The 56,788-nt window shown below is 59.5% G+C and carries 53 protein-coding genes (1 of these 53 only partly in view); 38 read left to right on the plus strand and 15 right to left on the minus strand.

All coding sequences use genetic code 11. From position 1 onward, the window contains the following. Positions 1-188: 188 nt before the first annotated feature. Entirely contained in the window at positions 189-1,391 is a 1,203-nt protein-coding gene (locus tag ACIPL0_RS04185; protein WP_400593292.1) for a delta-60 repeat domain-containing protein, read from the minus strand. 388 nt (positions 1,392-1,779) lie between these two features. Continuing rightward, positions 1,780-3,231 carry a pyruvate kinase gene (gene pyk / locus ACIPL0_RS04190; RefSeq protein WP_400593290.1) on the minus strand — a complete coding sequence of 484 codons (1,452 nt, stop codon included), beginning with the start codon at positions 3,229-3,231 and terminating at the stop codon, positions 1,780-1,782. Positions 3,232-3,421: 190 nt separating this feature from the next. On the opposite strand from pyk, the gene ACIPL0_RS04195 reads away from it, so the two are divergent. Both ACIPL0_RS04195 and ACIPL0_RS04200 read left to right on the plus strand, forming a co-directional pair. Then, positions 3,422-3,796: a tol-pal system YbgF family protein gene (locus tag ACIPL0_RS04195; protein ID WP_400593288.1), complete on the plus strand. Its 375-nt coding sequence runs from the start codon at positions 3,422-3,424 to the stop codon at positions 3,794-3,796. 314 nt (positions 3,797-4,110) lie between these two features. Further along, positions 4,111-4,470 carry a PilZ domain-containing protein gene (locus ACIPL0_RS04200; protein WP_400593285.1) on the plus strand — a complete coding sequence of 120 codons (360 nt, stop codon included), beginning with the start codon at positions 4,111-4,113 and terminating at the stop codon, positions 4,468-4,470. Between the two features lie 2 nt (positions 4,471-4,472). On the opposite strand, the gene ACIPL0_RS04205 is transcribed toward ACIPL0_RS04200, so the two are convergent. From ACIPL0_RS04205 to ACIPL0_RS04230, 6 genes are read right to left on the minus strand one after another with little or no spacing between them, the layout of a single operon-like run. Then, positions 4,473-5,828 carry a DUF58 domain-containing protein gene (locus tag ACIPL0_RS04205; RefSeq protein WP_400593282.1) on the minus strand — a complete coding sequence of 452 codons (1,356 nt, stop codon included), beginning with the start codon at positions 5,826-5,828 and terminating at the stop codon, positions 4,473-4,475. Beyond that, positions 5,825-6,883, minus strand: coding sequence for an AAA family ATPase (locus ACIPL0_RS04210; protein ID WP_400593279.1), 1,059 nt, complete (start codon positions 6,881-6,883; stop codon positions 5,825-5,827). The genes ACIPL0_RS04205 and ACIPL0_RS04210 overlap by 4 nt, the downstream gene beginning before the upstream one ends. Further along, positions 6,880-8,097 carry a DUF4350 domain-containing protein gene (locus tag ACIPL0_RS04215; protein ID WP_400593276.1) on the minus strand — a complete coding sequence of 406 codons (1,218 nt, stop codon included), beginning with the start codon at positions 8,095-8,097 and terminating at the stop codon, positions 6,880-6,882. The genes ACIPL0_RS04210 and ACIPL0_RS04215 overlap by 4 nt, the downstream gene beginning before the upstream one ends. Then, the gene (locus ACIPL0_RS04220; protein WP_400593273.1) at positions 8,094-9,689 is read right to left on the minus strand and encodes a DUF4129 domain-containing protein; all 1,596 of its coding nucleotides are present in this window, start codon (positions 9,687-9,689) and stop codon (positions 8,094-8,096) included. The genes ACIPL0_RS04215 and ACIPL0_RS04220 overlap by 4 nt, the downstream gene beginning before the upstream one ends. Further along, positions 9,676-10,656 (minus strand): stage II sporulation protein M, encoded by a 981-nt coding sequence (locus ACIPL0_RS04225; protein ID WP_400593270.1) that lies wholly within the window; start codon positions 10,654-10,656, stop codon positions 9,676-9,678. Before ACIPL0_RS04225 ends, ACIPL0_RS04220 begins: the two co-directional genes overlap by 14 nt. Position 10,657: 1 nt before the next feature. Further along, positions 10,658-11,383, minus strand: a complete 726-nt coding sequence (locus tag ACIPL0_RS04230) for an RDD family protein (RefSeq protein WP_400593267.1) — start codon at positions 11,381-11,383, stop codon at positions 10,658-10,660. Positions 11,384-12,264: 881 nt separating this feature from the next. Between ACIPL0_RS04230 and sbcB the strand changes: the two genes are divergently transcribed. After that, positions 12,265-13,695, plus strand: a complete 1,431-nt coding sequence (sbcB, locus tag ACIPL0_RS04235) for an exodeoxyribonuclease I (RefSeq protein ID WP_400593264.1) — start codon at positions 12,265-12,267, stop codon at positions 13,693-13,695. A 102-nt stretch (positions 13,696-13,797) separates the two neighbouring features. Here the strand turns inward: sbcB and mvaT are convergent, their stop codons facing one another. Then, a complete protein-coding gene (gene mvaT, locus ACIPL0_RS04240; RefSeq protein WP_400593261.1) occupies positions 13,798-14,178 on the minus strand; it encodes a histone-like nucleoid-structuring protein MvaT in 381 nt (126 codons plus the stop codon). 348 nt (positions 14,179-14,526) lie between these two features. On the opposite strand from mvaT, the gene purU reads away from it, so the two are divergent. Beyond that, positions 14,527-15,378 (plus strand): formyltetrahydrofolate deformylase, encoded by an 852-nt coding sequence (gene purU / locus ACIPL0_RS04245; protein WP_400593258.1) that lies wholly within the window; start codon positions 14,527-14,529, stop codon positions 15,376-15,378. Positions 15,379-15,502: 124 nt separating this feature from the next. Beyond that, complete coding sequence (locus ACIPL0_RS04250; protein ID WP_400593255.1) at positions 15,503-15,697, plus strand: hypothetical protein; 195 nt, start codon at positions 15,503-15,505, stop codon at positions 15,695-15,697. Here the strand turns inward: ACIPL0_RS04250 and ACIPL0_RS04255 are convergent. Beyond that, the gene (locus ACIPL0_RS04255; protein ID WP_400593252.1) at positions 15,674-16,669 is read right to left on the minus strand and encodes a YbhN family protein; all 996 of its coding nucleotides are present in this window, start codon (positions 16,667-16,669) and stop codon (positions 15,674-15,676) included. The two genes, ACIPL0_RS04250 and ACIPL0_RS04255, sit on opposite strands and share 24 nt — an antisense overlap. 491 nt (positions 16,670-17,160) lie before the next feature. Between ACIPL0_RS04255 and ACIPL0_RS04260 the strand changes: the two genes are divergently transcribed. Continuing rightward, entirely contained in the window at positions 17,161-18,642 is a 1,482-nt protein-coding gene (locus ACIPL0_RS04260) for a helicase HerA-like domain-containing protein (protein WP_400593249.1), read from the plus strand. 143 nt (positions 18,643-18,785) lie between these two features. Here ACIPL0_RS04260 and ACIPL0_RS04265 read toward each other — a convergent pair whose 3' ends face one another. Together ACIPL0_RS04265 and ACIPL0_RS04270 are read right to left on the minus strand one after the other, a co-directional pair. Next, positions 18,786-20,258: an inorganic phosphate transporter gene (locus ACIPL0_RS04265; protein ID WP_400593246.1), complete on the minus strand. Its 1,473-nt coding sequence runs from the start codon at positions 20,256-20,258 to the stop codon at positions 18,786-18,788. 228 nt (positions 20,259-20,486) lie between these two features. After that, positions 20,487-20,684: a hypothetical protein gene (locus tag ACIPL0_RS04270; protein ID WP_400593243.1), complete on the minus strand. Its 198-nt coding sequence runs from the start codon at positions 20,682-20,684 to the stop codon at positions 20,487-20,489. Positions 20,685-21,529: 845 nt separating this feature from the next. Here ACIPL0_RS04270 and pcaR point away from each other — a divergent pair. The 31 genes from pcaR (at position 21,530) to ACIPL0_RS04425 (ending at position 50,495) form a co-directional block, all read left to right on the plus strand. After that, positions 21,530-22,372, plus strand: a complete 843-nt coding sequence (pcaR, locus tag ACIPL0_RS04275) for a pca regulon transcriptional regulator PcaR (protein WP_400593240.1) — start codon at positions 21,530-21,532, stop codon at positions 22,370-22,372. A gap of 248 nt (positions 22,373-22,620) precedes the next feature. Next, complete coding sequence (pcaF, locus tag ACIPL0_RS04280; protein ID WP_400593237.1) at positions 22,621-23,823, plus strand: 3-oxoadipyl-CoA thiolase; 1,203 nt, start codon at positions 22,621-22,623, stop codon at positions 23,821-23,823. Positions 23,824-24,047: 224 nt separating this feature from the next. Next, positions 24,048-25,337: an MFS family transporter gene (locus tag ACIPL0_RS04285; protein ID WP_400593234.1), complete on the plus strand. Its 1,290-nt coding sequence runs from the start codon at positions 24,048-24,050 to the stop codon at positions 25,335-25,337. Between the two features lie 78 nt (positions 25,338-25,415). After that, entirely contained in the window at positions 25,416-26,204 is a 789-nt protein-coding gene (gene pcaD / locus ACIPL0_RS04290; protein ID WP_400593231.1) for a 3-oxoadipate enol-lactonase, read from the plus strand. 152 nt (positions 26,205-26,356) lie between these two features. Next, positions 26,357-27,103 carry a helix-turn-helix domain-containing protein gene (locus tag ACIPL0_RS04295; protein WP_400593228.1) on the plus strand — a complete coding sequence of 249 codons (747 nt, stop codon included), beginning with the start codon at positions 26,357-26,359 and terminating at the stop codon, positions 27,101-27,103. Between the two features lie 2 nt (positions 27,104-27,105). Further along, the gene (gene sctC / locus ACIPL0_RS04300) at positions 27,106-28,758 is read left to right on the plus strand and encodes a type III secretion system outer membrane ring subunit SctC (protein WP_400593225.1); all 1,653 of its coding nucleotides are present in this window, start codon (positions 27,106-27,108) and stop codon (positions 28,756-28,758) included. Position 28,759: 1 nt separating this feature from the next. Further along, positions 28,760-29,845 carry a type III secretion system gatekeeper subunit SctW gene (sctW, locus tag ACIPL0_RS04305; RefSeq protein WP_400593222.1) on the plus strand — a complete coding sequence of 362 codons (1,086 nt, stop codon included), beginning with the start codon at positions 28,760-28,762 and terminating at the stop codon, positions 29,843-29,845. Next, a complete protein-coding gene (locus ACIPL0_RS04310) occupies positions 29,835-31,889 on the plus strand; it encodes an EscV/YscV/HrcV family type III secretion system export apparatus protein (protein ID WP_400593219.1) in 2,055 nt (684 codons plus the stop codon). The genes sctW and ACIPL0_RS04310 overlap by 11 nt, the downstream gene beginning before the upstream one ends. An 11-nt stretch (positions 31,890-31,900) precedes the next feature. After that, complete coding sequence (locus tag ACIPL0_RS04315) at positions 31,901-32,308, plus strand: Invasion protein B family (protein ID WP_400593216.1); 408 nt, start codon at positions 31,901-31,903, stop codon at positions 32,306-32,308. Beyond that, entirely contained in the window at positions 32,305-33,594 is a 1,290-nt protein-coding gene (gene sctN, locus ACIPL0_RS04320; RefSeq protein WP_400593213.1) for a type III secretion system ATPase SctN, read from the plus strand. The genes ACIPL0_RS04315 and sctN overlap by 4 nt, the downstream gene beginning before the upstream one ends. After that, positions 33,578-34,054, plus strand: coding sequence for a hypothetical protein (locus ACIPL0_RS04325; protein ID WP_400593210.1), 477 nt, complete (start codon positions 33,578-33,580; stop codon positions 34,052-34,054). Before sctN ends, ACIPL0_RS04325 begins: the two co-directional genes overlap by 17 nt. Before the next feature lies 1 nt (position 34,055). Continuing rightward, on the plus strand, positions 34,056-34,889 hold the full coding sequence (locus ACIPL0_RS04330; protein ID WP_400731303.1) for a hypothetical protein: 834 nt from the start codon (positions 34,056-34,058) through the stop codon (positions 34,887-34,889). Then, positions 34,886-35,806 carry a FliM/FliN family flagellar motor switch protein gene (locus ACIPL0_RS04335; RefSeq protein WP_400731305.1) on the plus strand — a complete coding sequence of 307 codons (921 nt, stop codon included), beginning with the start codon at positions 34,886-34,888 and terminating at the stop codon, positions 35,804-35,806. The genes ACIPL0_RS04330 and ACIPL0_RS04335 overlap by 4 nt, the downstream gene beginning before the upstream one ends. Beyond that, entirely contained in the window at positions 35,803-36,471 is a 669-nt protein-coding gene (locus tag ACIPL0_RS04340; protein ID WP_400593201.1) for an EscR/YscR/HrcR family type III secretion system export apparatus protein, read from the plus strand. The genes ACIPL0_RS04335 and ACIPL0_RS04340 overlap by 4 nt, the downstream gene beginning before the upstream one ends. 10 nt (positions 36,472-36,481) lie before the next feature. After that, entirely contained in the window at positions 36,482-36,736 is a 255-nt protein-coding gene (locus tag ACIPL0_RS04345; RefSeq protein WP_400593198.1) for an EscS/YscS/HrcS family type III secretion system export apparatus protein, read from the plus strand. After that, a complete protein-coding gene (gene sctT, locus ACIPL0_RS04350) occupies positions 36,733-37,524 on the plus strand; it encodes a type III secretion system export apparatus subunit SctT (RefSeq protein ID WP_400593195.1) in 792 nt (263 codons plus the stop codon). The genes ACIPL0_RS04345 and sctT overlap by 4 nt, the downstream gene beginning before the upstream one ends. A gap of 1 nt (position 37,525) precedes the next feature. Then, positions 37,526-38,557: an EscU/YscU/HrcU family type III secretion system export apparatus switch protein gene (locus tag ACIPL0_RS04355; RefSeq protein ID WP_400593192.1), complete on the plus strand. Its 1,032-nt coding sequence runs from the start codon at positions 37,526-37,528 to the stop codon at positions 38,555-38,557. 97 nt (positions 38,558-38,654) lie between these two features. Further along, complete coding sequence (sicA, locus tag ACIPL0_RS04360) at positions 38,655-39,140, plus strand: type III secretion system translocator chaperone SicA (protein WP_400593189.1); 486 nt, start codon at positions 38,655-38,657, stop codon at positions 39,138-39,140. Positions 39,141-39,143: 3 nt separating this feature from the next. Continuing rightward, on the plus strand, positions 39,144-40,889 hold the full coding sequence (gene sctE / locus ACIPL0_RS04365) for a type III secretion system translocon subunit SctE (RefSeq protein WP_400593186.1): 1,746 nt from the start codon (positions 39,144-39,146) through the stop codon (positions 40,887-40,889). A gap of 20 nt (positions 40,890-40,909) precedes the next feature. After that, on the plus strand, positions 40,910-42,076 hold the full coding sequence (locus tag ACIPL0_RS04370; protein WP_400593183.1) for an IpaC/SipC family type III secretion system effector: 1,167 nt from the start codon (positions 40,910-40,912) through the stop codon (positions 42,074-42,076). An 18-nt stretch (positions 42,077-42,094) separates the two neighbouring features. Next, on the plus strand, positions 42,095-43,117 hold the full coding sequence (locus tag ACIPL0_RS04375; RefSeq protein WP_400593180.1) for an IpaD/SipD/SspD family type III secretion system needle tip protein: 1,023 nt from the start codon (positions 42,095-42,097) through the stop codon (positions 43,115-43,117). 15 nt (positions 43,118-43,132) lie between these two features. Further along, on the plus strand, positions 43,133-43,351 hold the full coding sequence (locus ACIPL0_RS04380; protein ID WP_400593177.1) for a phosphopantetheine-binding protein: 219 nt from the start codon (positions 43,133-43,135) through the stop codon (positions 43,349-43,351). A gap of 208 nt (positions 43,352-43,559) precedes the next feature. Beyond that, a complete protein-coding gene (locus tag ACIPL0_RS04385) occupies positions 43,560-45,056 on the plus strand; it encodes a winged helix-turn-helix domain-containing protein (RefSeq protein ID WP_400593174.1) in 1,497 nt (498 codons plus the stop codon). Further along, complete coding sequence (locus tag ACIPL0_RS04390; protein ID WP_400593171.1) at positions 45,023-46,195, plus strand: PrgH/EprH family type III secretion apparatus protein; 1,173 nt, start codon at positions 45,023-45,025, stop codon at positions 46,193-46,195. The genes ACIPL0_RS04385 and ACIPL0_RS04390 overlap by 34 nt, the downstream gene beginning before the upstream one ends. Then, positions 46,192-46,452: a type III secretion system needle filament subunit SctF gene (gene sctF / locus ACIPL0_RS04395; protein ID WP_400593168.1), complete on the plus strand. Its 261-nt coding sequence runs from the start codon at positions 46,192-46,194 to the stop codon at positions 46,450-46,452. Before ACIPL0_RS04390 ends, sctF begins: the two co-directional genes overlap by 4 nt. A gap of 55 nt (positions 46,453-46,507) precedes the next feature. Then, positions 46,508-46,816 (plus strand): type III secretion system inner rod subunit SctI, encoded by a 309-nt coding sequence (gene sctI / locus ACIPL0_RS04400; RefSeq protein WP_400593165.1) that lies wholly within the window; start codon positions 46,508-46,510, stop codon positions 46,814-46,816. Continuing rightward, positions 46,813-47,544 carry an EscJ/YscJ/HrcJ family type III secretion inner membrane ring protein gene (locus ACIPL0_RS04405; protein ID WP_400593162.1) on the plus strand — a complete coding sequence of 244 codons (732 nt, stop codon included), beginning with the start codon at positions 46,813-46,815 and terminating at the stop codon, positions 47,542-47,544. The genes sctI and ACIPL0_RS04405 overlap by 4 nt, the downstream gene beginning before the upstream one ends. Further along, a complete protein-coding gene (locus tag ACIPL0_RS04410) occupies positions 47,528-48,091 on the plus strand; it encodes a hypothetical protein (protein ID WP_400593159.1) in 564 nt (187 codons plus the stop codon). Before ACIPL0_RS04405 ends, ACIPL0_RS04410 begins: the two co-directional genes overlap by 17 nt. Next, positions 48,063-48,818 carry an oxygen-regulated invasion protein OrgB gene (locus tag ACIPL0_RS04415; protein WP_400593156.1) on the plus strand — a complete coding sequence of 252 codons (756 nt, stop codon included), beginning with the start codon at positions 48,063-48,065 and terminating at the stop codon, positions 48,816-48,818. Before ACIPL0_RS04410 ends, ACIPL0_RS04415 begins: the two co-directional genes overlap by 29 nt. Further along, positions 48,775-49,188 (plus strand): hypothetical protein, encoded by a 414-nt coding sequence (locus ACIPL0_RS04420; RefSeq protein ID WP_400593153.1) that lies wholly within the window; start codon positions 48,775-48,777, stop codon positions 49,186-49,188. Before ACIPL0_RS04415 ends, ACIPL0_RS04420 begins: the two co-directional genes overlap by 44 nt. Beyond that, positions 49,182-50,495 carry a hypothetical protein gene (locus tag ACIPL0_RS04425; protein ID WP_400593150.1) on the plus strand — a complete coding sequence of 438 codons (1,314 nt, stop codon included), beginning with the start codon at positions 49,182-49,184 and terminating at the stop codon, positions 50,493-50,495. The genes ACIPL0_RS04420 and ACIPL0_RS04425 overlap by 7 nt, the downstream gene beginning before the upstream one ends. 45 nt (positions 50,496-50,540) lie before the next feature. On the opposite strand, the gene ACIPL0_RS04430 is transcribed toward ACIPL0_RS04425, so the two are convergent. The 3 genes from ACIPL0_RS04430 to ACIPL0_RS04440 are packed head-to-tail and all read right to left on the minus strand — an operon-like array spanning position 50,541 to position 56,275. Further along, positions 50,541-52,007 (minus strand): AdeC/AdeK/OprM family multidrug efflux complex outer membrane factor, encoded by a 1,467-nt coding sequence (locus tag ACIPL0_RS04430; protein ID WP_400593146.1) that lies wholly within the window; start codon positions 52,005-52,007, stop codon positions 50,541-50,543. Next, the gene (locus tag ACIPL0_RS04435; RefSeq protein WP_400593143.1) at positions 52,004-55,132 is read right to left on the minus strand and encodes an efflux RND transporter permease subunit; all 3,129 of its coding nucleotides are present in this window, start codon (positions 55,130-55,132) and stop codon (positions 52,004-52,006) included. The genes ACIPL0_RS04430 and ACIPL0_RS04435 overlap by 4 nt, the downstream gene beginning before the upstream one ends. 3 nt (positions 55,133-55,135) lie before the next feature. Continuing rightward, a complete protein-coding gene (locus tag ACIPL0_RS04440; protein ID WP_400593140.1) occupies positions 55,136-56,275 on the minus strand; it encodes an efflux RND transporter periplasmic adaptor subunit in 1,140 nt (379 codons plus the stop codon). A 253-nt stretch (positions 56,276-56,528) separates the two neighbouring features. Between ACIPL0_RS04440 and ACIPL0_RS04445 the strand changes: the two genes are divergently transcribed. Further along, a protein-coding gene (locus ACIPL0_RS04445) for a TetR family transcriptional regulator (RefSeq protein ID WP_400593137.1) crosses the window boundary here: on the plus strand, positions 56,529-56,788 show its start. Its footprint extends 388 nt past the window's final position; the window shows 260 of its 648 coding nt (coding positions 1-260); the start codon lies at positions 56,529-56,531; the stop codon falls past the right edge of the window.

Genomic DNA, 56,788 nt, shown 5'->3' on the forward strand with positions numbered 1-56,788 from the left:
GAACACCACAAACTCTGAGCCGGCTTGCCGGCGAACCTCGTTGTCATGACCCATTGAGGCGTCTGATCTGCCGGAAATGGTAGGAGTGAGCTTGCTCGCGATGACGTTTCTTCAGGCTCTGCAGAGTTGACTGCTGTGGCGCTATCGCGAGCAAGCTCACTCCTACAGGTCGTTTATGACCGGGCCGGTTAGAGCATCAGGTCAGTCAATCTGGCGACAAACCCATGGGGGATGGTTTGTCGGTAAACGAAACCTCCGATCAGCAGGCCTTGTGCTGTCACCTGGATCGCGTTCGGCGCGTTTTGCTCCTCGGTTCCGGACAGGTCGTGGCGAAACCAGCCGCTGCCGTCGGCAAATTCTCGATCCAGCGAGCCGTCCGTGAGATAGCGGGCTACCACCACATCGTGGGGATTGGCCGTGTGGCCGACTGTTACCAGGCGATCACCGTCCATGGCTGCGCTTGTCCACTGGAAAACCTCTGCGACTTTCTCTTGAACGAACGAGGGATCAAGGCGGCCATCCGGGTGCAGCGCCACCATCCAGCACTGATTGCTGGCATCGCGGCCGAAGCCGATCAGACGACCATCCCGCTGTTCGACCCAGGCTAAGGCCTGGCACCCCGGATATTGATCGAGGGCAACGATGCCGCCTTGGCCGAAATCAGCGTCCAGCGTCCCATCGTCGGTGTAGCGAACCAGAAAAGGGCGGGTGGTACCGGACCCGTCATTGAAGCCACCGGCCACCAGAATGCGGCCCGACGCCAGTAGCAGGAGGGTGGAGGCCGAGCCGTTGCGAAGAGCCGGGTCGAGGACGACATGGCCGATGCCATTGAAGGACGTATCAAGCTGGCCCTGTTCATCAAGACGAAAGGTGACGGTGCGTGCGTGGGACGGATACCACCAAGTGGTCAGCAGTTTTCCCGACGGCGTCAGTGCGCTAAAGCCTGATGCCGGAGCTGAAGGGTTGGAGACGCCCCGGCCATCCGGGTAGTAGAGGTAACGGCTACCGTTTTCGGCATAACCCGCGTCCAGGCGCCCGTCGTTGTGATAGCACGCCACCAGCGGAATGACGCCATAGATGTCCGGGCTTCTGCCGCTGCACAACACCAGTGTCCTGTCATTTTCAAGCGCATGGGCGGCTTCGGCGACGATGATATGCCCTGATTCGACTACGCCACGAATGGCGCCGTCCTGACCGTATCGGGCGTCGGTCTGGCCGTTTTTCAGCAGGCGACTGACGAACAGACCGTCAGGGCAACTGCCGGCCAGCAGGGTCGTGCCGTCGGGTTGATGACTGAGGCCAAGCACGGCGACCAGATCGCTCGGCAGCACGGCTTGTCCGGCATCACCGAATTGTGGGTCGAGCATGGCGTGGGGGGATGTCCGTTTCATGGGGTGTTCCTTCCTGTTGTTGTGCACGAGGTGCTACGGGAAGGCGGACGCAATAGAAAGCCGGTGCGTGCGTCAATGGGCATCGGCGGTTGTATTGCGCCAGATCAATGAATGGGCAGAAAACTGGATATTGTGGGAGGGAGCCCTGCTCGCGAAAGCATTGGGTCTGTTGATACGGCAGTGTCTGACCTGACGTCTTCGCGAGCAGGGCTCCCTCCCACGGGGTTCGTGTTGTCTGGCGTGGCTTGGCAGGCCCGGGTGCTGGCAACGTTGCGGTGTCTGACCTGACGCCTTCGCGAGCAGGGCTCCCTCCCACACGGAATTGTGCAAGCCACAAAAAAGCCCCGGGCTCTTGCGAGGCCGGGGCTTCTGATACTGCGCTGTCGTCTTAGACCATCGGGTCGCCGACGTGCAGGATTTTCATGCCGTTGGTGCCACCGATGGTGTGGTAGCTGTCACCCTTGGTCAGGATGACCCAGTCGCCTTGCTCGACCAGACCGCGCTTGACCAGTTCGTCGGCGGCCGACTGGCTGACCTGACCCGCCGGCAGCGCGGCCGGGTCGAACGGAATGGTGTAGACGCCGCGGAACAGAGCCGCGCGGGCCTGGGTTTCGCGGTGCGGAGAGAAGGCATAGATCGGCACCGAGGAGCGGATGCGCGACATGATCAGTGGGGTGTAGCCACTTTCGGTCAGCGCGATGATCGCTTTGACGCCCGGGAAGTGGTTGGCGGTGTACATGGCCGCCAGCGCGATGCTTTCGTCGCAACGGGTGAACGAGTGACCGATGCGGTGGCTGGAGGTCTTGCCGGTCGGGTGACGCTCGGCGCCGACGCAGATACGCGCCATGGCTTCGACCGCTTCGACAGGGTAGGAACCGGCAGCACTTTCAGCCGACAGCATGACGGCGTCGGTGTAGTCGAGCACGGCGTTGGCCACGTCGGACACTTCGGCGCGGGTCGGCATGGGGCTGGAAATCATCGATTCCATCATCTGCGTGGCAACGATCACCGCCTTGTTGTGGCGGCGTGCGTGCAAAATGATTTTCTTCTGGATGCCCACCAGCTCGGCATCGCCGATTTCCACGCCCAGGTCGCCACGGGCAACCATCACCGCGTCACTGGCGCAGATCAGGGCATTGAGGGTTTCGTCGTCGGCCACGGCTTCAGCGCGCTCGATCTTCGCCACCAGCCAGGCGGTGCCGCCGGCTTCGTCGCGCAGTCGGCGGGCGTATTCCATGTCGGCAGCGTCACGCGGGAAGGACACGGCCAGGTAGTCCAGGTCCATCTCGGCGGCAAGCTTGATGTCCTGCTTGTCCTTCTCGGTCAGGGCCGGTGCGGTCAGGCCGCCACCGCGACGGTTGATGCCTTTGTGGTCGGACAGCGGGCCACCGATGGTCACGGTGCAGTGCAGCGCGTCAGCGGTCTGGGTGTCGACGCGCATCACCACGCGGCCGTCGTCGAGCAGCAATTCGTCGCCTACACCGCAATCCTTGACCAGATCGGGGTAGTCGATGCCGACAACTTCCTGGGTGCCTTCGGTCAGCGGGTGGCTGGTGGAGAAGGTGAACTTGTCACCGACCTTCAGCTCGATCCGCTTGTTGGCGAATTTGGCGATACGAATTTTCGGCCCTTGCAGGTCACCCAGCAGCGCGACGAAGCGGCCGTTTTTGGCGGCGATGTCACGGATCAGCTTCGCCCGAGCCTTGTGCTCGTCGGGCGTGCCGTGGGAAAAGTTCAGGCGGGCAACGTCCAGGCCGGCAAGAATCAGCTTCTCGATGACTTCTGGCGAATTACTTGCAGGGCCAAGTGTGGCTACGATTTTGGTGCGACGAACGGACATGCACAAACTCCTTGAATGAAGCGCAGCGAGAGGCTACTCCTGTCTTGGCCTGTAGTCATTGTTCCTTTGCACTACCTGGCTACCCGTTGAGTAGGCAATCGGACCAGTTTTGACAGGCCGTCGGGCACTGTAATCGTGCTTGAAGAAATCCCGCGATGCGCCGATACACTGCAGAGCACAGGAGACTCTCATGCGAATCGTGATGATATTAGTAGCGCTGGCCGCGCTGAGCGGTTGCACCCGCTGGGCAATGAACAGCCATCTGGACAATGCCAACCGCGCGTACGCCAAAGGCGACTGCGATGCGGTGATGTACAACTTGTCGAAAGTGGACCGCGAAAGCCGAGCGCGTCGCTATGTCCAGCCGGAAGTGTCGATGTTGCGCGGCCAGTGCCTGGAGCGCCAGAAGCTTTATGTAGATGCCGTGCAGACCTACCAGTACATCATCACCCAGTACCCGTACAGCGAATATGCCTTCCGCGCGCGGGCGCGACTGGATACGCTGCATCAACTGGGGCATGACAATCTCGCTCCACCGGCGATCACCCGACCTGCTTCACTATAGTTACACCCGATTGGATGGGCGGTGACGGTTTCGGGTGGATGTCGTGCGAGGTTGAGCTAGGCTGCACAGGGCAGGGACTTGAGACTTCATCACAGGAGTGACGAAGGTCGCTCTGGTTGACGCGGCGTTTTATCGCCAAATCGTCTAACCGGGACGGTGACTTCGGTTGTTGCTGTTGAGTCAGATGACGTCCCTGTTGCTGTTGATGGAACAGGTGGATTCGCGTGTCGACGTCGTCTTGCTGTTTCACGTACGACCGAATCTCAATGCACTAGCGCGACCATGCTCAATGGTCATCAAAGGGCGAGTGTCCAATGCTGAACGGAAGACGAATCGAGCGTCATCAGCTGCCGTACTATCTGCAGGTGTTCAATCGCTACACCGACAAGCCGCTGGGATGCCTGGGTAACGTTTCAGAACAGGGGCTGATGCTGATCAGCGATCTGCCGATTCTGGTCGGGGCCGACTTCCAGTTGCGCCTGAAAGTGCCTGACGACAAGAACGGCCTCTACCACGTCGATATCAACGCCAACTGTCTTTGGTGCCAGGAAGACGAGACGCCGGGCATCTACGACTCCGGGTTCAGACTGCAGGCGGCGCCAGCCGAGTACTACCATCTGATCGAGGCGCTGCAGCGCTATTTCAGTTTCTATCCGCTGGAAGCATCAGCCTAGGCCTAAAGAGTGCCGGCTTTCTTCCAGCTCAAGTAGCGGCTTACCAACTGTGGCCCCAAATCATGAGGGCGCACATCCAGTACCGGAATGCCATGGGCGCCGAGGCGTTCGTGCAGTCCGGCGCGCGCGTTGAGAAAATCCACCGTGCCGCAATAGTCCAGCGCCTGTTGCCAGGTCTGCACCGGCGCCTCACGCAGTTCATCCAGCACCTCTTCACGCAGGCTGGCGATCAGCACCCGATGATGGCGGCCGAGTTGCTTGACCGCGCCCAATAACTGTTCGTCGTCTTCATCGCGCAGGTTGGTGACCAACACCACCAGCGCCCGGCGTTTCTGTCGGGCCAGCACCTGACGAATCGCGCTGCTGTAATCGGCGGGCTGGCGGCTGCTGTCCAGGTCATACACGTGATTGAGCAGCAGGTTGAGCTGGCTGGCGCCCTTGACCGGCGCCAGATGCCGATCCTGCTCGGCGGCGAAGGTCGACAAACCCACCGCATCGCCCTGGCGCAGCGCGACATAGCCCAACAACAAGCAGGCATTCAGCGCGTGGTCGAAGTGCGTCAGCTCGCCATCGTGGCTGCGCATGCGCCGACCACAATCGAGCAGAAAGACGATCTGTTGATCCCGTTCGTCCTGATATTCCCGGGCAATCGGCGTGCGCTGACGGGCGGTGGCTTTCCAGTCGATCTGACGCAGGCTGTCGCCCTCGCGAAATTCGCGCAGCTGATTGAATTCCAGGCCCGGCCCCCGACGCTGGCGCTGACGCACGCCGAGCTGGCTGAGCCAGTTATCCACCGCCAGCAACTGGCCGTTGTGCAACCGCGTGAAGTCCGGATAGACCCGCGCCGTATCGGTGGCAGGCAGATAGCGTCGGGACAGCCACAACCGCAGTGGGCTGCGCAGCTCGGCCTCGATCCGCTCGAAGACAAAGTCGCCACGACTGGTCGGGCGCAGCCGCCAGGTCAACTGTGCCTTGCGACCGGCGCGCAGCATCAGCGGCTGCGAGGCATTTTGCGCTTCGAAACGGCTGTGCGGATCGGCGGGGCCGTGATCGATCAGGGTCATGGCGCAGGCGCGGTCGCCGTCGTTTTCCACCTCGATCTGCACGTCGCTCCAGCGTCCCAGCGCGAGGCTGGCGGGTAACTGTCGCTGGACGCGGGGCGAAGGCTGGCGCCACAGCCAGAAGGCATCCAGCGCCGCCAGTGCGCCGACCATGCCGAGCAGCAACCGGAACAGGCCGTCGAGCTTGCCAGTCGGCCCGCTTTCCAGCGCCTGCAGAATCCCCAGGACCACGGCGAAACCGGCCAGCGCCAGCAGCCAGATCAACAGCCGTTTTGAAGGCTTGAGCCGTTGCGTCATTGGCGTGGAGCCGCCACCTGATCGAGCAATTGCTTGAGCACCTGATCCACCGACAGGCCCTCGATGTCCAGCTCCGGCGACAACCTGACCCGGTGGCGCAGCACCGCCAGCGCACAGCCCTTGATGTCATCAGGGATCACGAACTCGCCACCGCGCAGCAACGCCCGGGCGCGGCCACCACGAACCAGAGCAATGGACGCCCGCGGCCCGGCACCCAGGGTCAGGCCCGGCCAGCTGCGCGTGGCGCGGGCCAGACGCACCGCGTAATCGAGCACCTGCTCATCCACCGGCAAATCGCTGGCAATGCGTTGCAGGGCCAGCACGTCCTTGGCCTGCATCAGCGTCCGTAACGGTTGCACGTCGAGCATGTCCGAGCGCGTGGAGCGGGTGACCTGGCGGACCATGTCCAGTTCCTGCTGCGCCTGCGGATAGTCCATGCGCACTTTCAGCATGAAACGGTCCAGCTCGGCCTCGGGCAGTGGATAAGTGCCTTCCTGTTCGATCGGGTTCTGCGTGGCCAGCACCATGAATGGCTGCGGCACCGGCAGGCCGCGACCCTCCAGCGTGACTTGACGCTCCTGCATGGCCTCCAGCAGCGCTGCCTGGGTCTTGGCCGGGGCGCGGTTGATTTCGTCGGCCAGCAACAGATGGGTGAACAACGGCCCCTTGCGCAACTTGAACTGCTCGGTCTGCAGGTCGTACACGGCATGGCCGGTGACATCGCTGGGCATCAGGTCCGGGGTGAACTGAATCCGTGCGAACTCACCGCCGAAGCAGCGTGCCAGCGCGCGCACCAGCAGGGTCTTGCCCAGGCCGGGAACGCCTTCGAGCAGGACATGACCGCCGCCGATCAGGGCCGTGAGCACGTCATCGATCACAGCGTCCTGGCCGATCACGGCCTTCTGCAATTCATGACGGATGGCCTGGGCCAGATGAATGGCGCGCTGGCGCTGCTGAGCCGGATGACTGGTCGAAGGATCGGCTTCCTTGTGTTCGGCGGCGGCTTCGTCGGTCGGTTGCGGATGAAGCGACGGTTGGGGCGAGTGCTCGCTCATAGGGCGTTCCTGAGGGTTTGCAGGTAAGCAACCTGACGGGTGAATTCGCTGGCGGCCAGGCGTTCGTCAGGGCGCGGGCGCAGTGCCTGACCGATGCTGCCGGTGGGTTGTCGGGTCAGCCGGGCAAGGACCTGCCATTGCTCGGCGACGACCAGGGTCTCGAAACCGGGATGGCGCTGCCGGGCGCGACGCAGGATGTCCTGTTGCAGGCTGCGCAGCAGGGCTTGCTGGCCTTTGCGCCGCAGCATGAAATCGGCACTGGCACGCAGATGCTCGCTCAGTTGACGTCGGGCGCGGGAAGGCAGTTCCACAAGCGCGCCCTGACGCATGCCGGCATGCCACAGCCCGGCGCCGAGCAGCAGGGCCAGCATCACCAGGGCCTGTGGGAAAAATTTCCAGAGCAGGGCGAACAGGTCGTCGTGTTCACTGCGCAGCAGCATGGTCACCGCGCTGTCCTGGCTCAGATACCAGAGCAGCCAGGCGTTGTCGTATTTGCCGATGGCGCGGGTTTTCCACAGGTCGGCGTCGGTGAGCACGGTCACCAGCCCCTTGCCGTAGACCATTTGCAGCAGATGTGTGGCGTCGGCGCTGTTGGCCCAGGATTGCGCATGGTCCTGCGGGTCGTCGAGATGAAACGCCGGATCGAAGCTCATGTACGCCGGGTCGCTTTCGTTCTGCACATAGAGGCGGGTCAGCTCCGGCCACGGGGTTTTCGGTTCCTGGACGGGCGGGGTCATCAACGGAATGCTCGGCTTGAACTGCTCGCGTTCGCGCTGGCGATCCTGTTCGCGCAAGTCACGGGTGAGGAACTGGCGAATCTCCAGTCTATCCAGCAGCAGATCGCCACTGCGGCCCTTGCGCTCGTCCCACAACTGCTCGGCGATCAACAGCAGACGGCCGCCGTTGCGAGTCCAGTTCAACACGCGTCTGACTTCGCCGGGCGTCATCTTTTCGCGGCTGTCCAGCAGCATCAGGGTCTGGGTTTGCTCGCGAGTGTCAGGCAGGCTGCTGAGGGTTTCGGCGACCTTCACTGAAATACCCTGATGACGCAGAAAGCTCTGTGCGGCCAGATACGGATTGCCGCGCACTTCCGGTGACGGGCCTTGATCGACCACCTCCTCGTAATGCTCCAGGTGCTGGAGCAGGGGAATACCGAGCGCGGCGACACAGACCAGCAGCAAGGCCGCGATCAACCCCTTCGTACGCCAGCTCATGATGTGGCCTGCGCAGCGAACAGCGCGCGCCAGTCGGCACACAGGCGCTGACCGGCATCATCGGGTGGCATGCGGTGGCCGTACGCCAGGTTCTGCCAGTGGTGGGTCAGTTCATGGCTGTAGGCGGTGAGCGGCGGCTGATTCAAGCCGGCCACCTGGCTCAGTACCTGGCCTTCGGTGTCGGCGTGCTTCAGGGGCAGACGGTAGTCGGTCAGCAGGCGGCTGAGCAGGGCGCGATAGAGCAGGCTCAAGGCTTCGCGAGGCGATTGCTGCCAAAGTTGTTCTGCGGTGCCAGCGATGTCGTCCGGCAGGCTGTCGGCGCTGACCTTGAGGCCGAACAGTTGTTGCGGCGCGTTGTGTGCAGGCTTGGCCCTGGTGGCCTGCGGCCCGACGAAAGTGGCGAACCAGCGGCGGTAACGCCAACCCAGCCAGCCCACCAGTGCGGCGAGCAGCGTCCACAGCAGCACGGCGAACACGGTGGACAATGTCTTGCCGAGATGCAGCAGGCCGGTCACCAGTCTGACCATCCAGGCCGGTGTGTCGGCGCTTTTCTTCGCCGTCTGCTTTGGCTCGGCCAGACGCCAGCCGGACACGGTTTTCGGATTCTTGAAGGGAGGACTTTCCAGCACTGCCTTGATCGCACTCTGCGAGGCTTGACTGGTCAGTGGCTGATTGAGCAGGCGCGGCGTGCCGGGAGCTGCAGCCTGTTCGTCCATCTGCGGCGAGTCCAGCGGCGGCAGTGGACAGCTGTAGTTCGACGAGTTGTCGAGTTCCTCGGCGAGCGCCGGCGAAGGTGAGGCACCGAGCACCAGCGACACACCCAGCAACAGTGCCGCCGCGGTGCCCAACAGACGCTGGCGCAGACGCCGGAACGCCAATTCGATATCCCAGCCTTCCAGCGTGGTGCGTCGGTTCACATACAGGGCGAAGCCGCAGGAGACATACACCGGGCCCCAGAAAATCAGCACCAGCGCATAAAAGGCGTTGGTCAGATGCTCCAGCCAGCCCCAGTCATTTTCGATGTCCATCAACTGCCGCCACGACCAGTCCAGCTCGATCTGCTGGGGAATGAGCGCGTAGAACAACAGCATCAGGCCGAGCCACAGGCACATCTCCAGATGGCTGCCGGCAATGGTCAGCCAGCGCGCGGCGCGCAGGTCTTTCTGACCGAGCAGGGCGATGCGCTGGGCACGCGATTGTCCGTCCAGTCCTTCCAGTTGTTGCACGGGTAGCGTGAAGCTGCGGCTCAGGCTGAAACGCCGCCACGTCAGGCTGGCGATCAATTGCGGTTTCAGCGTGCGCGGCCAGGCCCTGAGGGCTTCCTTGAGTGACGGTGTCGCGCCGAACAGGGCCTGGGAGAGAATCAACAGCGACAGGCGCTCATATAAAGGCTTCAGCCACCAGAACAGCAGCACGGCCAGCGACGGGTAATCCCACAGCAGCAGGCTGAGCGCGGCGAACAGCGGCAGCGTGACGAGTGCCCAACTGGTCATCAGCAGGCGCTGATGCTGGCGAGCGAGCAGCACGCCAAGATCGATGGCCTCCCAGGGATTGCGCGGGCGAATCGCCACGCAGGCTTCAGTCAGACGCATGGCGCTGGCGTCCGGCGAGGATCAGGTAGGCGGCGACCAGCAGCCAGAGCACGGCACCGACCAGATATTTACTGAGGGGTTGCGGCCAGGTCATCGACGACCAGTAAGCCTCGATGAAGGCCGCGATCAGCAGGAACATGATTGTCCCGCCGATCAGTCGCACGGCACTTTGCGCTGCCACCCGCAGCGCTTCGCCACGGCGCAGGAGGCCTGGAGCGAGCAGCGCCCAGCCCAGTTTCAGGCCGGCGGCACCGGCCAGGGCAATCGCTGTCAGCTCGAAAGCGCCATGGCCAACCACGAACGGCCAGAAGGTTTCGCTGAAACCGACGTGGGTCAGGTGACCGGCCACGGCGCCGATCATCAAACCGTTGAAGAACAGGAAAAACAGACTGCCCACACCAAACAACAGACCGCTGGCGAAGGTCTGAAAGGCGATGCCAGTGTTGTGCATGATGTAGTAACCGAACATCATCCAGTCGGTGCTCGATGCCCGTTCGGCCGCCTGACCGAGACGTCGGGCGGCAGGGTCGTACATGGCTTCCATCTCACTGACCTCGGCCGGGCTGACCACGCTGTAGATCAGGTCCGGCCAGGCATAAACCAGCAGGCCCATGATGATCAGGCTGCCGAAGAACAATGCCCCGGCCAGTGCGACCAGTCGCCATTCGGCGCGCACCTGACGGGGGAAGTCGGCAAGGACGAACGCCAGCAGGCGTGCAGCCATCTGGCTGCGATGGCGATACAACTGTTGATGGCCGCGCATGGCCAGTTGTTGCAATGGCTCGACCAGATGACTGCTGTAGCCCCGTGCCTGGGCCAGTGCCAGATGCTGGCAGATCTGCCGATAGTCGCGGCTGAATCCCTCGCCGGCCTCGTTCCGTTGCCGGCTGCGTTCGAGGGCGTCGAGACGTCCGGCGAAGTCTTGCCAGAGTGGGCCATGAATCTGTTCGAACTGGCGTTGTTTCACGTCATGTCGCTCCCGAGAGACTGCGAGCGATGGCGTTCAACTGATCGACGGGCTGCTGCGCATCGATCTGCAACGGCTCGACCAGCAAGCCCGCGAGCTCCTGCGCACGAGCGGCCGACAAACCGTAATGTCGCTCGGCAAAGGCCAGCACGGCGCGCTGCTCGTCGAGGGTCAACGCCACGGCGGGGATCAGCGGCGCGACATCGACCTGTTCGGGGCGTGGCGATGGCGTATCGCGATAGATCACCAGGGTGCCGGCGGCCAGATCGCCGAGCCGCTTGAACTGCGGATGTTGCAGGCAGGTGAAGGCGCCGACGCTGTAACCGAACGGCAGCATGTCGACAAACCGCAGCAGGTTGCGCAGCAGCGAAGCCGACCAGCCCACCGGAGTGCCGTCGTCATGGACCACGCGCAGGCCCATGATCTGCTTGCCCGGCGTGCGCCCCTGATGCAGCACCTCGAACAGCACGGCGTACCACCAGTTGATCAGGAACAGCGCCAGCACGAAAACACCGCTACCGAATTCACCTAACGCGTCGAGCAGAAAAAACAGGGCAATCAGCAACACACCGCGAATCAGCAGATCGATCACAAACGCCAGCGAGCGCGACACCAGCCCGGCCGGACGCAAGATCAGATCGATGCCTTCCGGGGTTTCCATGGGAATACGCGTGTCCAGTGGAGCAGGCTGCGCAGCGATCCTTGGCCAAGCGTGCGAGGTGGACATTGTCGGGAGGGATACACCTGGAAATAAAGTTTGATGCTAGCCACCGCAGGAACGCTAAGCAACCGCCGGATCTTTCGGATGCGTCTGTAAGTACTGTAGGAAACTGAGTTGGCTGCTACAGGTGGTTTGGCGTAATACCTGTAAAAGTGCGAGCACAACTCAGGGTTGGGTCCAACACACAACAATGTGGGTGTTGGGTGCATCTATATAAACCAACACAAACCCTGTGGGAGGGATCCGAGTTTGCGAGGGTCGCGAAATCGATTTGTCTGACACACCGCTTTCGCGAGCAGGGCTCCCTCCCACGGCCTTCGGCCAGAATCAAAAGCAGATGGCACACACCGCCCCGTAGCAGTCCGGCTTGTCGGCGATGGCGATTTCAAGGCCGCTTTCGTCCGAATGCGGCCCAGACCAAGCCCGCTCCCACAAGGGTTTAGTGTGTCGCCGGCTTTTAATCTGGTTTTTGATTTTGGGGCCCCGTTCCAGAAGGCCGAACGCAGGCGATGTGGAGTGGGTCGAGCGGCATGGATGCCGCGAGAGCCGCGTGGGCCATGGATGGCCCATTCGCGGCGTGCCCACGGAGCATTGCCGGAGTGAGGGTACACCGAGCATTAGCGAGGTGCCGTATGGCGGGGATAAGAGCCCTTGGTTACTTGGGGCTTTTCCAAGTAACTCGCCGCCAGGCGAAACGAAGCAGCGTTAGCAGCTACAGCGTCAGGCCAAACACACCGAGTGCGCAGGTTTTACGACGACTTCGTCGCCGGTCGCAGGGCAAGCCAGCTCCTACAATTTCGGCCAGCGGTATACCAGCCCACTGTCGCGGCGCGGTGCCGTGACCCCCATCTGATAAACTCCCCGAGTCTTCGATTCAGGATCAACCCGTGACTTCCAGCATCTTCTGGTACGACTACGAAACCACCGGGATCAACCCGCGCAATGACCGGCCACTGCAAGTGGCGGGGATTCGCACGGACGATCAGCTCAACGAAATCGGCGAACCGATCAATCTCTATTGCCAGCCCAGCGACGACATCCTGCCGCACCCGGCGGCGTGCCTGGTCACCGGCATCACCCCGCAGCGCCTGGCGGAAAAAGGCCTGTGCGAAGCCGACTTCATGACACGGGTACATGCCGAACTGGCGAAACCGGGCACTTGCGGCGCCGGCTACAACACCCTGCGCTTCGACGACGAGATGACCCGCTACAGCCTGTATCGCAACTTCTTCGATCCTTATGGCCGGGAATGGCAAAGCGGCAACAGCCGCTGGGATCTGATCGACGTAGTACGTACCGCCTATGCGCTGCGCCCCGAAGGCATTGTCTGGCCGGAAGAAGAGGGGCGGGTGACGCTCAAACTTGAACGTCTGACCGCTGCCAACGGTATTGATCACGGCCAGGCCCACGACGCACTTTCCGACGTGCGCGCGACCATCGCCCTGGCCCGTTTGATTCGCGATAAACAACCGAAGCTTTACGACTATCTTTTCCAGCTGCGCAGCAAGCACAAGGTGCAGGATCAGATTCGTCTGCTACAACCGCTGGTGCATATATCCGGACGTTTTTCCGCCGCCCGCAGTTATTTGAGTGTTGTATTGCCGCTGGCCTGGCACCCGACCAATCGCAATGCGCTGATTGTCTGTGACCTGTTTCATGATCATCAGCCTTTGTTGGACGAAGACGCGGCCACCTTGCGTCAGCGCTTATATACCCGGCGTGAGGATCTGGACGCTGGACAACTGCCGGTGCCGCTCAAGTTACTGCATATAAATAAATGCCCGGTGGTGGCGCCGCTCAGCGTGCTGCGAGAAGAAGACCGTCAGCGTCTGCAATTGGACATGGACCTCTACAAAGAGCGTGCTGCACGACTCGGCGAGGGGCAGTCGATCTGGCAGGACAAGTTGAAAAACGTTTATGCCGCCGAGGATTTTGCTGTCAGCGAAGACCCTGAGCAGCAGTTGTATGATGGCTTTATTAACGATCGTGACCGGCGTCTTTGCGAGCAGGTCCGGTTGGCTGAACCGCAACAACTAGCCAGTGACAGCTGGCCGTTCGATGACCCGCGTTTGCCAGAGTTATTGTTTCGTTACCGGGCACGCAATTTTGCCGAAACCCTGTCCGTCGTCGAACAGCAAGAGTGGGCCGATTTCTGCCGTCGACGTCTGAGCGACCCCGAGGCCGGTGCGCCCAACACCCTCAAGGCCTTTTCCCGAGCGCTGGTCGAGCACTCACTGAAGGCCACGCCAGAGCAGCTCAAGGTGCTTGCACAGTGGCAGGACTACAGCCTGCAATTGCAACAGCGACTGGGGCTTTAACCGCTGGCATAAAAAAATAAAACCAATAAAAAACGCCAGCATTCGCTGGCGTTCTTAACGTCGTACATCACTGCACAACTGCGGTCTCAACACGCGGGCTTATTAGCCCAGCAGAGTGGCCCAGCTTTCAACCTCGTCACCGCCCCACTTGGCTTTCCACTCTTTCAGAGTTTTGTGGTTGCCGCCTTTGGTTTCGATGATTTCACCGTTGTGCGGGTTTTTGTACTGCTTGACCTTGCGAGCGCGTTTGGTGCCGGTAGTTTTTACCGCTGCACCGCCACGTGGCGCTTTCAGTTTGGATTCTGGATCCAGCAGCGCAATGATGTCGCGCAGGGATTTCTGATATTCGCCCATCAGGGTGCGCAGTTTGCCTTCGAACTCAAGTTCCTTCTGCAGTTTGTCGTCTTGTTGCAGATTCTGCAGGCGCGCTTGCAGTTCCTTGATGGCTTCTTCTGTGGCGCGGTATTCGTTGATCAGGGACATGAGGGCTACCTATGTTGTGATGAGCAGGGTGCAATGACGCAATAATAGTCACAGCGTTTGCGCAAGTAAACAATTAACGAAAGTTTTATCTGTAGCATTTTGAAATAGCCAAGTGATACGTCACAACGGGCTTACAAGTTTATGAAGGCGCTACAACGCAAAAAGCTGACTATTTAGAGTGAGTACAGGCGCCGTGTTTCTGGCGCCCGGAAGACGTTGGCGTGGTAAGCCATTACCGTTGATCGGGTCCTGGTTTTTTGCGCTGTAAATCTGTGGCAACGCGATACTGCACAATTCTCGGGTAGTCGCTAGAATGGCCGCCTTTGCGAAGTTCTGGAGTTTCCCCTCATGCGCACTTTTCGTCTGGTGATTGCTTGCCCGGACCGTGTCGGCATCGTTGCCAAAGTCAGTAACTTTCTGGCGTCGTACAACGGCTGGATTACCGAGGCAAGTCATCATTCCGACAACCTCAGCGGCTGGTTCTTCATGCGTCACGAAATCCGTGCCGACACCCTGCCGTTCGATCTGGAAGGCTTCCGTGCGGCGTTCGCGCCGATCGCCGAAGAGTTTTCCATGGACTGGCGCATCACCGACTCGGATCAGAAGAAGCGTGTCGTGTTGATGGCCAGCCGTGAATCACACTGCCTGGCCGACTTGCTGCACCGCTGGCACAGCGACGAACTGGACTGCGAAATCGCCTGCGTGATCTCCAACCACCAGGACCTGCGCAGCATGGTCGAATGGCACAACATTCCGTACTACCACGTTCCGGTCGACCCTAAAGACAAGGAGCCGGCGTTCGCCGAAGTGTCCCGTCTGGTCAAGCAGCATGAAGCCGATGTCGTGGTACTGGCGCGTTACATGCAGATCCTGCCGCCGCAACTGTGCCGTGAATACGCCCACCAGGTGATCAACATTCACCACAGCTTCCTGCCGTCGTTTGTCGGTGCCAAGCCGTACCACCAGGCCTCGCTGCGCGGTGTGAAGCTGATCGGCGCGACCTGCCACTACGTTACCGAAGAACTGGACGCCGGTCCGATCATCGAGCAGGACGTGGTTCGCGTCAGCCACCGCGACAGCATCGAAAACATGGTGCGTTTCGGCCGTGACGTCGAGAAGATGGTGCTGGCCCGTGGCTTGCGTGCGCATCTGGAAGACCGCGTACTGGTTCACGACAACAAGACTGTAGTGTTCGACTGATCGGCGCCACGCTCCCGCAGGACAGAAGCTGATCCTGTGGGAGCCGGCTCCTACAAACGATGTTCGTGCCAATGATGTGTGTTGCTTGATCGATTGAGTTCACCGCTGCCTGGAGCAGAGCACCATGACCAATCCCCTCGACAAGGCCACCTCGAAAGCGCCACCGACCCTCGGCGAGGGCTGCCTGAGCCGTTTTGATCCCGATGCGCTGTCACCGGATGACGGCACCGAATTCGAAGGCGCCGCGCAGTTGTGGAAACAGCTGAAAGATTCTGAAGAAGCCGACGGCAATCCGTCAGACCGTTCGGATCCGCAATAGCTTCATCAGCAATGGTCGGCCCACCATCAGCAGAAACACCGGCCCGCCCGCCACCAGATAGAAGTAGTAGGTGACGATCCGCCAGATCAGGATCGCTGCCGCTGCCGTCGATTTCCCCACCATGGGCGCCAGCAATGCCGCCGACGTCAGTTCCGCCGCCCCTGCGCCTCCGGGTGACAGGCTGAATTGTCCGGCACTCAGCGACAGCATCTGCACCAGAAACGTCCAGGCCCACTGAATGTCCACGCCGAGCCCCTGCAACGCCAGGTACATCACGCTGTAGCGCAGGGTCCAGTGCACGCAAGTCAGGGCAAAAACCTTCAATAAAATGCGGTGAGGCATTTTCCAGGTCTCGGCCAGTGCGTCGCGAAAATGCAGCAGCTTGCGCGCCCAGCGAATGCGCGTGCTGTTCTTGCGTTTCAGGCGTTCGAGCAACTTGCCGTTGAACAGAATGATCCGTCGGTGATAACGGGCAAAGCCGGCGCAGGCACAAAGCCCGGCCCCGATCAGCAGGGCACTGGCGATCAGCATCCATTCCAGGCTTTCGCTGAGCTGGTGAAAGACCGCGTAGATCAGGATGCCGATCAGCGCGAGCAGAAAGAACAGCAGGTCATTGAGCTGGTCGGTGGCAAAGGCGGCGGTGCTTCGGGCTGGCCCGATGCCGCAGCGTGAGAGCAGCGCCACCAGCGTCAACGGCGCACCGGAGCCTCCCGGTGTTGCGCAATAGGCGAACTCGGTGGCCATGACCACCGCCAGGCTTTTACGCATGCCTATCAGGCTGGCGCTTTCCCCCAGCAACAGGCGCAGGCGCATGGTGTTCATGCACCAGCCCACCAGCACCATGGCGAACATGCCCAGCAGCAACAGCGGCGGAAAATTGCGCAGCCGATGAAACATTTCCGCGCCGCCCATGAACAACGGAATGAGCAGTGCGAGGATCAGGCCTGCGGCCAGCCAACCGAGTCGTTTCACGCTGCCGACCTGACGCGGTGCAGGCTTTGCAGCCAGGCGAATTCAGTCATTGGCACGTGGCTGTCTTCCAGAAGGCGGGGCAGGGTGTATAGCCAGTCGCGGCAAGAACAGTCGTTGCGCATGTCCACGGATTGCAGACCAAGGCGCAGAGTCGGGGTGTGGTGCAAGTGGGCCTCACGGTGATCGCTGATGATTTTCGACAGGCCACGACGCCAGGCGCTGCGGGTGCTCCAGACAATACCGGGAGCGTCGACGGCGGAAAAGTCCAGTAGACGATACAGACCGTTGCGCGTCGCCGGTGCAGGACAACGGCAACTGGCGTACGTCTCGACGTTGCTGTCTCTGGTTGACCACTCTCAAGAATAGATGTTCGGTGGCGGATGGCCGCGCGGCTGGGTCCGCAAAGTCCTGCGTTCGGCTTGGGCTAGAGTGAAGAGGCCGACCCGGGATGTGTGCGGGACAACCAAACCATGGAACTTGTGGGTGAAAACATGCCTGATTCTCAGCAAATTGTTATTGGCGCGGACCTGGAGGGACGGCCCATCGGTCAGGCAATGCGTCTGGCAAACCGCCACGGGCTGGTGGCCGGAGCGACGGGGACCGGCAAGACCGTGACCTTGCAGCGCCTTGCCGAAGTGTTCAGCGATGCCGGGGTGGCGGTGTTCGCCGCTGATATCAAAGGCGACCTGTGCGGCCTGGGTGCAGCCGGTGATCCTCAAGGCAAAGTCGCCGAGCGTATTGCTGGCATGCCGTGGCTCAATCATTCAGCCAAAGCCTATCCCGTGACCCTGTGGGATGTGCATGGACAGTCCGGTCATCCCTTGCGTACCACCCTGTCGGAAATGGGGCCTTTGTTGTTGGGAAGTCTTTTGGAACTGACCGACAGCCAGCAATCGGCGCTCTACGCCGCGTTCAAGGTGGCGGACCGTGAAGGCCTGTTGCTGCTGGATCTCAAAGACCTCAAGGCGTTGTTGGGATATCTGAAAGACAACCCCCAGGCGCTGGGCGAAGACAGTGCGTTGATGACCACCGGGTCCAGTCAGGCCCTGTTGCGTCGGCTCGCGGTACTGGAGCAACAGGGCGCCGAAGCCTTGTTCGGTGAACCGGCATTGCAACTGGAAGACATTCTGCAACCGGCCAGCGATGGCCGTGGGCGGATTCATCTTCTGGACGCCAGCCGTCTGGTTCACGAGGCGCCCAAGGTTTATGCGACGTTCCTGCTCTGGTTGCTGGCCGAGTTGTTCGAGCAGTTGCCCGAGCGTGGCGATGCCGACAAGCCACTGCTGGCGCTGTTTTTCGACGAGGCGCATCTGTTGTTTGCCGATACGCCGAAGGCTTTGCAGGATCGCCTTGAACAGGTGGTGCGGCTGATCCGTTCCAAGGGCGTCGGTGTGTATTTCGTTACCCAGTCACCGGGCGACTTGCCGGACAACATCCTCGCCCAGTTGGGCCTGCGCATTCAGCACGGGCTGCGAGCGTTCACCAGCAAAGAGCAGAAATCGCTACGAGCGGTGGCGGAAGGCTTTCGGCCCAATCCGCAGTTCGATGCACTGACGGTGCTGACCGAGTTGGGAATCGGTGAGGCGCTGGTGGGGACCTTGCAGGAGAAGGGTACGCCGGAGATGGTGCAGCGGGTGCTGGTCGCGCCACCGCAATCGCGCATCGGTCCGTTGACCGAAGGCGAACGCGCGGCATTGATCAGCCGCTCGCCACTGGCCGGTCACTACGACAAGCCGATTGATCGTGAGTCGGCCTATGAGATGTTGCTGGCCCGGCAAGGCGCGGCAACACAGGCTTCGAAGGCGGAAGAAAAGTCTGACGGCGGGCTGGCCGATATTGCCGGTGGTTTTCTCGGTGGGCTGGCGGGGCAGGCGGTCAAGAGTGCGATGCGTCAGGCCGCGACGCAGATCGGTCGGGAACTGGTACGAGGTTTGATGGGGTCGTTGCTGGGGGGGAGCAAGAAGCGGCGGTAATGAGGGTAGCCGCGAGTGTTGTAGGTAGGAGCGCGCTTGCCCGCGATAGCTATAGGCCTGTCACATAGACGTTGACTGACACGATGTCTTGCGGGCAAACGCGCTCCTTCCTACAAGGAGCAAGGAGCGCGTTATTCCGTGAATCAAGCCAGTGCTTTGGACGCCAGCCAGAACAACGCCGCCGACAGCGCGACGGTGGCGGGCAGGGTCAGGACCCAGGCCAGCAGGATGTTACGTACGGTGCCGCCTTGCAGACCGCTCTTGTTCGCCACCATGGTGCCTGCGACACCTGATGACAGAATGTGAGTGGTGGATACCGGCAGAGCGAACACGTTGGCCAGAGCGATGGCGCTGGCAGTGGTGATCTGCGCCGACATGCCCTGTGCGTAGGTCATGCCCTGTTTGCCGATCTTCTCACCGATGGTCAGCACCACACGTTTCCAGCCGACCATGGTGCCGATACCCAGCGCCAGGGCTACCGCCAGAATTACCCAGAACGGTGCGTATTCGGTGGTCGCGGTCAGGTCTTTGCGCAGCTTTTCCAGGTCGGACTTCTCACGCGCATCCAGCGATGGCAGCTTGCTGACCTTGCGCGCAGTGTCATCCAGGCAGAGCAGATAGCGACGTACTTCGATGCGATGCTCCGGCGCCAGGCTGTGGTAGTCGGTCACGCCTTTCAGGTTGTTGAGCAGGGCGTCGATGGTCGGCTCGGTCTGCTCCGGGTTGCAGCTGAAACGCTCAGGCAGGTCACCGGTCTTGGACTTGCCCAGCGCCAGGTACTCACCCAGCGTCGCATTGTTGCGCTGGTAGAACTGGCTCAGGTGCAGGGTCGCGTCGCGGGTGCGTTCGATCTGGTACGTGGTGGTGCTCAGGTCCAGTACGAACTGCGCCGGGACGATACCGATCAGCACCAGCATGATCAGGCCGATGCCTTTCTGGCCGTCGTTGGAACCGTGTACGAAGCTCACCGCCATGGCGGAAATCACCAGGACCAGACGGTTCCAGAACGGCGGGTGTTTCTTGTCCTTGATGTTGCGACGCTGTTCCGGCGTGTTGTGCATCTTGGACAATGGGCGCCAGGCCTTCAGTGCGATCAGCGCCAGCGCCGCGACAATGAAGCCCATCAGCGGGGAAAACACCAGCGAGGCACCGATGTCGATCGCCTTCTGCCAGTTCACGCCTTCACCCAGCGGAATGTGGTTGATCAGCGCGTTGGCCAGACCGACGCCGAGGATCGAGCCGATCAGCGTGTGCGAACTGGAAGCTGGAATACCGAAGTACCAGGTGCCGAGGTTCCAGGTGATCGCTGCGGCCAGCAGCGAGAACACCATGGCCAGGCCATGACCGGTATTGACGTTGATCAGCAGTTCGACGGGCAACAGATGGACGATGGCATACGCCACGCCGACGCCGCCAAGCAGCACCCCGAGAAAGTTGAACACACCCGAAAAGAACACCGCCAGGTGGGGCGGCATCGCCTTGGTGTAAATGACTGTAGCCACCGCGTTGGCGGTGTCATGAAAGCCGTTGATGAACTCGAAGGTGAGGACAAAAGCCAGGGCGAGCACAAGGCTCACAATCACCCAGGCATCCAGTCCGCTGAATAAATCGATCATGGAAGGTTTTCTGACCCGGTATTAAGGGGGCGGGATTATGACAGAAAAAAAACTAATCGATAGGCAAGCCGCCAATTGGTAGCGGCCATCGACGAAAATTCTGTCCACTCCAGCCCGTTGACTTCCTGTCAGGAAGCGAAACGCGTACGCGCTTCAACCTTAGCTGAAACCGGGGAAGCCATTCGGCCGTCAGGCGATCGCATCAGTCAGTTGTGCGAGCGACACCGCTCAAGGCTGTTCCTTGAGCTCTTGCTCCATCTTCTGAAGTTCCTGCTTGAACGCCTGATCACGGATGCTGGCGCGCTTGCGCCACGGTTTGCGCTCCGGCTCTGGCTGAGCGGCGTAGGTGGTCACCTCACCGCCGTAGACGTCCTTGTAGCGTTGTTCCTGGCGCTCTAGTTCTGCGCGCAGTTCATCTTTGGTCACATCATTACCTGTATATGTCGGGTGTATTCCAGTGATGGCACAGGATCGCGAAGTGTGGGAGAGCCAGCTGATCGAGTTGGCTGATCGTGTTGCGATTAAACCTTCGCGATGAATCACCGGCGAACGGATTAAACACTTCAGTCACCTGCGGCTACGCGCACCGGAACGACAAGGCTGTCGTAGCAACATTCAATTTGCATCTGCCAGATACTGGCGAATTGACCAGGCTTCTGGCCTGTCTAGCGCGTGGGCAATGCACTCAGGTTGTGCATGCGCGGCGTGATTGGATCCATACCAGGTAGGGTGGCGGACTTGAAACACGCCATGGCGTTATAGCACGTCAATTGATCGCTACTATCTCCAAGACACGGAAAAGAGTCAACTGCGCGCAATGCCGCAATTCAAATAACAGCGGACAAGTACTGTTTAGCTGTACGACCCTTCCGAAGTTCGAGCGCAATCATCTATGACAAAACTTGTTAATCAAATTACGTCGGCTGTGAGACAAATTTCTGACGACGTAATTCCTGCCGGATTGAAAATGTCCGATCAGCGTAATTGTATCGAGATGCATACAAAGGGAGAGGGGCGCGCGGCAAGGGGGGGATAAAAAACGGCCTTGCGATGAGCAAGGCCGCTGCCTGGGACTTCTCAGTGGGTACCTGACCAGTATTTCCAAGAAGCCACATGGTGGCGTGTGAAAGGTATAAGCAACGGAGCGACCGGTCAATTGCGATTATCGGCCAGTGGTTCGATAATCGCACCACGCGCCCTTGCCGCTGACGTGAAAAGAGGCGAGAGTGGCGTTAGACAAGGCCTGCGCGGCCACGACGAACGGTAACGAGATGAACGATCAACTGCGTAATTCCTTTGCTTCGCTGGCCCCGCCCATCGTGGCGTCACCGGCCAAGCGGATCCAGGCCTTCACAGGTGATCCTGACTTCATGACCTCGCTGGCCCGCGGGCTGGCGGTCATTCAGGCGTTTCAGGAGCGCAAGCGGCACCTGACCATCGCGCAGATCAGCCACCGTACGGAAATCCCGCGTGCCGCCGTACGACGTTGCCTTCACACCCTGATCAAACTCGGTTACGCCACCACCGACGGTCGAACCTATTCGCTGTTGCCCAAAGTGCTGACCCTCGGTCACGCCTACCTGTCGTCGACGCCGCTGGCGGTGTCGTCCCAGCCTTACCTGGACCGCATGAGCGAACAACTCCACGAAGCCTGCAACATGGCGACGCTGGAGGGGGACGACATCTTATATATAGCTCGCTCGGCGACGACGCAGCGGCTGATTTCGGTCGACCTCGCGGTGGGCGGGCGTTTGCCGGCCTATTGCACGTCCATGGGCCGGATTCTGCTGGCGGCGCTGGACGATGTGTCGTTGCAGGAATACCTCGATCATGTCGACCTGCAACCCAAGACCAGCCGAACCCTGCGCACCCCGGAGGCGTTGCTCGAATGTCTGCAGCAGGTGCGCGAGCAAGGCTGGTGCATCGTCGACCAGGAACTTGAACAAGGCCTGCGTTCGATTGCCGTACCGGTTTACGACGCATCCGGTCAGGTGCTGGCGGCGCTCAATGTCAGCACCAGCGCCGGACGTGTCACCCGTAACGAACTGGAGCAGAAGTTTCTGCCGATCATGCTCGATGCCAGCCGCAATCTGAGTACTCAACTGTTTACCTGATTGGCAGGTGTTGGCTCCCGCAGAACCTCCTCTCAACCCCGCAGGCCATGTGCATTCACTATGTGTGCGGTTATCGAACACATAGTCGATTATCGGATTGTCCCGCCTAGTGCTCAGGCATAACCTGAATCTCATCCCGGTGCCGCCCCCTGGCACCGCTCATCGATAGAAAGTTGACCCGGAGCACCCCATGGCTGGAGTTCTTTCCTGCAGGATGCTGCCGCCCACGGTCAGACAGCGGGAGAAGCATGATGCGTGAAGTGTTTATTTGCGATGCGATCCGTACGCCGATTGGCCGCTTCGGCGGTGCACTGGCAAGCGTGCGTGCCGATGACCTGGCGGCATTGCCGATCAAGGCGCTGATCGAGCGCAACCCATCGGTGAACTGGAACGAAGTCGACGAGGTGTTCCTCGGCTGCGCCAACCAGGCCGGTGAGGACAACCGCAACGTTGCCCGCATGGCGGCACTGCTGGCCGGTCTGCCGGAAACCGTACCGGGTGTCACGCTCAACCGTCTGTGCGCTTCGGGCCTGGATGCGGTGGGCACGGCTTACCGCGCGATTGCCTCTGGCGAGATGGAGCTGGCGATTGCCGGTGGTGTCGAGTCCATGTCCCGTGCGCCGTTCGTGATGGGCAAGGCCGAAACTGCATTCGGTCGCGGTCAGAAGCTGGAAGACACTACGCTGGGCTGGCGCTTCGTCAACCCGCAGATGAAAGATCAGTACGGCGTGGAAACCATGCCGCAGACCGGCGATAACGTTGCCGAAGACTTCAAGGTGTCCCGCGAGGATCAGGATGCCTTTGCCCTGCGCAGTCAACAACGCACAGCGGCGGCTCAGGCTTCGGGCTTCTTCGCGGAAGAAATCGTTCCGGTGCGTATCGCCGGCAAAAAGGGCGAAACCATCGTCGACAAGGACGAGCATCCTCGTGCTGATACCAGTCTGGAAGCCCTGAGCAAGCTCAAGCCAGTTAACGGTCCGGGCAAGACCGTCACTGCCGGTAATGCGGCCGGGCTGAACGATGGCGCCGTGGCGCTGATTCTGGCGTCCGCCGACGCGGTGAAAAAGCATGGCCTGACGCCACGTGCGCGAGTGTTGGGCATGGCCAGTGCCGGTGTGCTGCCGCGTGTCATGGGCATCGGCCCGGTACCGGCGGTGCGCAAGCTGGTCGAGCGTCTGGGCCTGGCGGTATCGGATTTCGACGTCATCGAACTGAACGAGGCGTTCGCCAGCCAGGGTCTGGCGGTGATGCGCGAACTCGGTCTGGCCGATGACTCACCGAAGGTCAACCCGAACGGCGGCGCGATTTCCCTGGGGCATCCCCTGGGCATGAGCGGTGCGCGTCTGGTGCTGACCGCGTTGCATCAATTGGAAAAAACCGGCGGCAGCAAGGGATTGGCGACCATGTGCGTCGGAGTAGGGCAGGGTCTGGCTCTTGCCATCGAGAGGTAAAGCCACAGGGCGCTGAAGCAACGCCACAGGATTCAACCACCCGAGTCATCGACTGCCTCCACGAAAAGGCAGTTTGATGGCTCGGGTGGTTGTTCTTGTGATGTCGAAGTGCTTAAGTCTTAGTGTTACAGGTTGTTTCGTGGACCGTCTGCTCGTTCGGGTCCGACAGTCTTCCTGTCCGGGCCGGTTCGACAGCGGGCCTTTTAAAAACTGGGGAAAAAATAATGACAACGACTCACTACACCGGAGAAGAAAGGAGCAAACGGATTTTTGCGATCGTGGGTGCCTCGTCAGGCAACCTCGTGGAATGGTTCGACTTCTATGTCTACGCCTTCTGCGCCATCTACTTCGCACCGGCTTTCTTTCCGTCCGATGATCCGACCGTGCAGTTGCTCAACACGGCCGGGGTGTTTGCCGCGGGCTTTCTGATGCGCCCTATCGGTGGCTGGCTGTTCGGTCGCGTGGCCGACAAGCATGGCCGGAAAAACTCGATGATGATCTCGGTCCTGATGATGTGCGCAGGTTCGCTGGTCATCGCCTGTCTGCCGACCTATGCCGCGATTGGTGCCTGGGCGCCATTCCTGCTGCTGGTCGCGCGCCTGTTTCAGGGGTTGTCGGTCGGTGGCGAATACGGCACCACGGCAACTTACATGAGTGAGGTCGCCCTGCGCGGCCAGCGTGGCTTCTTCGCCTCGTTCCAGTACGTGACCCTGATCGGCGGCCAGTTGCTGGCCGTGCTGACCGTGGTCATCCTGCAGCAATTCCTCAACGCCGATGAGCTGAAAGCCTACGGCTGGCGGATTCCGTTCGTGGTGGGTGCCATCGCCGCCGTCATCTCGCTGTTGCTGCGTCGCTCGCTGAAAGAAACCACCACGGCCGAAGTGCGTCAGGACAAGGACGCCGGCAGCATGGCGGCACTGTTCCGCGACAACAAGGCGGCGTTCATCACCGTACTGGGTTACACCGCCGGCGGCTCGCTGATTTTCTACACCTTCACCACCTACATGCAGAAGTATCTGGTCAACACCGTACACATGGACGCCAAGGTCGCCAGCTACATCATGACCGGCGCGCTGTTCCTGTACATGTGCATGCAGCCGGTGTTCGGCGCACTGGCCGACAAGATCGGTCGCCGCGCGTCGATGCTCTGGTTCGGTGGCCTGGGCACAATCTTCACCGTGCCGCTGCTGCTGACCCTGAAAACCACCACCAGCCCTGTGCTGGCGTTCGTGCTGATCACCCTGGCGCTGGCAATCGTCAGCTTCTACACCTCGATCAGCGGTCTGGTAAAAGCTGAGATGTTCCCGGTCCAGGTACGTGCGCTGGGCGTCGGTCTGGCGTATGCGGTGGCTAACGCGCTGTTCGGCGGTTCGGCCGAATACGTGGCGCTGGGGCTGAAGAACATGGGCATGGAAAACACCTTCTACTGGTACGTCACCGCGATGATGGCCATTGCCTTCCTGTTCAGCCTGCGTCTGCCGAAAAAGCCGGCATACCTGCACGAAGATCTCTGATCCGCAACAAGCGCGCCCGGTATCCGGGCGCGCATCATCCATACTCTTCAAACCTGAAATCGGTCAAAGGAAGCTGACATGGCATTCGTACAACTTGGCGATGGTGAAATGCATTATCAGATCGAGGGCCCGGCAGGTGCTCCGGTGCTGGTGCTGTCCAACTCGCTCGGCACCGACCTGCACATGTGGGATGCGCAAATCCCGGCGTTGACTCAATCCTTCCGTGTCCTGCGTTATGACACGCGCGGTCATGGCAAGTCGCTGGTGACCCAGGGCCCGTACACCATCGAGCAACTGGGGCGTGACGTACTGGCACTGCTGGACAGCCTGAAAATCAAACAGGCGCATTTCTGCGGTCTGTCCATGGGTGGCTTGATCGGCCAGTGGCTGGGCATTCACGCCAACGACCGCCTGCACAAACTGATTCTGTGCAACACCGCGGCGAAGATCGGCGGACCCGAGATGTGGGATCCGCGTATCAAAATGGTCGAAGAGGGCGGCGAACAGGCCATGAAAGAGCTGGGTGCCGGTGCGGTAGGACGCTGGTTCACCGCGGATTTCGCCAGGGATCATGCCGACAAGGTCACACCGGTTACCGACTCTCTGGCTGCGACCTCACCTCAAGGCTATGCCGCCTGCTGTGCGGCAGTGCGCGACGCTGATTTCCGCAAACAGATCAGCTCGATCACCGTGCCGACCCTGATGATCTGCGGCAGCCACGATGCCGTGACCACGGTCGCCGACGGCCATTTCATCCAGAACCATATCCAGGGCTGCCAGTTGTCCGATTACTACGCGGCGCACCTGTCCAACGTCGAACTGGGCGAAGTGTTCACGCTGCGAGTCAGGGAGTTCCTGCTCGGCTGATTTTTCCGGCAGACGCTCTCGGGGCGTCTGCCGAACCCCTTCCGCCGAAACCGCACAATCCTGCGCGGGGCTTCATCAGTATTCCATCAAGATTCGCACGGCACCGACTCCCATGATCCGGACTCATGTGAGCTGACTCCTGGTGCTTGATCGTGCGGTCCGATTCCTTCTCCCCCAAAATCTTTGCAGATACGGCCTTCAGCCATGCCAGCACGAGCGAGCGAATCGTTTCGGTGCAGGTCGGCGAGCTCGGGCTGGATCTTGGATGCATCGGTGGTGCGGTCAGCTACTGGCTGCCGCCTGGCTGGAGCGGGCTGTGGGCATATCGCTCCGGGGTCTTGTCCTGTAAGGGTGGCGAGCGCAGTTCCGAGGCGCCGGCGGTCAATCTGGTCAAGTTGCAGGTTTTCATGGACCGGGCTGCGGACGCAGTCGAGACGGGGGGAGGCGCAGACTTTGTAACGCTGGCAGTGCCTGCCGAAGATCTGGCGTGTGCACAAGCCCTCGAACGCTGGTACGTCACCCAATGCATGACCGGCAGTGTCGCCTGCCGACAATTCTCCTCGTGGTTGCGCCAAAGCGAGCGTTATCAGGTCGTTTCATTCTTGCTCCGTGAAGAGTCCTTGAGCAGCAAGCTGTGTGAATTGGCGGGCCGTTACGGTGTGTCAATTTCTCACTTTCGCAGGCTCTGCCATCAAGCGCTTGGCTGCACTGCCAAGACTGAATTGCGCGAGTGGCGCACGGCCCGCGCCTTGCTGGCCAAGTCGCGAAAAGAAACGTTGACCGACCTTGCTCTGACATTCGGCTTCTCGTCGCCATCGCACTTCTCCAAGGAAATCCGCGAGCTGCTTGGTGTATCCCCCAGCAGTCTTAACGACATCACCCGGCTTTCGAGCAGATGACCATGATGACTGTCCGCCCCTCATTCTCGGCACTGGTGTTCTTTTTCATATGCAGCCTCGTTCCGTTGTCGGTGGCTGCCAGTCCATCTACCGAGAGCCGCGGCTATGTGGCTCGTCAGGAAAGTCTGCGCGGTTTCTTCGACGGATTGTCCGGGGCGCTGGGCAAGCCGGTTGTCGTGAGCAAGTCCGCCGGGCAGAAAAAGATCACCGGCGACTTCAGCCTCACCAATCCCGAGCGCACGCTGGCGAAAATCACCCGACAACTCGGTTTGATCTGGTACGACGACGGCCAGGCTATTTACGTGTACGACGCCGCAGAGTCGAAAAGCGCGGTGGGCTCGCTGAACACCATCACCGTGGACAGTCTGCAGGCATTCATGCGCCGCTCCGGTCTCGCAGACGACCGCTATCCGTTGCGCAACGACGGCCGTCGCACGTTCTATGTTTCCGGACCGCCCATCTATGTCGACCTGATCATGCAGGCTGCACAACTCATGGATAACCAGGGTGCTGAACTGGATCTGGGTCAGCAGCGCATCGGCGTCATTCGCTTGCACAACACCTTCGTGGGTGATCGTACGTACCAGATGCGTGACGAGAGCATTGTGATTCCTGGTATGGCGACGGTAATCGAGCAGTTGCTCAGAGGCGAGAAGCGGGGCGTCGACGAGGCGATTCGAACGGCTCGGTCGGGCAGTGCGCCGGGCTCTGCGCTGGAAGACTCCGGTGTGACCGGTAATCACGATATCCGGGTGGGACCAAAAGCGATGGCTCGCGATATGGCAGCGGGCAACATCCGTGTCATCGCCTATCCCGACACCAATAGCCTGCTGGTCAAGGGCCTGCCCGATCAGGTGCGCTTCATTGAAAATCTGGTCGCGGCGCTGGATGAAGCCAAGCGCCATGTCGAGCTGTCGCTGTGGATCATCGACCTGCAGAAAGATGACCTCAACCAGCTCGGAGTCAACTGGCAAGGCGGCGTGAAAGTCGGCAGCCAGTTCGCCGCGTCACTCAACGGGGGCCTGGAAAGCACGCTGGACGGCGCCAGCTTCATGATGCAGATCCAGGCTCTGGAGCGGGAAAATCGGGCCAATGTCGTTTCCCGCCCGATGATCCTGACTCAGGAAAACGTACCGGCCATTTTCGACAATAACCGTACGTTCTACACCCGCTTGGTGGGTGAGCGTGCAGTGGAGCTACAGCACGTCACCTACGGAACAATGGTCAACGTACTGCCGCGTTTCGGTGTCTCGGAAGAGATCGAAATGTCGCTGACCATCGAAGACGGCGACGAAGTCAGCGACGGAAAGGCTGACAAGAATGCCGAAGGCGCCCTGCCAACAGTCGGGCGAACCCGCATCAGTACAGTCGCTCGGGTGCCTCAGGGCAAAAGCCTGTTGATCGGCGGGTTCACCCGTGACGAGCGCGGTGAGCAGATTGGCCGGATTCCCGTGCTGGGCTCGATCCCCGTGGTGGGAAGGCTGTTCAGCTATCGACAATCGCGCAACGCCAATACGGTACGGGTTTTTCTGATTCAGCCCAGGGAGATACGCACGCCCTTGCCCGAGCAGGCCAGCGATCTGGCGGCGAAAGCCAGTGACTTCGGCATGGGGCTGGAGGCGCAACGCGCCATCTGGAAGGCCATCGAGCGCTGATATGCAGATACGTCCTTCGATGCCTTCACCGCTGCTCGTGTCACCTGACTCCAAGGCTCAGGCAAATACTCAGTCCAGCGAGACGCCAGAAGATATGGCGGTCACTGCTGCCTCGCGAATGCTGGAAACCAGCGATGAAATGTCAGCGGCGCTCAGCCAGTTCATGCGCAGCCGTAAGCCGGACGGGCGGCTCGAAGAGCATATGAGCGACTTCGAGAAGGTACTTGAAGGCGACGTTTTGCCAAGGGCGCAGCAAGTGCTGGCGGCGGCGAAGATGTCTGATCGTCCCATTGAGTGGCTGTTGCAGCAGGCTCGCCAGCTGTTCGGTGATGACAGCGATCTGGTGCTGGTGCTGCGCGAACTGCTGCGGCAGAAAAACCTGGCTGAAGCCAGTCGTGAGCGGATCGAGCAGATGCTTCGCGTGGTGATGTCCCAGGCCTCGCCGAAGCGATTGAAGGCCGGTATCAATTGTGCGCTCAAGGCTCGGCTGTTCGGCAAGACGCTGGCCATGAGCGCCGCTCTGTTACGTGAAACCTACCGATCTTTTCTGGAGAGCGATTCGGGGCCCGTACCCGATTATGAAGACTGGATAGCGCTCTACGGGTGCCACCATCGCAGCAGCGTGCTGATGTTCGTCGAGGCGTCGCTACTGACGGATATCGACGCACAGGACCCAAGCTGTACCCGCGCCGAATTCGGCGATCTGCTCGGACGGCTTGGGCAGCTCAAAAGGTTGCGTTCGGCAGATCGGACTTTCGTCATGGACCTTCTCGCAAATGAATGGCTGCACGGCCATGGCATCGGCGAGGCACAGTTGCTGATTCTGATGCTCGGGCTTCTGCGCTACCCAGACGAGCTGGATGATCTGCTCGAAGGTGGTATTGGCGACGCGCTGTTCCCGGTATCCCATGCCGAGCGCTCGTGCGTGCTCGGCGCTCTTCAGAAGGCGGCTGCCCGCCTGCCTGTCGAATTGTTCTCAGATGAGCAGGCCCCGTTGCGTCTGATGGAGCGTTTCATGACGCTGGCTGATATCACCTTTGCTCGTGAAGCCGTTGAGCGTCTTCAGGAGACAGACCGTGCTGGGTAAGTTTCTGCGCAGCGTAACGTCGCGACCGGAGCTGCTGATCCTGACGCTCATGGTCATGATCATCGCCATGCTGATCATCCCTCTGCCGACACCGCTGGTGGATTTTCTGATTGGCCTCAACATCGTCATTGCGCTGCTGGTTTTCATGGGGTCTTTTTACATCGAAAGGATCCTCAGCTACTCCACGTTTCCCTCGTTACTACTGATCACCACGCTGTTTCGTCTGGCCTTGTCGATCAGCACCAGTCGCTTGATTCTCACCCAGGCCGATGCCGGGGACATCATCGACACCTTCGGTGAGTTCGTGATCGGCGAAAACCTGATCGTGGGCTTCGTGATCTTCTCGATCGTCACCATCGTGCAATTCATCGTCATCACCAAAGGATCGGAACGGGTCGCGGAAGTCGCGGCACGCTTTTCCCTGGATGGCATGCCAGGCAAGCAGATGAGTATCGACGGCGACCTCAAGGCCGGAGTGATCGACGCCAAAACTGCCGGCGAGCGCCGCAGTGTGCTGGAGCGCGAAAGCCAGCTGTATGGTTCGTTCGACGGAGCCATGAAATTCATCAAGGGCGACGCCATCGCCGGCATCATCATCATCTTCGTCAACTTCATCGGCGGTATTGCCATCGGTGTCGGGCAACTGGGCATGGACATGTCCACCGCACTGTCGACCTACACCATGTTGACCATCGGCGATGGTCTGGTCGCGCAGATACCTGCTCTGCTGATCGCGATCAGCGCCGGCTTCATCGTCACCCGGGTCAATGGTGACGACAGCAACCTGGGCCGTAATATCATCACTCAGATGCTTGGCAACCCGTTCGTTCTTGGAGTGACCGCCGTGTTGGCACTGGCGGTCGGGGTTTTGCCCGGATTCCCCCTCGCAACGTTCATGCTGCTGTCGGCCTCACTGGGATTGTTGCTGCTCAGTCGATACCGGCGGGCTCGTCGGCAGTGCAGTGAAAATAGCGAGATGCCTGCCGTCAGTGGCGGATCCGGCAATCCCGAAGACAGCCTTGGCCTGATCGAGGATGTGGACAGTCTGGCCACGGAAACCGTACCGCTGATACTGCTGGTGCCCGGCAGCCGGCTCGATTCGTTGCGCAAGGCCCGTTTACCCGAGCGTTTTCGCACCCAGTTTTTTGTGGATTACGGCATCCGGATTCCTGAACCGCAATTGCGGGCCAGTGAGTTACTTCCGGACCACCAGCTTGCAGTCCTGATCAACGAGGTGCGTGCCGACCAGTTCGATATCCATTTCGATCATTTGCGTATCGTCGATTTCTCTCCCGAGATTGAAACCCTCCAGATCAGCCTTGTTCGCGGAATGGACAGTAATCGGCAGACCAGCCATTGGTGCTCTGCCAGCGAAAAGCACACGCTCGAAAACCTCGGCTACCACCTGCGTCCGGCATACGACGAATGCTATCGCTGCCTGGTGACGCTACTGGCACGCAACATCCATGAATTCTTCGGTGTACAGGAGACCAAGACTCTGCTCGACGAGCTGGAAAAGCGTTACCCCGATCTCCTCAAAGAGGTGTACCGCCATGTCACGGTGCAGAAGGTCTCGGAAATTCTGCAACGACTGCTCAACGAGCGGATTTCCGTTCGCAACATGAAGCTGGTGCTGGAGTCGGTGGCGCATTGGGCCTCGCGGGAAAAGGACGTGCTGGCACTGGTCGAGCATGTGCGGGGAGGCCTGGCCCGTTACATCAGCAACAAGTTTGCCCACGGCAATGATCTTCGCGTGTTGATGCTCTCGGCCGAGTTCGAGGAAGTCGTGCGCAAGGGTATCCGCCAAACCTCCCAGGGCAATTTCCTCAACCTGGAACCTGCCGCCTGCGAAGAGCTGATCGATCGCCTCGCCGTCGCGCTGGATGGCCTGCATATCCCGCAAAAGGATCTTGTATTGCTCGGCTCAATCGACGTGCGCAGGTACATCAAGAAACTGATCGAGGGACGTTTCAAGGAGCTGGACGTCATGTCCTACGGCGAAGTTTCCGAAACCATTTCCGTCAACGTCGTCAAGACACTCTAAAGGAGCCATCAATGCCCGACATCGATATCGCTGACCTGCTGCGCCGTGCGCTACGGGCCAAAGGTTGCAGTGACCAACAGGTCGGTTCGTTCGATATGCACAGCAACATCGAGCTTGAGCTGTTGAACATGCCCAGTCTCAATCTGGAACGGGTCAACGACGATTTCTGGTTCTGGAGTGTGCTGGATTATCAAGGCAGCTCGCATATCCAGACATGCGCTCCGGCACTGTTGAGCTTCCTGCTGGATGGCGCTGAATTCGCCCGTACCGGGCAGATGCAGCTGCTTCAGACCGAGGATCGTCTTGAGTTGCGCAGCATGATCGGAGCGTCAGCGTTCGAGAACGAACATGCCTTCGGTCAGGCGCTGGAAGAGTTTCTCGGAGGGATCGAGATCGTCAAAGGCATTCTTGGCCGATGAGCCGATTCAGCTTCGAACGTCACGCGGCTCATCCGTTGCGGATCAGCGGTCCGTTGATCGAGGCTGCTCTGGGCCGCGTGGTCATCGGCGAAATGTGTGAGGTTCGCCGCCACTGGCGTGACCGGCAATCCTGCGCGTGGGCGCAGGTGATCGGCTTCAAGGCTGACGCGGTGGTGTTGAGCCTGCTGGGCAATGCCAGCGGGCTGTCCCGCGCATCCTTGATCGTACCGACCGGTGGGAGCTTGCGTATGAGCTGCGGCCCTCAGTTGCTGGGTAGCGTTGTCGATCCCCATGGAGCAATCATCGAACGTCTGGCTCCGGCAAGCGGTTTTACTTGCGAGGACTATCCGGTGGATGCTCCGCCGCCGGACTACCGGCAACGCCGCCCGGTCAAGATCCCACTGGTCAGCGGCATCCGAGTGATTGACGGATTGCTGACCTGCGGAATTGGTCAGCGCATGGGGATTTTTGCTGCCGCAGGGTCCGGCAAGACGTCGTTGATCGACATGCTGATTGCTCGCAGCGAGGCGGATGTCTTCGTGATCGCGCTGGTCGGTGAACGGGGCAGAGAAGTGACCGAGTTCATCGAGTCACTGCGCGGGTCGATTAAGCGCTCTCGTTGTGTGGTCGTGTTCGCGACCTCGGACTTTTCTTCGATTGACCGCTGCAACACCGCCCTGCAGGCGACCGCCATCGCCGAGTATTTTCGTGATCAGGGGCAGCAGGTGATGTTGTTCATGGACTCGATAACCCGGTATGCGCGCGCCCGGCGCGACCTCGCACTGGCAGCCGGCGAACCGCCGGCGCGTCGTGGTTATCCGTCTTCGGTTTTCGATGCCTTGCCGGCGCTGCTGGAGCGCCCCGGCGTCACCGAGCGGGGCAGCATCACGGCTTTCTACACGGTATTGCTGGAAAGCGACGATGAGCCCGATCCGTTGGCGGAGGAAATTCGTTCGATTCTCGACGGGCATATTCATTTGAGCCGAGCGTTGGCCGGCAAAGGGCATTTTCCGGCCGTCGATGTGCTGCGTAGCGTCAGCCGGGTGGCCCGTCAGGTGGCGGATCCTGCCACGCAGGTGCTGGCGATCAAGGCTCGCGAAATCATGAGCCGTCTGGAAGATCTGCAGGTGTTGCTCGACATGGGCGAATACAGCCCTGGTGTGAATGCGGCCAATGATCACGCGATGTCCTGTCGCGACGCGCTTGATGACTGGTTACGCCAGTCGACTGATGAAGGCAGCGACCCACGGGACGCGATGGAGCGTCTGCATGACCTCATTGGCTGACACACAGCTCCTGCTGCGCCTTTGCGCATCGCGTCAGCAACGTTGCGACAACACCCTGCGGCAGATTCGACAGCAGTTGAACGCTGTCGAAGGGGAGTACAGGGACATTGCCACCCAGGAGCAATCGCTATTGGGCTACATCGCCAGTCAGCATGCCGATGGCAGTGCTTTGAGCCATGAGCAGTTGTTGATGCTGTTGCGTCGGCAGGCCGCTTCTCGACGGCAATTGCTCAATCTGGTCCTTGATCGGACCCGCATCGACGAGCAGCGCGCCGCTTTGCTGGAACAACTGCAGGCCGGACAGCAAGAGCGGCGACAGCTCCTGCGCAGGCAAGGCAAGTATCAGACGTTGCACCAGCGGCTGGTGAGCGCGCAGCGGTTGGACAGATTGCGTCGCGAAGACAACGAAAGCGAAGACATCAGGTGCCGCTCCCCGGCGGTTACAGATCAGGAGGCTTGAAATGCCGCAGATACAACGCAGCGATCCAGCAGTGATTGCTTCCCTGGATGTACCCAGCGAAGCCAGTGAGCATGCTGTCCTTGAGGACGTCTTTGATCTTGATGATTTGCCGCAGGGCGTCGTCAATCTCCTGCAACAACTGATGCCTCAACAGCCGCGGCTTTCAGTGTTTGCCGCGTCGTTGCCGATGGCTGAGAAGGCCGCAGAAATGGAAGCTGATCCAGAGCCTGGACAGTCCACGGGGGGCGCCAGGGTCGCTGTGACGCAAAGCTCGCCCGGCGCTATCCCTTCTGCCGCATCATTCGGCTCGGAAGCACTTGTTACCGACGAGCAGGTGACGGAGATGATCCGGAATTTACCAGCGTCGAAAGCAGATTTGCCTGACCCCGGCGCCGGCCTCAACGTAGCTCAACGCGCTGTGCCGCTGGAGGCACGTTTCCTGGCGCGAGGTCCGGCTTCGGCAGAAAAAACCTCTGTTTTCGATCAGGTGTCAGCTCGTCTTGCGGTGCCATCGGCGCCGCTTGAGGCCGCAGGCAAAAGCGGTCCCTATCTCAACCTGCCATTCAGCCGGGAAGGGCTTGCTGGGGTTGTCATCGTCAATCGACAAGCGGGTGAACCACTCATGCCCTTGCAATTGAGTGCCAGTCGCCCGGAGATTTCGGCGCACCTGGCTCGTCATCTGGAAAGCACCCCGCAGGAACATTGGTCGATGTCTGAAGGGCCAGCTTCGGATTCTCATGATGAGCGCGGCGGTCGCAGACACCCCCATGACCATGACGAAGACCCTGCGGAAAATCCCCTGGCTAGACGGCGCAGCGAGGGGCGCCAGCCATGAGCTTGCGAACCCTGTTGCGCAGTATCGACCCTCTTGAACGCAGACGTGCCGAGCTGATCCGGCACTGGATCGACGAAGGGCTTGCCGTCACGTCATCCGTACCGGTCGCCGGTGCCTGTTACCTGGCGTTCACTGCTGTGCAAAATGATGGTGAATGGCGTGCGGTCGTGAATTCTCGACAGTGGCTTACCCAGGCACTGCCGGGGCTTGAGGAACTGTTGCCTCGAAGCTGCCCGGAAGTGGACATAGGTCTGTTGTTCGCTGCCGCCGAACAGCCCATCTGCCCGCCAGCCAGATGTCTGGAATACCAGATCGTTACCGACGTCCGGCTTCTCCACGATGCCGCATCGCTCCATCAGCCTCTACCCGCGCTTGAAACGGCACAGGGCACATTGTGGGTGACGCATCCACCTTCCGATTGCAATCGCTCACTGCGCAAGGCACTCCCGAAGTGGGTTCTTTCGCTGCCCATGCCTCTGGCCTGGGTCATCGGCTACAGCCAACTGCCTCAGGACAGCGCGGCGCGTCTGGCTCATGGCGATGTTCTGCAAATTTGTGAGTGTCGCTGGGACGTTGTGCTGTTCCGGCGCGTCATCGGTAGATTTTCTCCAACTGACGAGGGGCTGATTGTGAATATCACGGCCAACAAACCGGAAGACCTGCCGGACGAAATACCTGCATTGACTGCGGTCGCTGCGGATTTGCCGATGCACCTTGAGTTCGTGCTCCATGAGAGCACCGTCAGCGTGTTGGAGTTGAGCCGTCTGATCGATGGCGGTGTGATGCCATTGGCACAGAACAGTGCATATCACGTGCAGGTCAGGGCCAACGGGCAAAAGGTGGCCGAAGGTGAACTGGTTCAATGGGGAGATTGTCTAGGCGTCGAATTGCATACGCTGCACCGGGGCGAAGCATGAACGACGTCTCCATGATCGGTCTGCTGGCGGTGGCTTCGCTGCTGCCGTTTCTGATTGCCGCCGGGACTTGTTACATCAAGTTTTCCATCGTCTTCGTGGTGGTACGCAACGCTCTCGGTCTGCAGCAGGTGCCGTCGAACATGACACTGAACGCGGTAGCGCTGATGCTGGCAATGTTCGTCATGACGCCGGTGATGCAGGCCGGCTACGACTACTACAAGGAAAACGACGTTACCTTCAGCAGTGTCGACAATGTGGTCGATTTCGCCGAAAACGGCCTGGGGCATTACAAGCAATACCTGCGTACTTACACCGATCCCGAGCTGGCGGCCTTTTTTGAGCGGGCCCAGCGTGCGCAATTACGCGACAGCGAGCAAACCGAACAGGCCAATGTCGATGATGAGCTGGAGCCGTCACTGTTTGCCCTGTTGCCGGCATACGCCCTGAGTGAAATCAAGGCAGCGTTCAAGATCGGCTTCTACCTCTACCTGCCGTTCGTGATTGTCGACCTGGTCATTTCCTGCATTCTGCTGGCATTGGGCATGATGATGATGAGCCCGGTGATCATCTCCGTGCCAATCAAGCTGGTGCTGTTCGTGGCGCTCGATGGCTGGACGCTGCTGTCCACCGGGCTGATCGAGCAGTACCTGACGCTGGCGACATGAGCGCCCTCCCATGAGCGAACTGGTATTTGCCGGAAACAAGACGCTGTACCTGATTCTGTTGATGGCCGCATGGCCGATCATCGCCGCGACTGTCGTCGGCTTGCTGATTGGTCTGGTTCAGACTGTCACCCAGTTGCAGGAACAGACGCTGCCGTTTGGCTTCAAGCTGCTGGCGGTGGCGGTGTGCCTTTTTCTCCTGTCTGGCTGGTACGGTGACACGCTGCTGAACTTCAGTCGGGAAGTCATGCGGCTGGCGTTGAAATGACCGGTGCGCCATTTCTGTTGTTCTTCGATCTGCATGCCTGGCTGGCGACGGCAGCTCTTGGTTTCGCCCGGCTCGCGCCGGTGTTTTTCATGCTGCCGTTTTTTAACAACGGTGTGCTGACAGGCCCCACGAGAGTTGCAGTGATCATACTGATCTCGATGTCCCTGTGGCCGGTTTCTGATGCCGCATGGCCAGCCCTCGACAGCGTGGCGATGCTGGGGCTGATCCTTCAGGAGGCGTTGATAGGCCTGGTCATTGGCGGGCTGCTGTGCTGGCCGATCTGGGTGATGCAGGGGCTGGGCAGCCTGATCGATAACCAACGGGGCGCCACATTAGGTAACACCATCGATCCGGCCAACGGCGTCGATACCTCAGAGCTTTCCAACTTTCTGCAATGGTTTGCCGCAGCGGTTTTTCTTGAGGCTGGCGGCATGCAGGTTGTCGTCGAGACATTTTCGACGAGCTACCAGTTATGCCCGCCGCAAACCGGCTGCGAGCTGGCGCTGGAGCCGGTACTGCGCTGGCTTGATCCGTTGCTGGGCAAAGTGCTGGTGATTTCGGCGCCCGTGGTCGTGACGCTGCTGTTGAGTGAAGCATTGCTCGGTCTGTTGGGGCGCTTTGCTCCGCAAATGAACGCTTTCTCCGTGTCGCTGACGATCAAGAGTGCTATCGCACTGTTGGTGCTGTTGCTGTATTTCGGCTCCCACCTGCCTGACGAGGTGGTCCGTATGGGGGGGGCAGCCCAATCGAATATCGGTCAGTGGCTGCAGCCGTCCATGGATCACTGACATGTCGAGTGCGTCGAAAACTGAAAAGCCGACACCGAAAAAGCGACGTGACTCGGCCAGAAAAGGCCAGGTTTTCAAGGCCAAGGATCTGGTGACGTCATGCCTGATGATCTGCGGGGTCGGGTATGTGCTGAGTCAGGTCACGCTGATTGAGCTGATGGTTGTGTACAGGCAGGTGATTGCCAGCCAGTTTGATCTGGATGCTCACGCGTTGGCGGTGGGGCTGCTGTTGATTGCCTTGAAAACCGTATTGCCGGTGATCCTGATATGCACGTTGGCTGCGGCAGTTCCGGCCCTGCTGCAAAGCGGCTTTTCGCTGGCCTTCGAGGCGCTCAAACTTAATCTGGATGCGATCAATCCAGTGAACGGTTTCAAGAAGCTGTTCAGCCTGCGTACGGTGAAGGACAGCGTCAAAGCGCTGCTGTACCTGTGCAGTTTTGCGATTGCCTGCTGGGTTGTCTGGCTGACGGAGCGGCAGTTGATCTTCGTTCAGCTGCACATGCAGCCTGCTGGCCTGTTTGATGTCTGGGGGCGCTTGCTACTGACATTGGTGCTGACCTTTCTGGCCTGTGTCGCCGTGATCGTCGTCCTGGATGCATTGGCGGAATACTGGCTCTACATCAAAGATCTGAAGATGGACAAGCAGTCTGTCAAGCGTGAGCAGAAAGAGCAGGACGGCAACCCCGAGATCAAGCGCCGGCGGCGCGACTTGCACCTTGAGTTGTTATCCGAGCAGATCAAATCCGATATAGCCGGATCGCGGGTCATCATTGCCAACCCGACACATATCGCCATCGGTATCTACTTCCGGCCGGAAATCACCCCGCTGCCGTTCATTTCTCTGATCGAGACCAATCAGCGTGCGCTGGCCGTGCGTACCCATGCCGCCAAGGTGGGGGTGCCGGTCGTCACCGACATCTCACTCGCCCGGCGGATCTTCCGTACTCACAGCCGCTACAGCTTTGTTCAGATCGAAGAGATCGAGCAGGTCTTGCGTCTGTTGGTGTGGTTGGAGCAGGTCGAGCAGGCTTGAAACGCCATGCCTGAGTATTGAGCGTTTTATGGCGGCTGGTCGCTACTCGCTTTGGCTTAATTCACAGGCCAGCAATGTTGGTCCCACGGAGGTTTCCATGAACCGCAAGCAACATACAGAAGAAGACCGCGTTGCCGAACGGGTTGCAGCTGCCGTGCTGGAGGGCGCAACGCTCAAGGATCTGAGAGGCATTTCCACCGAGCAGATGGATGGGCTTTACGCGTATGCCCATGAGTTCTATCAGCAAGGCCGCCTGGACGACGCCGAGAAATTCTTTCATTTCCTCTGCATCTACGACTTCTACAACGCCCACTACTGGATGGGGTTGGCGGCGGTGTATCAGCTCAAGCGTAATTATCCGAAGGCGATTGATCTGTTTGCCGTGGCGTTTGCGCAAGATACCAATGATTACCTGCCCATGTTCTATAGCGGTCAGTGCCAGCTCGCACTTGGAAAGGCGGGAAAGGCCAAAGCCTGCTTCGAAGGCGTGGTGAGCAATACCACGAACGATAACGTGCTTCGGCAAGCGCAAACTTATCTGTCTGCTCTGGCGCAGGTACAAGCCGAACTGGAAGAGGAATGACGCATGGATGGAATTGTTTCCGGAGGCTCTCCGGGGTTTGTCAGTCGAAGTGAAGGTTCGGCGCTCAAATATATTGATGCTGCAGGCCGGGCAGGAGGTGAGCAGCGCTTTCTGGATCAGGCCGGCAAGGCGCTGGACGCCCTGCTGAACGTCAATCACGACAGTGATGCTGACGAGGGAGGGCGTATTGCTGGCAATCGCCCGTTGCTCATGGCGCCTGGGCAGCCTCCGGAAGGAAAGTCGAAAGATGCGGCGGCGCGGTTCGTCGAGTTGATCGCATCGATCGTCGAAACGCTGGGGGATGCTGGTCTGAAGACGCTGGAGAGCCGTCTGGACATGCTCAAGAAGCTGTCCGACAGCGCTCGAAAGCAAAATGAGTCGCTGTCTGCCGATTACCAGGCGGCGCTGGCTGAACTGGAAGCTGCCGTTGCCGATGCGGTCAATACCGAAGCCGGGATGGAAGCTGCTCAGCAACGGCTGTTAAATGCAAGACAGACGCTGGCGGCCGCGCAGGCACGCCTTGACGGGCTCAAACCCGGTGATCCTGATTATAAGGCGGCACTGGCCGCGCGTGTGGACGTAACAGATGCCGAGGGTTTGCTGAGGGCGGCGACGTCTGTGCATCAGAGCGCGTTATCCGTTGCCCAGGCGGCGAATGCCAAGGCTGATCAGCTCCTTAAATCGCTCGATGCGGCTGCGCCGAACGGCCAGAGGGTGCTGGATACGCAACGTGAGACAAACCTTGATGCTGCAAGCCGTCTGGTTTTGCTGATGGCGAAATTCACGGAGTTGCTGGGCGACACGGCAGAGAATCGTCTGGAGGCGGAAAAAGCGGTGGCCGTCGAAATACGTGATGCACAGGCTGCCGTTGCGAAGAAGAACGCTCAGGACTACGAAGAGCAGGTCCGCAAGGCGGAGGCGCTCAACAAGGCCATGGGCTGCATCGGCAAGATTCTTGGCGCGGTGCTGACCGTGATCAGTGTCGTCGGTGCGGTGTTTACCGGTGGCGCAAGTCTTGCGCTTGCTGCCGTGGGTATCGCATTGACGGCGGGGGACATGATCGGCAAGGAGATCACCGGAGTGTCGTTCATGGAGAAGGCCATGCAGCCCCTGATGGAGCATGTCCTGTCGCCTCTTGTCTCGGCGATCGGCAAGGCCGTGTCATCGGCGCTTGAGTCTATCGGTGTTTCAGCGGACAAGGCCGCGATGATCGGCAACGTCATCGGCGCTGTGGCTGGCGCCTTGCTGATGGTCGCCGCGATTGTCGTGATAGCAGTCGTGGGCAAGTCGGCTGCCGGCCGCATAGCGCCCAAACTGGGGGAGATGATTGGAAACATGACCGGAAAAATTGTTCCCGATCTGCTCAAGAACACCAGCCAGTCGGCCAGTCGCATGTTCTCGCAATTGGCCACCAAGTTAAGGGGAGCTGCCGGCTTGAAGTCGGATACGGCTTCTCTGGCTGTATACGGGACTCGGATGCAGCAGGCCATGGCAGTTACAGAGGGCATCGGGGTCACCGTCCTGTCGACGCTGGGTGCCAAAAGTGGTGTCCATCAGGCTGAAGCGGCCAAGAACAATGCCGGCCTTGCCATAGCGTCCAGTATCGTTGAGAGCATGAGTTCCTGGCTGATGGATCAAGTAGAGAACTACGGTGATTCGCTCAATAAAAAGTTCAAATTGATCGAGCAGTTATCTGAAGAAATGCTTCGCTCCATGAGTGTCGCAACGTCGATTGCTCGTAATGTGTGAGTTGTTCAAGGGGCATGACAATGGAAGTTTCAAGCAGTATTTATCCGTTCAAAGGTTTTTCAATCGACAGTCTTGAAGGCGCTAAAGATGACGCCAGGGACTATCAGTCCATTGTAGGGCTGCTCGGTGTAATCGGACTCGACCAACACGTCATTCCACCAGGTATTACAGAACAAGACCTTGAAGCATTGAAAAAACTATTGAGCACCTCGGGCATCGACGAAAAGGATGCCGCCGATATCATGTCGGTTGCCAATCTTGTTCACCATCAAACATCTGACGAGCTGACATTCGACCCCGCCAACTGGGAAAAGCATACCGGCGTATTGGTCGCTGCCATTGTGGCGTTCAATATTTCCCGGCAAGCGTCGGCTGAACTGCGGGGCCTGTTTGGCGTGCTGGCGGAAAAAGCCGCCAGAGAGCAAGGCGCTGCCATCACTTCCGCAGGGTATGCGGCAATGGCCAGCGCAATTGCTGGTGCTGTTACGGCAGTCACCATGACGGTTGCAGGTACGAAACTGACGTTGGACGGGCATTCACGCAAACCAGGAGCCATTCCACAAACACTTGAGCCACCACCCACGCCTGCTTCCAGCAGTAAAAACCTCACCTCCGGGGCCAACGGGCTATCCGGTTCTGGAAGCCTACCCTCGCTGGATCAGCAGAAACCCAGGCTGGACAGCCCTGACGCGATCTCCCCTGATGCGGGCTTGTCACGCAACGACACATCAATGACCGACCAGAGGCCGGCCGTGCCGAAAAAAGAAAGTCGAGTGGATCAGGCCCCTGATGTGTCCCCTGCCGATCAGTTGTCGGCTTCTCTGGATCAGCCGATAGGGCAAAGCAATCATTCGTCGCAGACGAATCACGATAATCCAGCGGCCAAAAAAGATGTTCAGGATGATCATTCTCGCGAGCGCAAGCTTCGAGTGGGTCAGGCCGTCAGCTCTCTGGCCATGGTCGTGTCCGGCATGTTTTCCGCATCAGTACGTGTGGGAGAAAACACTCAGCGCGAGATCGAGACGCTGAAGCAGTCCGAACAAACGAGCGACCGGGGGACGAGTGAACAGATGGCTCAACAAATGGCTGAGGCGGGAAGGCTCATCGACAAGATCCTGGCGACGTTCGAGCAGGTCAACCAAAGCCGCAATGCGGCTATTGGCACCATGTCCAGCTTCAGAGTCTGAGGGTAAGAAATGAATGATATGACCATCAACAGACTGCCGATTTTTTCTTCCCCCACTGCGTTGTCAGAGCTGCATGAGGAGCGGGAAGTGTCAGCTGATGAAGCCTCCGGCCTTCCGCCGCGTATTTCGTCGCAGGCTGACGCGTTGCTACGCCTGCAGAAACGCGCTGTCGTGCTGGAACGCCTGATGCATCAGCCAGCCGATCAGTCCCGAACTTCGACGGCAGCCGCATCGCATTTGTTCGCAGGCGAAGCAGAGGGCTTGCTTGCCAGTCTCCAGTCCAGTCGGGAAAACCTGTCAGGCAACGGGCAAGGTCTGCTCCAGAACTCCCCGCCACAGTCACTGCTGCCCGAAGTCAACGGCCTTTCGGACCTGCCAGAGGACGACTCGTCGAAGAAAGATGAGTCACCTTCGTTCAAGGATATCCTTGAACAACTGCAGAAACTGATCGGCACCATCCGTGATGACTATCTGGATGTCTACGCCAGTCTGGTCGAGAAGTATTCCAAACTGTTTGCCGACTTCAATTCGGAGATCCTCGCCAAACTGGAAAAATGGATACAATCCAAGGGCGACAAAGGGAATATCGAGCTGGATTGCAGTGAGTTGAGCAAGGCGCTCGATGCGCTGATCAAGAAATACAGCTATCCAAACCCCGACGCTATCGTCTACCCCATGTCGAAAGACAAGGGCATCAGTAAAGAGGATGCCGAGAAATGGCTGAAGGCCATGGGGTTATCGGAGTCTTGTCTGAAAAAACGCGACGACGGTACCTACTGTGTCGTATTGGACCTCGGACCACTCAATACGATGAAAGGCAACTTGCCGGGGACTGGCAAGGAGGAAATGTCTGCGGCCAAGTTTCAGGCCTGGCAGGCAGCATTCAACGCCCAACAGCAGGAGATGGAAACCGCGCTCCAGAAATTCACTCAAAAATACAGCAACGCCAACTCGATTCACGACAATACGCAGAAGATGATCAGCTCTACGTTGTCCTCTCTCTTCGACATGTTGAAGTCGTTTGCCCAGGCGTTGGCATGACCCATGAGAACACCAATGGACGTCATTGCAGATTATTTCCTGCGTGAGTCTGCCGATCTTCATCCAGAAATGCGTCTGGTTGAAGACTTGGGTGCTGACTCGCTGGAAATCCTTGAGATTACCCTCGTGCTTAACGAGGCATTGAACATCGATATCTTCGAAGGTGATTTGGCGGGCATTCGGACCGTAGGCCAGTTGCATTCACTTGCCCTGAGCCAAGCCCTGATCGGATGAAACACTCTCGGTGAGTGCGAAGGCCGTTAATTTTCCTAATAAGTCAAAATTATGAATTTTTTAATAAAGGCTTCCGGAAAGGATTCTTACAGAAGGTTGGAGAATCCTCCATGAATTAGGGAAAGTTCCTACATAGATAATGATCTCCAGTTGGTAAGTTTTCGCCTCCTTCGCTTGAACTTGATTTTTACTTCCGGAGTTCATCCCGATGATGATTCAGCTTGATGAAAGATCGTCGTCGCGGTCCTATGCATTCGGCCAATGGCAGCTCAGGCAAAACACGCTGTTTGATGGTCAGGATCGTGGTGTCCCGTTGCCGCCAAAGGAGTACGCGGTTCTGTCCTTGCTGCTTGAAGCAAAGGGCGATGTGGTAACCAAGGATGAACTGCTTGATGGGGTCTGGCTGGACGGTGAGGTTGCCGAAGAGTCTTTGACCCGATGCATCTACTCGCTGCGCAAGGTGCTGGGCACGGACAAAACGCTGATCGCCAGTGTGTATGGAAAAGGGTATCGCTTCACCGCACCTGTCGTGAGCCTGGCGTCTTCCGGGCAGACGGCCGTTCCGTCACTGGCCATCCTGCCATTTCGCGGTGATAACCCTGCGCTGAGCATCGAGTTGCATGAGCACACCGTACGGCGTCTGACTCGGGCATTTGTTCACGGGTTGCGACTGCTGCCCGCCAGTATGACCGCCGGACAGTTTGATGAAGGTGACCTGCTGGGCGTGTTCGAGCGGCTGGCACCGGATTATGTGATGGCTGGGCGCTGTACCGTGTTCAACGGCATGCTGCAGTTGTCGGTCGAACTGGTACGTCGCGTGGATCATCTCCTGATCCACTCCGAGGTACTGAAGGCCGACAGTCACGATGATGCCATTCAGCGTCTTGCCGTACTGGTCGCGCAGCGGCTTCCGGGCGTTCGCGCTCAGCCGCAGAGCTGCTCTTCCTATCCGCTGGCCGTGGCGTATCTCAATGGCTTGACCGATCTGCAAATCTTCACACCGAACAGCCTGGCCGCAGCCTTGAAACACTTTCGTCAGTGTCTGCGGCTGAGTACCGATTATGCGCCGACCTGGAATGCGCTCGCCGACACCTGGCTGGGTATGGCCATATCGGGAAGCGCTACGCAAAGCGAGGCGATTGCAGAGGCTCAGGCTGCGATTGGCAAGGCGCTGGCTCTGGATCCTGACGATGAGGTGGCGTTGGTACGGCTGGCGTTGCTGACCAGTTTTCAAGGTAACGCCGATGCCGCTGAAGCCTTGTTCAGGCGAGCGAGAATATGCGCTGAGCCCACCGACCTCTGGTATCACTATGCGTGGTATCAGTGGGCCTGTGGTGACCATGATGCAGCGTTGGCCTGCGTCGATACCTGCCTTGGGCGTAACAGCAGTCTGCTTCCCGCTCTGATCCTGCGCCTGCGCATTCTGGTCAGTCGCGAACGCGACGCTGCATTGATGGCTGTTCTCGACAGTCGGAATGGTCTGCTCTGCGGCCATCCGGTACTGGAGGCTTTGCTACGCGAGTTGAGAGCAACCGATGCAAAGCCGGAATCTGATCGAATTCTGGCTATCGACAGCAATGTTCGATCAGGATCACCGGAACTGGTCTCACTATCATCCCCCTCACTGAATGGCAGTCCCGACAACGCTCAAGTCGAGAGGGAGAACGTGGCATGCAGGACTTATCGCTTCAGCATTGGGTATTGAGGATACTCAACGGGCCGTTACAGGGCGCGGAATTTACCCTGAAAACCCGCCGCACGCTGTTGCTGGTCGGCCCTCAGAACGTTTTCTGCGATAGCGCCAGACCATTGGATGTGCCTTCGGACGCCCTGTACATCGCGCTTGAAGAGGGTGGGCGCAATTTCGAGGTGTTGATCGATGAAGAGCGTGTCGACACGCCGATATTGCGCGTGGTCGATGGTATCAAGGGTGAAGAGCGCAACAGCGCCATTCAGGCCATTGAGCAGGTGGGCGGGTTGCGGTTTGCCCTGCGCCCGGAGAGCCAGTCCTGGCAACCGGGCATTCTGAATCAGGCTGTCATCACAGGGACGCCAATAACTTCCTCCCGAAAACGCCTTCTCCTGTGGGGGGGAGTGCTGGCCGGTGTCACTGTCGCAGGGATCGCTTTCACCGACTGGACAGCGTCGCGTCCCAGTCCGGTGAGTGAGGCTCACCTGTTGATCAAAGGCGCGAGCGTCGGCCTTGAGATCTTTTCCGGTCGCGATCGGCAACTTTACGTATTCGTCGATTCCGAGCGCGACGCTGGCTGGAGCCGGCAGGCCATTGAACGCAGCGCGCAACCCGAAAAAACCACGGTGTTGTCCCGGTCCAGTGAGGCGATCCGGCTGGGCAAGCGAATCGCGCAGCTTGAGCCCGCTCTGGCCTGGCATCGCATCGACCTGTTCAAGCCGGCGCAGCCACGACTTTTGCTGAGCGCTCAGCGGAACCTGCTGACACCTGCATTGGAAAAACGCCTTACGGAGGCGCTGATCGAAGCGGCCCCATACGCAACTGCGGTATCCATAGAGACTGCCGATGATGATCTGATTTCTCGTCAGGCCGAGCACGGTCTGATCCGGCTCGCACTGCCTTATCGGCAGCTTGCGACAACAGATAATGTGACTTTCACCCTGCAAGGCGATCTGGCGGACGTACAGATCGAAGCGGCGCGAACTTATGTGCATGACTTCTATCGGCAGTGGGGAAATCGGTTCGTGCATTTTGCTGTTGAGCTCAAAGCGGATCCGCTCAGGGATAAATCGTTCCAATACGGCCCGGATGGTTACGTCAAGACGACGCCATCATCCTGGTCTTTCGTTGAATCCACCGGAGGTGACATATGACGACAATCAATGTTGAGGGCGATTACTACTCGGACTATCTCAGTTCGAAGTCCAAGGACTTTGAAACCGCAGCGACTGAGCTCAACAAGAAAGTGGAGGACACGCTCAAAAAGCTGAACGAAGACCCTTCCAATCCTAGTTTGCTGGCTGCCTATCAAGCCGCTCTGGGCGCCTACACCGTCACGCGAACTGCCCAATCCACGACAAGCAAGGCGCTCAAGGATCTGGCATCAACGATTCTTCAATCCGCGCGCTGACCTTCCTGCCATTTTGAGCACTGGCGGCATTTCTGCTGCCGGTTCTGGAGACTCCATGACCATTTCGACGGTGTTATCCGCACAGGTATCCGCAGCCCAGGTGGCATCCTTGCAAGCGCCCGGCGCAGGCTCTGTCGTTTCTCTGGAAAGCCGCTTGCTTCAGAGTTTTGCAGCCTCTGCAGTCGACGCAGAACGGAGTGTCGCGACGATCAATACGATCTTGAAGCGCGATGATCTCAGTAACCCGGAACAACTCGCGCGGTTACAGCAACTGTCCAACGACTATGTAATCGACGTCTCGATGGTCAACACACTGGTGCGCAAGGGCGTCAGCACCGTCGAAACACTGTTGCGTTCGTCATGAAAAGGGTCGCAGCACTCTGGTTGCTGTTTCTGTTTCTGGCGGGTTGTCGGCAACCGGATCTGCTTGAAGGGCTGGACCAGCATCAGGCCAATGAAGTGCTCTCGGTTTTGCAGCGCAACAATATTGCGGCAGGCAAGGTAGGGGGCGACAAGGCTGGCTATAGCGTGACGGTCCGTCAGGTGGATTTCGCTGCCGCAGTGGACTTGCTGGCTCTCTACGGTTTGCCCTCGCGCCCTCGGGTCGAGGTCGCGCAGATGTTTCCTGCCGATTCGCTGGTGGCGTCGCCGCGTGCCGAAAAGGCGAGGCTGTTTTCAGCACTTGAACAACGTCTTGAGCAGTCTCTCAAACAACTTCAGGGCGTGGTCACCGGTCGGGTTCATGTCAGCTATGACATCGATGCCGGAGAGGGCGGACGCAAGATCGCTCCCATTCACCTGTCTGCCCTGATCGTGCATGAGGGAGACGTAGAGCCACAATTGCTGATCAGCGATATCAAGCGCTTTCTGAAGAACAGTTTTGCCGGGATCGAGTACGAGAACATTTCTGTAGTTCTGTCTCGTCGCTCGGCCATTCAACATGCGGCGCCTTCCTCCTCTGTCCAGAGCGACACACCCGGCTGGTTGTGGCCGCTGGTGCTGGTCACCCTGACGATCGTTCTCGGCCTGTTTGCGACTGCTTGCTATCGTCATCAACGCAAGGAGGGAGGCACCGATGTCTCTGTGCGCTGAGTCGCTGCGCAGGATTTTGGCCGAGCCGCTGGACTACGTTCATCCGCAACGGTTGAGTCTGGCGTCGACACTGGATACCTCCGTCGTGCGCAAGCACATCAACCAGTTACTCAGCCAGCAGCTGTGCTCTCTGGATTCTGAGCAGCGCTTGTCACCCGTCGCTCGCTCGTGGGTGGAGCACTGGCGGCTACTGCCCGACGCCGCGGCACTGATCGGCGCTTATCTGGCGTGGCCGCATCTGGCGGCGGGAGGACGGCTGACACATCTTCCCAAGGCTCAAAGGCAGTTCGCGGCGCTACGGATTGCTCCGCGTCTCGCGCATTGCGCTTTTGACGGCTTGCCGCTTCCCGAGCAATTACAGGCACTGGGGCTGAATGCGTTGCTGGGGGCACGCGAACAAGTTCCGCAAGCACTGAGCGAGCGGCTTGCATTGCAATTTCCCGTAGCGGTCGTGGCGAGACAGCACGATTTGCCTCCCGCATCTCTGGATGCAGCGTTATTCCGACTGGCCATACAACATGCTCGATTCCATTCGAACACTGACTGATCTTCCTCCTGACAACGCGGTTCGCTTTAGCGAGCAGGATCTGGCGGCCGCTCGCCGTCGGCGGGAGTTGCAGGAAAACGCCCAGCGCCAGGCTCGCGAGATCGTGCGGCAAGCCACCGTGGAAGCCGAACAGCTGCGCAATCTGGCGTTGCAGCAAGGGTATGGCCAGGGGCTGCTTCGAGCCGCCAGAGATCTGGTCGGTACGCTGATCGAGGGGCGCGAACTCGGCCAGCAGTTGCAACAGAACCTCGCTGATGCTGCCCGGCAGCTGCTCGGCGAGCTTTTACATCGTGACGAGGTGATCGACGAGGTGCTGGGCAACTGGCTCAGGGAACATTCACTCAGCCAGGACGTAACACTTCAGATCGTTCTGCCCGAGCGTCTGCGGGCAGAGGAGGGGGCGTTGATCGACCGGTTGCACTTGCGTAGCCGAGAGCCGGCGCAGCCCGTTCGTATCGACTACCACCCTCAGGAGCGCTACCTGCTGCGCCTCGCTGATCAGGTCCTGGAGTTCGATCTAGACGCGACACAGGAACATTTTTCTTCGGCACTACTGGCCCGTACCGAGCATTTGCCTGACGCGCCCCATCGTCTGGATGCCTGTGCGCATGAGGCCGTGGAGACCTTGTTACGGGCTCTGATCGCCGACGCCCCGGACCACAACAACAAGGAGCCTGAAAACCATGATCGAACCACTGTCGCCTCACAGCTTCATAGGGCTGAGTAGGGATTCTCAAAATGTGGTGCCGCTTGGGCAAAGGCTTGAGCTCAACCCCAAGACTTCAATCCTGACCGATGCCGATCTGGACGCTTTTTGTCGAGCGCTGCAGGACGCGGAGGACGGTTTCAATGCCCACGATTACCTCAAGCAATACGTCAACGCGCAGGGTGAACAGCCTTTCCGAACCACAGGACCGCAGATGGAGCTGCTGAAAAAGATCATGGAAAAACTCAAGGAGGAAGGAAAAATGGATTCCCAGGCATATGGCTTGGCCAATGATGCGTTTGGCAAGGCATTCAGCATGAACTTCATGGTGCAGGAGTACATGAGAGTGGCGATGACGCCACCGGAGGATGAGGAGAATTCGCCATGTTAGGGGAGATTTATTCAGCGGGCTCGAGGGGCGCCTATACCGTTATTGATATCGAGGGGCCAGGTCATGTTGCGATTGATATGGAGGATAATGATACTTTTGCGGCTGCAGTGGATTATGTTGAACAGTGGATGTTGTCGCGTCCTTCTCTTTCTCCAGTACCTGATTTTGTACTTGAAACGTGCGAACAGTCTTTCTTGAATGTGACCGATACGTTGAAGGAGGACAGCCAGACGGCTGTTGAGGTAGGTGAGGCGGTTGATGATTTTCTACGTGGGAAAACGCTCCAGTCTTTCTATGACTCTCTGGCAATAATCGATGATTTTGAAAAAAAACAGCTAGTCGACGCTTCTGGCGTCCCCAGCGAGCAACGCAGCAGTTGGTTGCTTGGTAAGTTGGTGCAGATGTATGAGGCAACGGTGGCAAGTGGCCCCATAGCTCTTCGTGGCTCTCTTAATACGATGATTGGGAAGTGCGTTCAATTTGCGGCCAAATCGATGTTCACGCAGTTGGCCGCGACGGTCGATCCCAGAGAACGAATCGCCCAGAGCGTTGCCATAGCTTCTCTGGCGCTTACGGCAGGTCTTCAGCTTTGGGCAGTTGCCAATGAGATCAAGGAAGACGGGGCTTCCTGGTCGGTGTTCAGCAGGGCAGCCATGACACTGATATCCACCGGATCTGTGATGAGTTTGTATATGGTCCCCGGATTTCGGCAACACGCGGCTTCCATCGCGTCGCTGCTACCCTACGTGCTGGTTCGGGACTCGCTCAACGCGGCAATGCCAACGAGCGATAATGCGCCTTCGCAGGGTGTCGCATCGAGGTTGTTAAGTGGTATCAACTTTAATGCCAGTCAATATGGGCTAGAACGACTGATCTCGTTTGTCTCGTCGGACGCAGGTATTCAGAATCCATATTTGAAAGAGGCGGTAGTTGCTGCCTTCATTTCAGCTGGCGTCGTATGGGATGATGTTGGCTCGTTAGTACTGCGGCACGTAGTGAACACCGAGAGTAGTTCCGCCGAGAAGTTGGAGACTTCCGTTGGTTTGAGGGCGCCAAGCGGAGATGAATGGGTCAAACAGATGCAGAACGGAGGCGCTCCACGTTTTCAATTCATCACCGGCAGCATTGGCATTTCGGAAAGTATTACTCACGCGACCGGAGAAGTAGAGGGACCCGATAGAATTTGGCGCGATGGCGTGGTTCCTGCTGGCGTTGGCATGGTGCTGTATTGGTTGTTTGATCTGATAGGGTCCGGAAAGAAACCGGAGGAAGTACCAGATTATTTTCTGCCTCGGAGAGGCTATTGAAAAAAACCCACCTGAAAAGGTGGGTTTTTCATCACTCAGACGTCATCAAAACATCCGCATCGGCGGCACGTCACCCGAGGTCGGTTTTTTCTCGCCGGCCTGAGTCTGTTCGTACCAGCCGCCACCGAGTGCCTTGTACAGATTGACCTCGCTGGTCAGCTGCGAGAGGCGGTCGGTGATCAGCGATTGTTGCGCGCTGAACAACTGACGCTGGGCGTCGAGGAAGGTCAGGTTGCTGTCGACACCTATGCGATAGCGACGCTCGGCCAGGCGGTAGTAATCCTGGTTGGCGGTGACGAAATCGTTCTGGGCCTTGAGCTGGTCGGTGAAGGTCTTGCGTGCTGCCAGACCGTCGGAGACTTCCTGGAACGCCGTCTGAATCGCCTTCTCGTAGTTGGCGACGCCGATGTCCTTCTGGATCTTCGAGTAGTCGAGGCTGGCGCGCAGGCTGCCGGCGTTGAAGATCGGCAGGCTGATGGTCGGCGTGAACAGCCAGGTGCCCGAACCGCCCTTGAACAGGCCACTCAGATCGCCACTGGCAGTGCCGGCGCTGGCCGTCAGGCTTATGCGCGGGAAGAACGCAGCGCGCGCCGCGCCGATGTTGGCGTTGGCGGCCTTCAGGCTGTGTTCGGCCTGGAGGATGTCAGGGCGACGTTGCAGCAGTTCGGACGGCAGGCCGGCCGGCATTTCGTTGAGCATGTCGGCGCTCAATGGTTGTGCGGCTGGCAGGTTGGCCGGCAGGCCGGTACCCAGCAGCAGGACGAGGTTGTTCTCGTCCTGAGCGACCAGACGCTCATACTGCGCCCGCTTGACCCGGGCGCTTTCCACGGAGGTGCGCGACTGGGCCAGATCCAGCGCCGAGGCGACGCCCACTTCGTTGCTGCGCGAGGTCAGACGGAAGCTTTCTTCAAAGGCACCGAGGGTGTCTTGAGTCAGCTTCAACAGTTCCTTGTCGGCCTGCCAGGTCAGGTAAGCGTTGGCGACGTTGGCCACCAGGCTGATCTGCGTGCTGCGGCGGGCCTCTTCGCTGGCGAAGTAGGTTTCCAGTGCCTGTTCGCTGAGGCTGCGCACCCGGCCGAACAGGTCCAGTTCATAGGCGCTGACGCCCAGACCGACCGAGTACTGGCTGGTGATGCCGGCCTGCCCGGATTGCGACAGATCGCCAGGAACCCGCTGACGGGTACTGGTGGCGTCGGCGTTCACGGCCGGGTACAGGTCCGCACGCTGGATGCGGTACTGCGCGCGGTAGGCGTCGATGTTCAGCGCCGCGACACGCAGGTCGCGGTTGTTCATCAGGGCGGTCTGAATCAGTTGCTGCAGCGCCGGGTCATGGAAGAACTGACGCCAGCCCTGTTCGGCGGCTGCCATGTTGGCCGCTTCGGCCGGCGAATACGCCGGACCTTGCGGATACTGGGCGGCCACCGGTGCTGCGGGCTGCTTGTAATCGGGGATCAACGAGCAGCCGCCGAGAATGAACGCGGTGACTGCCAGCGAGATCAGGGACTTGCTCATTGGCCAGCCTCATCGTGTGGAATATGTTTCTGTTTGCTCTTGAACAGCGCAGATACCGAAACAAAGAACAACGGTACCCAGAAGATCGCCAGGATCGTGGCGGTGATCATACCGCCAATTACACCGGTACCGATGGAGTGCTGACTGCCCGAGCCCGCGCCGCTGGAAATGGTCAGCGGCACCACGCCGAGGATGAACGCCATCGACGTCATCACGATCGGACGCAGACGCATCCGGCACGCTTCCACCGCTGCATCGACCAGGGATTTGCCCTGTTCATGCAGTTCCTTGGCGAACTCGACGATCAGAATGGCGTTTTTCGCCGCCAGACCCACCGTCACCAACAAGCCTACCTGGAAGAACACGTCGTTCGACAGACCGCGCAGGCTGGTGGCCATCAGCGCACCGATCACACCCAGCGGCACGACCAGCAGGACCGCGATCGGGATCGACCAGCTTTCGTACAGCGCTGCGAGGCAGAGGAACACGACCAGTACCGAGAGCGCATACAACGCCGGTGCCTGGGAGCCCGACAGACGTTCTTCGAACGACAGGCCTGTCCACGAATAACCAATACCTTGCGGCAGTTGTTGTGCGAGGCGTTCGATCTCGGCCATGGCGTCACCGGTACTGTAGCCCGGTGCCGGCGTACCGAGAATTTCCTCGGCCGGAACACCGTTGTAACGCGACAGTTTCGGCGAACCGTAGACCCACTCGCCGCCGGCGAACGCGTCGAACGGCACCATGGTTCCGCTGGCGTTGCGCACGTACCACTTTTTCAGGTCTTCCGGGCTCATCCGCGATTTCGGCGAACCCATGATGTAGACCTTCTTCACGCGACCACGGTCGATGAAGTCGTTGACGTAGTTGCCGCCCATCGCCACCGACAGGGTGGTATTGATGTCGGTCTGGGTCACGCCCAGTGCGCGGGCTTTCTCGTCGTCGATGACCAGCTGGTATTGCGGTTCGTCGGTCAGACCGTTCGGACGTACGCCGGCGAGGATCTTGCTCTGCGAGGCCAGGCCCAGCAGTTGGTTACGCGCCTGCATGAGTTTTTCATGACCCACGCCGCCCTGATCCTGCAGGTACAGGTCGAAGCCGGTGGCGTTACCCAGTTCCAGTACCGCAGGCGGCACCACGGCGAACGACATGGCGTCGCGGAAGCCGAAGAAGTGCGCCTGAGCGCGCTTGGCGACTTCGAATACGCTGTTCGACGAGTCGCGCTGTTCCCACGACTTGAGCATGACGAACGCCAGGCCCGAGCTTTGGCCGCGACCGGCGAAGTTGAAGCCGTTGACGGTGAACACCGAGGCGACGCCCGGGTCGGTCAGCAGGAATTCGCGCATCTTGTCCAGCGTGTTCTGGGTCCGCTCGGCCGTGGAGCCTGGCGGTGTCTGCACCTGGGCGAAGATCACGCCCTGGTCTTCTTCTGGCAGGAACGCGGTCGGGATGCGGGTGAACATCCAGATCATGCCGGCGAAGATCAGCAGGTAGGCGAGGAACGCCGGGAACTTGTGGCGAATGACGTTACCGACACCGCGCTCGTAGCTCTGCACGCTGCGGTCGAACGTACGGTTGAACCAGCCGAAGAAGCCTTTGCGCGGCTGGCCGTGCTTTTCCGGATCGATCGGCTTGAGCATCGTGGCGCAGAGCGCTGGTGTGAACACCAGGGCGACCAGTACCGACAGCGCCATGGCGGAAACCACGGTGATCGAGAACTGGCGATAGATCACACCGGTGGAGCCGCCAAAGAATGCCATTGGCAGCAGTACCGCCGAGAGCACCATGGCGATACCCACCAGCGCACCCTGGATCTGTTCCATGGATTTGCGGGTGGCTTCCCGAGGCGATAAATGCTCCTCGGCCATCACCCGCTCGACGTTTTCCACCACGACGATGGCGTCGTCCACGAGCAAACCGATCGCCAGCACCATACCGAACATGGTCAGGGTGTTGATGGTGAAACCGGACGCCGCGAGGATACCGAAGGTGCCCAGCAATACCACCGGCACCGTCAAGGTCGTGATGACCGTGGCGCGGAAGTTCTGCAGGAACAGGTACATCACCAGGAACACCAGGACGATCGCTTCACCCAGGGTGTGTACGACGCCGTTGATCGATTCCTTCACCACCGGGGTGGTGTCGTACGGATAGACCACTTTCATTCCCGGCGGGAAGAATGGCTCCAGGCGGCTCATGGTGTCGCGAATCGCCTTGGCGGTGTCCAGGGCGTTGGCGCCGGTGGCCAGCTTGATCGCCAGACCCGAAGCCGGTTTACCGTTGAACTGTGCGTCGACGCTGTAGTTCTCGCCGCCTAGACCGATGCTGGCGACGTCTTTCAGACGAACCTGAGAACCGTCCTGGTTGACCTTGAGCAGAATGTTGCCGAACTGCTCGGCCGTTTGCAGGCGGGTCTTGCCGATGATGGTGGCGTTGAGCTGCTGGCCTTTGACCGCAGGCAGGCCGCCGATCTGGCCGGAAGACACCTGAACGTTCTGCGCGGTGATCGCGCTCTTCACGTCGACCGGGGTCAGCTGGAAGTTGTTCAGCTTGTCCGGGTCGAGCCAGATACGCATCGCGTACTGCGCACCGAACACCTGGAAGTCACCCACGCCCGGGGTACGGGCGATCTGGTCCTGGATGTTGGAAACGATGTAGTTGGACAAGTCTTCCTTGGCCATGCTGCCGTCTTCCGACACCAGACCGATCACCAACAGGAAGTTCTTCACTGCCTTGGTAACGCGCAGGCCCTGCTGTTGCACTTCTTGCGGCAGCAGCGGGGTCGCGAGGTTGAGCTTGTTCTGTACCTGAACCTGCGCGATGTCCGGGTTGGTGCCCTGGTTGAAGGTCACGGTGATGGTCATGCTGCCATCAGAGTTACTTTCCGAGGAGATATAGCGCAGGTTGTCGATACCGTTCATCTGCTGCTCGATCACCTGAACCACGGTGTCCTGCACGGTCTGCGCGGACGCACCCGGGTAGGTCACCTGGATCGCGATGGCCGGTGGCGCGATGGCAGGGTACTGGTTGATCGGCAGCTTGAGGATGGACAAGGTGCCGACCAGCATGATCACGAGGGCAATCACCCACGCGAAAATCGGTCGATCGATGAAAAACTTCGACATGGATCAGTTACTCCCTTGTACGGGAGCCGGTGCGGCCGCTGGTTTGACGTTGGTCGCTTCGGCGACTTTCACTTGCGCGCCCGGCTTGACGTACTGCAGGCCCTCGGTGATGACGCGATCACCGGCGTTCAGGCCTTTTTCCACGACCCAGTCAGCGCCGCTGGTGCGGTTGGCAACCAGTGTGCGCAGCTCGACCTTGTCTTCCTTGTTGACGACAAGGGCAGTCGGGGTGCCTTTCAGATCACGGGTGATGCCTTGTTGCGGCACCAGAATCGCCTGCTCGTTCACACCGGCCTGCAGGCGGGCGTGGACGAACATGCCCGGCAGCAACGCGTGGTCAGGGTTGGGGAACACGGCACGCAGGGTGACGGAACCTGTGGTCTGATCGACCGACACTTCGGAGAACTCCAGCTTGCCTTCAACCGGATACTGGCTGTTGTCTTCCAGGGTCAGCTTGACCTTGGCAGCGTTGTCGCCGGCCTTCTGCAGCTTGCCGCTCTGCAGCTCGCGGCGCAGGCGCAGCATTTCGGTCGACGACTGGATCACGTCCACGTAGATCGGGTCGAGCTGCTGAATGGTGGCCATGGCATCGGCCTGAGCATTGCTGACCAGCGCACCTTCCGTCACGGCGGAACGACCGATGCGTCCGGAAATCGGCGCGTACACCTTGGTGTAACGCAGGTTGATTTCAGCGGTCTGTACGGCAGCCTGGGCCTCACGGGCGTTGCCCACTGCGGTGTCGTACTCCTGGCGGCTGACGGCCTGCTCGTTGATCAACTGCTTGTAGCGATTGGCCAGTGAGTTGCTCGACTCGAACGTCGCCTTCGCGCTGTTGAGGTTGGCCTCGTAGATCGAAGGGTCGATCTGATACAGCTGCTGGCCGGCTTTGACGTCGGTGCCTTCAGTGTACAGACGCTTGAGAATGATGCCGTTGACCTGCGGGCGCACTTCCGCCACGCGATAGGCCGTGGTGCGGCCCGGCAGATCGGAGACCAGGGTGTAAGACTGGGGCTGAATGGTCACGACGCCGACCTGAGGAGGTGGTGGGGCCGATGCCGCTTCTTCCTTTTTACTGCATCCGCTGAGCAGCGATGCCAGGGCGACGGCAGTGACCAGAACGGGAACAGCTGGCTTGAATTGCATGAAGATCCTCGGGTCAGGAGCCTGGGCTCATGAAAAGTGGAAAGGGTGTAAATGGTTTTCCGGCTGGATAAGTAGCAAGCTAATGAATATACTTACGTTCACGTTTGTTTGTAAACACCTGTGACTGCGACAGACAAACGCACCGCTGACATCGATTGCTGACCCGGGACAAGGCATTACAAGGGCCGCCCGCTATGCTGTTCAGGCCGCTGGAGCGCAGAGCCTGAAGCATTTTCATTGAGGTTTTACTGCCATGGTACGACGTACGAAAGAAGAAGCTCAGGAAACCCGTCGGCAGATTCTGGAAGCCGCCGAGCAGGCTTTTTTCGATCGTGGCGTGGCGCGCACGACGCTGGCCGACATTGCGGCGCTGGCGGGCGTGACCCGAGGCGCCATCTACTGGCACTTCAGCAACAAGGCCGATCTGGTGCAGGCGATGCTGGACAGCCTGCACGAGCCGCTGGAAGAGATGGCCCGGGCCAGCGAAAGCGCGGATGAAATCGACCCGCTGGG

Origin of the sequence: Pseudomonas sp. NPDC090208 (assembly GCF_044746785.1) — a bacterium.
Lineage (GTDB): Bacteria > Pseudomonadota > Gammaproteobacteria > Pseudomonadales > Pseudomonadaceae > Aquipseudomonas.

Coding starts and splice junctions, on each gene's coding strand:
- ACIPL0_RS04185 (WP_400593292.1), bottom strand. CDS start 1,391: ATGAAACGGACATCCCCCCACGCCATGCTCGACCCACAATTCGGTGAT.
- pyk (WP_400593290.1), bottom strand. CDS start 3,231: ATGTCCGTTCGTCGCACCAAAATCGTAGCCACACTTGGCCCTGCAAGT.
- ACIPL0_RS04195 (WP_400593288.1), top strand. CDS start 3,422: ATGCGAATCGTGATGATATTAGTAGCGCTGGCCGCGCTGAGCGGTTGC.
- ACIPL0_RS04200 (WP_400593285.1), top strand. CDS start 4,111: ATGCTGAACGGAAGACGAATCGAGCGTCATCAGCTGCCGTACTATCTG.
- ACIPL0_RS04205 (WP_400593282.1), bottom strand. CDS start 5,828: ATGACGCAACGGCTCAAGCCTTCAAAACGGCTGTTGATCTGGCTGCTG.
- ACIPL0_RS04210 (WP_400593279.1), bottom strand. CDS start 6,883: ATGAGCGAGCACTCGCCCCAACCGTCGCTTCATCCGCAACCGACCGAC.
- ACIPL0_RS04215 (WP_400593276.1), bottom strand. CDS start 8,097: ATGAGCTGGCGTACGAAGGGGTTGATCGCGGCCTTGCTGCTGGTCTGT.
- ACIPL0_RS04220 (WP_400593273.1), bottom strand. CDS start 9,689: ATGCGTCTGACTGAAGCCTGCGTGGCGATTCGCCCGCGCAATCCCTGG.
- ACIPL0_RS04230 (WP_400593267.1), bottom strand. CDS start 11,383: ATGTCCACCTCGCACGCTTGGCCAAGGATCGCTGCGCAGCCTGCTCCA.
- mvaT (WP_400593261.1), bottom strand. CDS start 14,178: ATGTCCCTGATCAACGAATACCGCGCCACAGAAGAAGCCATCAAGGAA.
- purU (WP_400593258.1), top strand. CDS start 14,527: ATGCGCACTTTTCGTCTGGTGATTGCTTGCCCGGACCGTGTCGGCATC.
- ACIPL0_RS04250 (WP_400593255.1), top strand. CDS start 15,503: ATGACCAATCCCCTCGACAAGGCCACCTCGAAAGCGCCACCGACCCTC.
- ACIPL0_RS04260 (WP_400593249.1), top strand. CDS start 17,161: ATGCCTGATTCTCAGCAAATTGTTATTGGCGCGGACCTGGAGGGACGG.
- ACIPL0_RS04265 (WP_400593246.1), bottom strand. CDS start 20,258: ATGATCGATTTATTCAGCGGACTGGATGCCTGGGTGATTGTGAGCCTT.
- pcaR (WP_400593240.1), top strand. CDS start 21,530: ATGAACGATCAACTGCGTAATTCCTTTGCTTCGCTGGCCCCGCCCATC.
- pcaF (WP_400593237.1), top strand. CDS start 22,621: ATGATGCGTGAAGTGTTTATTTGCGATGCGATCCGTACGCCGATTGGC.
- ACIPL0_RS04285 (WP_400593234.1), top strand. CDS start 24,048: ATGACAACGACTCACTACACCGGAGAAGAAAGGAGCAAACGGATTTTT.
- pcaD (WP_400593231.1), top strand. CDS start 25,416: ATGGCATTCGTACAACTTGGCGATGGTGAAATGCATTATCAGATCGAG.
- sctC (WP_400593225.1), top strand. CDS start 27,106: ATGATGACTGTCCGCCCCTCATTCTCGGCACTGGTGTTCTTTTTCATA.
- sctW (WP_400593222.1), top strand. CDS start 28,760: ATGCAGATACGTCCTTCGATGCCTTCACCGCTGCTCGTGTCACCTGAC.
- ACIPL0_RS04315 (WP_400593216.1), top strand. CDS start 31,901: ATGCCCGACATCGATATCGCTGACCTGCTGCGCCGTGCGCTACGGGCC.
- sctN (WP_400593213.1), top strand. CDS start 32,305: ATGAGCCGATTCAGCTTCGAACGTCACGCGGCTCATCCGTTGCGGATC.
- ACIPL0_RS04325 (WP_400593210.1), top strand. CDS start 33,578: ATGACCTCATTGGCTGACACACAGCTCCTGCTGCGCCTTTGCGCATCG.
- ACIPL0_RS04330 (WP_400731303.1), top strand. CDS start 34,056: ATGCCGCAGATACAACGCAGCGATCCAGCAGTGATTGCTTCCCTGGAT.
- ACIPL0_RS04335 (WP_400731305.1), top strand. CDS start 34,886: ATGAGCTTGCGAACCCTGTTGCGCAGTATCGACCCTCTTGAACGCAGA.
- ACIPL0_RS04340 (WP_400593201.1), top strand. CDS start 35,803: ATGAACGACGTCTCCATGATCGGTCTGCTGGCGGTGGCTTCGCTGCTG.
- ACIPL0_RS04345 (WP_400593198.1), top strand. CDS start 36,482: ATGAGCGAACTGGTATTTGCCGGAAACAAGACGCTGTACCTGATTCTG.
- sctT (WP_400593195.1), top strand. CDS start 36,733: ATGACCGGTGCGCCATTTCTGTTGTTCTTCGATCTGCATGCCTGGCTG.
- ACIPL0_RS04355 (WP_400593192.1), top strand. CDS start 37,526: ATGTCGAGTGCGTCGAAAACTGAAAAGCCGACACCGAAAAAGCGACGT.
- sicA (WP_400593189.1), top strand. CDS start 38,655: ATGAACCGCAAGCAACATACAGAAGAAGACCGCGTTGCCGAACGGGTT.
- sctE (WP_400593186.1), top strand. CDS start 39,144: ATGGATGGAATTGTTTCCGGAGGCTCTCCGGGGTTTGTCAGTCGAAGT.
- ACIPL0_RS04370 (WP_400593183.1), top strand. CDS start 40,910: ATGGAAGTTTCAAGCAGTATTTATCCGTTCAAAGGTTTTTCAATCGAC.
- ACIPL0_RS04375 (WP_400593180.1), top strand. CDS start 42,095: ATGACCATCAACAGACTGCCGATTTTTTCTTCCCCCACTGCGTTGTCA.
- ACIPL0_RS04380 (WP_400593177.1), top strand. CDS start 43,133: ATGGACGTCATTGCAGATTATTTCCTGCGTGAGTCTGCCGATCTTCAT.
- ACIPL0_RS04385 (WP_400593174.1), top strand. CDS start 43,560: ATGATGATTCAGCTTGATGAAAGATCGTCGTCGCGGTCCTATGCATTC.
- ACIPL0_RS04390 (WP_400593171.1), top strand. CDS start 45,023: ATGCAGGACTTATCGCTTCAGCATTGGGTATTGAGGATACTCAACGGG.
- sctF (WP_400593168.1), top strand. CDS start 46,192: ATGACGACAATCAATGTTGAGGGCGATTACTACTCGGACTATCTCAGT.
- sctI (WP_400593165.1), top strand. CDS start 46,508: ATGACCATTTCGACGGTGTTATCCGCACAGGTATCCGCAGCCCAGGTG.
- ACIPL0_RS04405 (WP_400593162.1), top strand. CDS start 46,813: ATGAAAAGGGTCGCAGCACTCTGGTTGCTGTTTCTGTTTCTGGCGGGT.
- ACIPL0_RS04410 (WP_400593159.1), top strand. CDS start 47,528: ATGTCTCTGTGCGCTGAGTCGCTGCGCAGGATTTTGGCCGAGCCGCTG.
- ACIPL0_RS04415 (WP_400593156.1), top strand. CDS start 48,063: ATGCTCGATTCCATTCGAACACTGACTGATCTTCCTCCTGACAACGCG.
- ACIPL0_RS04420 (WP_400593153.1), top strand. CDS start 48,775: ATGATCGAACCACTGTCGCCTCACAGCTTCATAGGGCTGAGTAGGGAT.
- ACIPL0_RS04425 (WP_400593150.1), top strand. CDS start 49,182: ATGTTAGGGGAGATTTATTCAGCGGGCTCGAGGGGCGCCTATACCGTT.
- ACIPL0_RS04430 (WP_400593146.1), bottom strand. CDS start 52,007: ATGAGCAAGTCCCTGATCTCGCTGGCAGTCACCGCGTTCATTCTCGGC.
- ACIPL0_RS04435 (WP_400593143.1), bottom strand. CDS start 55,132: ATGTCGAAGTTTTTCATCGATCGACCGATTTTCGCGTGGGTGATTGCC.
- ACIPL0_RS04440 (WP_400593140.1), bottom strand. CDS start 56,275: ATGCAATTCAAGCCAGCTGTTCCCGTTCTGGTCACTGCCGTCGCCCTG.